This is a genomic window from Comamonas resistens (assembly GCF_030064165.1).
Classification (GTDB): domain Bacteria; phylum Pseudomonadota; class Gammaproteobacteria; order Burkholderiales; family Burkholderiaceae_C; genus Comamonas; species Comamonas resistens.
Genome location: NZ_CP125947.1, coordinates 3,414,459 through 3,472,129 on the forward strand (window position 1 = coordinate 3,414,459; position 57,671 = coordinate 3,472,129).

The window sequence follows — 57,671 nt, forward strand, 5'->3', positions numbered from 1 at the left end:
CAAAGCCAAGGCGGTCATAGGCAATCACCTCGCGCCCTGTCGCTGCGGCCAGCTGCTGGGGAAAATCCCGCCACAGCGCCACGCTGCCCAGGGAGTCATGCATGAGCACAATAGGCGCCTTGCCTTCAGCGGGCTGCGGCTGCCAGCGCTTGACGTAGAGCGCACCATCGGGAGTGGCAACGCGTGTGTCACGGGCGGTGACTGTGGTGCTGATGCAGGAAGCTTGGTCGGACATGGGCAGCAATCTGACAAGGATGGACAAGAGAACAGCGCTGGCAAACGAAACAGGACTTACGCAAACCAGGATGCACTACGAGCATTTCTATCGACGAAACGCCATGCCTGATCCGAATTTGCGTAAGTCATACGAAAGTAGCACCCCATGCTGCAACAGTGCCAGCCGCAGAAAAATCTGGCCGCATCTGCATCATGGTCGGCAGATTCTGTAGCCTGCGCGATGCCGTTACCTGTCCTGCACGCGACCCGCACCAATCCGCCCCACCGCAGGGAGCACTTACCCGCTGGCTCGAAACCTCCCGCAGCGGTATAAAAAAGTACTGCAACAGCAAGAGGTTCTGCCATGTCAGAGACCACAAGCTCCTCGCTGCAAGGCACAGCCACAGACCCGAGCCAGTTCAAAAGCTTTGCCGAGTTCTACCCTTTCTATCTGGGCGAGCACAGCAACTCCACCTGCAGGCGCCTGCACTTCATTGGCACCAGCCTTTCGCTGATATTCCTGCTGATGCTGTTTGTCACCGGCAACTGGTGGTATCTGCTGGCCGGGCTGATCTGCGGCTATGCCTTTGCCTGGATCGGCCATTTCGGCTTCGAAAAGAACAGGCCCGCCAGCTTCAAACGCCCTCTCTACAGCTTTATGGGCGACTGGATGATGTGGCGCGACATCTTGCTGGGCCGCATCAAGATGTAGCGCCGTCGCGCCGCATGCATTCAGGCTCACGGCAGGTAGACCGGCTGGGCGTACCACCACAAGCCACTGGAACTATGGCTCGAACCAAACCAGCAGGATAGTCATAGAGTTCAAGCTCAATCATTAAACTCTATGAATATCTGCAACCGGGGCAGCGATCAACTCGGCCAGCGTCATCGTGTGAATCTGTGCGCGCTGCCATAGCGGCTCAGTCGCTTGCGAGGGAGCCAGCAGCAAGGCCTGCACCAAGGGCTCGACCAAGGTGGTGTGCGGATCCACCAGCAGCACATAGCGCGGCTCCGTGCTCTCCAAAGACGCATAGGCATCGGGCGGCTGTACCGCGCCCACCCAGTCCAGCTTGGCCAGCGACTGCAGCACGGGCTGAATCTGGGCTGCCTCGATGCGCAAGCGGCGTGACAACTGGCGCACAAACAGCCCCTTGTGCGGCAGGTTGCGCTCCACGGCCAGGCATTGCAGCACTTCCACGGCCAGCTCGAACTGCCAGCCGCGATGGCCAGTCAAGCGCTCCACGCCGCTCAGCACCGTGGGCAGATAGGCCGTGACCAGCGCTCCCAGCAACACAATGCTCCAGGCCACATACATCCAGATCAGCAAGATAGGCAAGGTGGCAAACGCGCCATAAATCACCGAGTACGTGGGCACGGACGATAGGTACAGGCCCAGCGCCTTCTTGGCCACTTCCATGAACACGGCCACAAACAAGCCGCCCACCCAGGCATGGCGCCATCGCACAGGCGTATTGGGCACGTAGTGGTAGAGCCCGGCCATGCCGGCAGCCAGCACCATGAACTCGATGGAGTCAAAGACAAAGCGCAGGCTTTCCGGCAGGGCATTGACCAAGCCCTTGGAGGCCGACATCACATAGGACGAAAGCACCAGGCTCAGACCCAGCACCAGCGGGCCCAGCGTGATGGCCGCCCAGTAGATCAGCACGCGCTGGCCCAGCGGCCGCAGTTGCCGCACACGCCAGATATTGTTGAGCGTACGGTCTATGGTGAGGATCAGTGCCACGGCAGTGACGATCAGAATCGAAAAACCCACCAGGCCCAGCTGGCTGGCCTTGGACGCAAACTGGGTGAGATAGCCCAGCACCTGGCGCGCAATGGTCTCGGGAATCAGGCTGTCCATCAACCAGCGCTCCAGCACTTTCTGCGCCTTGCCAAAGATCGGGAATGCCGTGAACAAGGCCAGGGCCACAGTGAAAAACGGCACCAGCGCCAGCAGCGAGGTAAAGGTCAGGCTGCTGGCCGTCACGCCCAGCCGGTCTTCCTTGAAACGTTCATGCAGCACCTGCGCGGTATTGCGCCAGGGGAAGGTCTGCATGCGCTGACGCGCTCGGTGGCTTTTGCGCCGGAACTGATCGCGCAGCTCCTGCTTGCTCGGCAATCTGGGGGCAGGTACGCGCGCAGCCCAATCCTTGCAGGCTGCCGCCAGATGTCTGGCCTTGTCCATGGGCGGCCTGCTTGCAGGTGTAGCAGAAGATGCTGCATCTGCTCCCGAAGCAGAAGCATCCTGCGCTTGCTGCACCTTGGTTTGAGGCTTGTTGGGTGCCGAATAGCCACTCCAGGACTGGCCTGCCTGGCTGAACGCCGCTGCAGGCGATGCCACAGGAGAAGGCGCTGGAGCGGGGGCAGACCCTGGGTCTGTTGCGACCGAGCCGGACTCTGCTGCCATGCTCTCCATGGCAGGCATATCAAGGCGCGGCTCCTGCCGCAGTTCCGGCTCTGTCGCTGGATGGGAGGCACGGGAAACATGCGCTTCTGCTGGCTCGGCATGCTCGGTCCCGCTCAGCTCTTGCGGCAAGGGCCTGGGAGCTCGCTGACCGCCTTCCAATGCTGCCCAGAAGCCGGCTCGCTCATTCTTCTTCATGCTCGCACTCCTTCCATTCGAGAAAAGAGGCGGCAGAACTGCGCAAAATCAAGCACAGAACTGAAAAGAAAATGTCCGGATTCAAAGGGGGCTGCCATGGTCGATATGATGCCACTGCTATGACCGACGCCCTCTCGCCCCACACTGCTGAAAACACTTCCTCACCAATCCGGCAGCCTGGCTCCGATGTGGCTACCACCCGTTGGCTGGCCGTAGGCAGCCTGCTTGCGCTGATTGCGCTGTGCGTGGCCTGGGAACTGTGGCTGGCGCCCGTGCGCAGCGGCGGCACGCTGCTCTATCTCAAGGCCCTGCCGCTGGCGTTTGGCGTGATCGGTCTGCTCAAGCGCCGCATGTACACCTATCGCTGGTTGAGCCTGCTGGTGTGGATCTACTTTACCGAGGGCGTGGTGCGGGCCTGGAGCGATGCCGCGCCCAGCCGCTGGCTGGCGCTGGGAGAGGTTGCGCTTTGCGCGCTGCTCTTCATCGCCTGCGCAGCCCATGTGCGCCTGCGCCAGCGTGCCGCCAGGGCAGCCCGACTCAATCAGGCGTGATGCCTTCGAACTGCGCCAGCGTCTGCACCTGCGCCGCCAGCGCATCAAACAACAACTGCGCGGCCGGCGACAGCGCGCGGCGCGGGCGCTGAATCAGCTGCGTACGGCGCAGGATGCGCGGCTCGTCCAGCAGGCGAAAGCCCAGATTGCCCTGCAGGCCCAGCGAAGGGTGACGCGCCGTCAACGCCGGAACAATGCTGACCCCCAGACCCAGGCTCACGGCCTCGAACAGCAATTGCGGATTGGACAGGCGCAGCGGTGTCTGCAGCAGGTTCTGCGGCATGCCCGGTGCCGAAGCCAGCAGCTGGCTGATGGCGGTGTCGGTGGTCAGGCCCACAAAAGCCAGATGAGGCAGCTGGGCCAGATCGGCCACCGTCAGCCACCCCGCCTGCAGCAAGGGCTCATCGAGCCTGGCCACCAGTCCCATGGCATCGCTGATCAGCGGCTGGGTCAGCAAATCGCCGCCGGCAGGATGCGCCGCGCCCACGCCGAAATCCACGCTGCCGGCCTGCACCCGCTGGGCGATGCCTTCGGCACTGTCCTCGATGAGGTCGACTTCGATGCCCGGATGCCGGGCCCGCAAGGCCGGCAGCACCGGCAGCAGCAACACGGCCAGCACCGACGGAGCGGCAGCAATGCGGACCTTGCCCCGGCGCAATGCTGCCAGATCGCCGAGGTTCTGGAAGCCCTGTTCCAGCGTCTCGAAGGCCTGGCGCACATCGAGCAAAAAGGCCTGGCCGGCAGCCGTCAGCCCCACGGTGCGCGTTGTGCGGTCAAACAGCCGCAGGCCCAGGGCATCCTCCAGCTGCCGAATGGATTCGGACAGGGCCGACTGAGTCAGGCACAGCTCGCGGGCCGCAGGGGCAAACGCCCCCTGGCGCGCCACCTCGTCAAAGGCGCGCAGCTGGCGCAGGCTGATATTGTTCGGAAAAACCGGCATAACTAAGCAATTTATTTCAATTGTCCCGTAGTCTGCCATGCTCTACGCTTGCGGCTTCATGGTTTTCCGGCTGCGCCCCTGTGCCTGGCTTAGGATTTCCGCCTGTTTTCCTTCTCTGCCGCCCCTGCTGCGGCCTGCTTGCCATGACTTCCACCGCTTTGCTTGAATCCCTGCGCCAGATTGTGGGCACCACCCATGTGCTGACCGACGGCGATCTGACCGCCTACGAGCAGGACTGGCGCAAGCGCGTACACGGCAAGTCCCTGGCAGTGGTGCGCCCCGGCAACACGGCCGAGGTGGCCGGCGTGATCAAGGCCTGTGCCGCTGCCGGCGTGCAGGTCGTGCCTCAGGGCGGCAACACCGGCCTCTCGGTAGGCTCCACGCCTGATCAGACGGGCCAGCAGATCGTGCTCAGTCTCACGCGCCTGAATGCCGTGCGCCATATCGACAAGGACAATCTGACCTTCACCATCGAGGCCGGCTGCATTCTGCAGAACCTGCAGGAACTGGCAGACCAGCAAGGACTGCTGTTCCCGCTGTCGCTGGCCGCCGAAGGCAGCTGCACGATTGGCGGCAATCTGGGCACCAACGCCGGCGGCACGCAGGTGGTGCGCTACGGCAATACGCGCGAGCTCTGCCTGGGCCTCGAAGTGGTGACGCCCCAGGGCGAGATCTGGGACGGTCTCAAAGGCCTGCGCAAGGACAACACCGGCTACGACCTGCGCGATCTGTTCATAGGCAGCGAAGGCACGCTGGGCATCATCACCGCCGCCACCATGAAGCTGTTCCCGCAACCCGCCGCCCAGCTCACGGCCTTTGCCGCCGTGCCCTCCATGGAAGCCGCCGTGCGCCTGCTGGGCCTGGCGCACCAGCATCTGGGTGCGGGGCTGACGGGCTTTGAAGTCATGGGCCAGTTTGCGCTAAGCCTGGTCGTCAAGCATATGCCGCAGCTGCGCGTGCCCTTCACCGAAAAGGGGGCCGACATGGGCGACGAAGCCCCCTATTGCGTGCTGCTGGAGAACAGCGACAGCGAGTCCGAACAGCATGCGCGCCTGCGCTTCGAACATTTGCTGGAGCTGGCCTTTGAAGACGGCTGCGTAGTCAACGCCGTGGTGGCGGAGAACCTGACCCAGGCCCACGACCTCTGGCATATCCGCGAGAGCATTCCCCTGGCCCAGGCCGAGGAAGGCCTGAACATCAAGCACGATATCTCGGTCGCCGCCTCGCGCATTCCCGCTTTTGTCGAGCATGCCGATGCCGTGCTCAAGCGCGAGATTCCCGGCGTGCGTCTGGTCAACTTCGGCCATCTGGGCGACGGCAATCTGCACTACAACGTGCAGGTGCCCGAAGGCGAGGACGGCAAGGCCTTTCTGCGCGACAAGGAGGCCCTGGTCAACCACCTGGTCTATGAGGCCGTGGACGCCTTCGGCGGCTCGTTCTCGGCCGAGCATGGCGTGGGCGCGCTCAAGACGGACAAGCTCGAAAAATACCAGTCTCCCGTTGCCCTGCAGATGATGCGCGCCATCAAGCAGGCTCTGGACCCGCAGGGCATCATGAACCCCGGCGTGATTCTGTCCCGTGCCTAAAGCCCGGGACAGGCCTTGAAAAAGCAAAGCCCTGCAGGTTCAACCTACAGGGCTTTTTTTACGGAAGAAGTCTTGAACCACTTCAATGTTAATTTCCACGCAAAACTGACCTGCCGGGGGCTAGGGGGATGCGGATGAAATCTTGGACTACTGAGAGGTAGTTCATGTATTCATACGAAGATCGAATCCGCGCGGTGACGCTCTACATCCAGCTAGGCAAACGAGTCGCGGCAACCCTTCAACAGTTGGGCTATCCCACCAAGAATTCGCTCAAGAGCTGGCACCGCGAGTACGAGCAGGGTCGAGCCTTGAAGACAGCGGTTGTTCGCCCGCCGAAGTTCACTGCTGAGCAAAAGGCTCGGGCCGTCGAACACTATCTGACGCACGGGCGCTGCGTGGCTTTCACAATCAAGGCTCTTGGCTATCCCGGGAGGGCCTCACTTCACGCTTGGGTTCAAGAGCTCAATCCCCGGGCTCGGCCACGCCCGCTTGGAGCCTCGTCGAACGAGCAAAAGCACGCTGCGGTGCTCGCACTGTGCACACGCCAAGGAAGCGTCCAAGCCATTGCTGACGACGTTGGCGTGTGTCGGGAGACGCTGTACAACTGGCGCAATGAACTATTGGGGCCAGAGGCTCTCGTATCGATGAAGCGCTTCAATGATTCTTCAACGGGTTCGGAGCTGTCCCACTTGGAGCAGCATGGAGCAGCCCCATTGATCTGAGGACAGGCAAACCCTCTTAACCTAAGAGGTAGTCTTGTGACTGTATTTATGCCTAGTCCTAAAAATCGAACGAACGTAGAGGTCCTGGGGCCACAGAAGCGCCGCCGCTGGTCGCCGCAGGAGAAGCTGGCGATGGTCCAGCAAAGCTATGAACCCCGCTACAGCGTGTCGCTGGTGGCCCGTCAGCACGGCGTCAACGCGAACCAGTTGTTCCTGTGGCGCAAGCTGCACCAACAGGGAGAGCTGATGCCGGTGGCCGCGGGCGAGAGCACGGTGCCTGCGGCTCAGTTGGCCGATGCCATGCGCCAGATCCGAGAGTTGCAGCGCCTGCTGGGCAAGAAAACCATGGAGGCCGAGATCCTCAAGGAGGCCGTTGAGTGGGGGCGCGCAAAAAACTATCTTGCGCGCTCGCCCTTGCTGCCGGGGGACACCCAATGAAACGGGTCTGTGATGTTCTCGGCGTGGCGCGCTCAGCGGCTGTCAAGCGACGGCTGCGCAGCAGTGATTGGACCGATGGTCGCCAGCGTCGCCAAAACGATGATCTGGGCCTGGTGGAGCAACTGCGCTCGGCCATCGAGAACCTGCCCAGCTACGGCTACCGCCGGGCCTGGGCGCTGCTACGGCGCGAGCGGGCCTGCCAAGGGCTGCCTGCGGTCAACCACAAGCGGGTCTACCGGGTCATGCGCACGCACGGCTTGCTGTTGCAACGCCGAGCCCCTGCGGTGCGTGCACAGCGCCGCCATCATGGGCGAGTCTCGGTGGAGGCAAGCAACCAGCGCTGGTGTTCGGACGGCTTCGAGTTCCGCTGTGACAACGGCGAGGCCGTGCGCACGACGTTTGCGCTGGACTGCTGCGACCGCGAGGCGATGAGCTGGGTGGCCTCCACAGAAGGCTACACGGGTGACGATGTGCGCGACGTGATGCTGGCTGCCGTGGAGCGGCGCTTCGGCAATGCACTGCCAGATAGGCCCATCCAATGGCTCTCGGACAATGGTTCAGCCTACACGGCCGCGTTGACCCGCAGCTTCGCCCGCGATGTGGGCCTGGAGCCGGTGAACACGCCAGTGAGTAGTCCCCAGAGCAATGGGATGGCAGAGTCGTTCGTCAGGACTATGAAGCGTGACTATGTGAACTTCATGTCCAAGCCCGATGCCCGCACAGCCATTGGCAACCTGGCCATCGCCTTCGAGCACTACAACGAGCACCATTCCCATAGCGCCCTGCGGTATCACTCGCCACGCGAGTTCCGCCGAAAGGGCATGGCAACCCGTTAAATTACGTGAGGGTTCCTGTCCTCAAATACGGGGAGCACTCCACCCACTTGGAGCAGCAACTCCAGACACTACGCCGCGAAGTGAGACGGTTGCAGTTAGAACAGGAGTTATTGAAGAAGGCGAACGAGCTCCTAAAAAAGAACCAGGGCATCGACCTTCATCTCTTGAGCAATCGTGAGAAGACACTTCTGGTTGATGCCCTGCGCCATGCGTACTCGCTTGCCGAGTTGCTCACCTCGCTAGTCCTGGCTCACAGCTCGTACTTCTACCATCGAGCGCGGCTCAACGCTGACGAAAAGTATGTCGCGGTGCGCCGAACGATCACGGACATCTTCGAGCGCAATCATGGCTGCTATGGCTACCGTCGCATCCAGGCCTCACTGGTCAGGCAATGCGTGTGGATCTCGGAGAAGGTGGTCCGGCGCCTGATGAAGCAGGAAGGGCTGGTGGCCGCTGCGCCCAAACGACGCCGCTACGGCTCCTACTTGGGAGAGATCAGCCCTGCGCCTGAGAACTTGCTGAACCGTAACTTCAATGCCACTGCACCTAACCAGAAGTGGCTGACCGACATCTCGGAGTTCCAACTGCCCGCCGGCAAAGTCTACCTCTCTCCCATGATCGATTGCTTCAATGGAATGGTGGTGAGCTGGTCTATGGGAACACGCCCCGACGCTGAACTGGTTAACACGATGCTTGATGCCGCGATCGCCAAGCTCAATGACAGCGAAGTGCAACCTGTGGTTCACTCAGACCGTGGCGCCCACTATCGCTGGCCAGGATGGTTGTCACGCATCGCTGATGCCAAGTTAGTGCGCTCGATGTCACGTAAGGGGTACTCACCGGACAATGCGGCCTGTGAAGGCTTCTTCGGGCGGCTCAAAAACGAATTGTTTTATGCCCGCGACTGGCAAACCACGAGCATTGAGCAGTTCACGCAAGCTCTGGACGCGTACATCCGTTGGTACAACGAGCAACGGATCAAGATCTCGTTAGGGGCGCGGAGCCCTGTTGAGTACCGCAGGGCCCTCGGGATCGCTGCATAACCGTCCAAGATTTATGCCGCATCCCCAAATCAACACACTTCAATCTTCCGAGGGTACAAAGAACAGGTACTCGCCAGGTCCCATGTCCGGGGTGATCGAATACCCCTCGCACTGCTGGTTTCTGCATCTGACGGTAATGACCCGCGGCCAGATCGTCGCAGATGTGGGATAGCCAGGCATGTACTGCGGCACATGCCAGACGCCGAAATCGCCCACTGGCTGCGCCTGCTCAACGCCCTGCTGCCCTTGCTCACCACTACCCAACAGTTTGCGCTCGATGCTCAACGGTGCATTCTTCACCACAGGGGGTGCGGCAGCCAAGGCGCTCAGACAACTTGCAGCCATGGCCATCCAAATAAGTGATTTGTACATGACAGCCTCCTGATATCCCGCTCTCAGTTGGGATACAGCACGGAGGCGGGCTGTGTGTTGTTATCAACCACCGAAACCTCGTCAAGCGCCCCCTTGGGAGCCGGAGGAATATAGGCAGCCTGAGGCGATGCATCGGGCCCATAGTTGTTGCGGCGCTCATCAGCTGTCATGGACTGCGGACACTTGGTACCCGTGATCTCCAACGCGACCCGAGCTGCCGGATCCATGCAATCCATAGCCAGGGAGGCAGCCTTCATACCTTTGTTCCAAAGCTCCCGGCTCATTTTCAGACGCTGGCAATGTTCGTCACTCCAGGTGGATCCGACACTGATACCGAAACCAGGCCCGTTGGCACTGCCACTGGTACTGCCCATGCAGGTGTCATTGCTGGTGGTCAGGTTGGGGCCATTCACACTGGGCACGTTCTTCATCGTGTAGGTGCCGGTGTATTCCACAATATTCTTGGACGTCCCGCTGGTCGCGTAGTTGATGTTCTGCGTTGTCGTGCCATTGGTTGTGACGGTCGAGCGGCTGTCAACGGACTGGGCAGAGCGGCTTTCGGGCGGTGTGACAAAGGTGATCGATTGCTGATTCACCGCAGAAGTGTTTGCAGAACTCTGGGAGTTGCTGTCCGTAGACTGCGCCATGCTGTTCACAGCGACAACCACTCCTAGCAAACCGAGTAAGGCTTTCATAGCGACCTCCTTGACTCCCGGACTTCACCAGGATGAAGTCCGGGTTGACACTGCTGCGATGGAATCAGACTCAGTGGGCGTTGGCAGTCGAGCCCGCAGAAGCAGAGCCGGAGGTTCCGCCACCGTTGCCCCAACCAGCAGCATTGCCGGACACAAAGGCATTCTGATAAACGCTGCTACCAGTAGAACCAGCCGTCGAACTGGTGCCGGTCGCGGTACCGCCAGGTCCCGAGATAGCCCCGGACGATGCGTTGTAGCCGGAGTTGGTGCCCGAGGTATTGGTCACATAAGCCACACCACCGCCAGGGCCTGCTGCTGTTGCAGCGGCGTTATTGGTCGTCGAATGTGCCTGACCGGCTGCTCCGCCACTGACAGAAGCACCAGGAGCGCTGGCAGCGTAACCAGCGCTGGCGCCGGAGTTTGCGTTAGCACCGGTAACTGCGCCGCCTGCTGCATTGCCGTTACCTGAGGTCACGGCAAGACTCTGGACCGTGCCTGTGGTCTTGGCGCTGCCGCTGACGGCCGCTCCGCCTGCAGCAAAGCCTGGTATGGCACCTGCAGCACCGCCACCTGCTGCGGTAGCCGTTGCGCCAGAAGTTGCGCTGTTCATGCTGAGCGCACTTCCGTTGCCTGAGCTGGAAGCTGTAGACCCCGTGGCAGAGGAGGCGTTTGTCGACGTCGACGTTGCTGCAATGCTGGAACCGCTAGCCGCAGCCGAAGCCACGCCTGCCAAAGCAATCACAGCCATACCAATCAGAGATTTTTTCATGATCGTCCCTTTGAAAGCCAGCTCTCAGACTTCTGAGAAAGTTAAGGCAACAGGCGGCTTGCATATCGGTTGCTCGCCATCCCATCCGTAACCGTCAGCAGCCTCAGAGCCCGTGGAACGCTGGAGCTGTAACCGGTCAGCGCCAGTGTCCCCACGGGCGAAAAAAACAGAAATACCGCAGTCATCTCCACTTCCCCGACGGCCCCCGGAGGACGAAACAAAAGAAAAATCCTTGAATCAGATGCATTTCATGCTATGGAATTTGCAATTTCTGACAATTGGATATTCGACGTTTAAAAATGTAAATTTGTTTACTTAAAGAAATAAATGCAGTATCAAAAAAGATTTAAAAATAAACCTAACAGTTAATAAACGCCAATAGATTTTTTTATATTTCAATCCATACAATTTATGTTTACTTTTTAAAAAGACATTTTTTGACATTTCATAGGGATTTTTTACTACACAGGATTTCCACAAAAAAACCTCAACATATTCCGCGATTCTTGCGAATGGAGTGCAAACATGTTTTCAAGTTCACTATCTATCAAAGCGGGAAATCTCTTTGTCTCAAGTGATGCCCTGCCGCCTGCCAACGTACAGATGTGGCCCGAGAACATGGTTGGTCAAAAAGACAGGCCGGTAAAAACATTTGTGGTTGACGATGACATCCACATCCGGCGCGTCATCGCACAAGACCTCATGAGCGATCAGCGAACCCTGCTTGTAGGACAAGCCGGCAGCCTCAGAGAAGCCAGAAAGAATATTTCCACCCAATCCTTTGATGTTTTACTGGTTGATTTAAATCTGGGGGATGGCGATGGAATAGATTTGCTGGACTTGGTCAATGAAAAAATGCCGCATGTATTAAGTATTGTGGTCTCCATCACAGAGAGAGAAGACAGGGTATTTCAGGCATTCTCACACGGTGCCCAAGGTTTTCTGCTGAAAAACTCATGGTTCGGAGGTTACTCCCAAGCAGTGCTCCAAGTTGCCAATGGAGGTGCATCCATTACTCCATGTTTGGCAAAAAAAATACTGGAAAAATTACAGAGCACACCTTTGCCGACTAGCAAGACAAATAATTTCAATGAAGAAGAAAAATTATCATGCAGAGAAGTAGAAATCATCCAGCTTATTGCTTGCGGATATAGCAATCCTGAAATTTCATCATCGCTAAAAATAAGCATAGGAACTGTATCAACGCATATTAAAAATATTTACCAAAAATTGCAGGTTCACTCAAAAGCACATGCAGTAAGAACCGCCTCATTGCGAGGGATACTTTAATTCAATGCCAGAGAAAATATACAGAAGGTCTTATGACTTCGCAAAGCGGCAGGAAATGGCCGTACCTTTTCATACTGATGCAGTCAGCGATCCTGCTGTCTTGGTATTTATTATTCGATCGGAAAAATAAATATATACTTATTGTCATTATTTTGACGCTAGCGACGATTGGATTCACTCTGTCGCTACAAATTTTGCTATCGCTTACCAAGCTGAGCCCTCCGCTGCAGCATCAGGCAGAAGAAATATCCGAAGAGGTGCGCAAAGAGCGCGCTCGAATTGCGGCGGAACTGCATGACACCTTGGGCCTGCAATTGCTGCAAGCCCTGACCTTGCTGGAAGCCCAGCCCCCTTTTTCCCCTCATCCCGCCCGAGAACTCCTGGAACAGTCTCTCGTGGATTTAAGGCTGATCGTCGACTCCATCGATTCCGCAGATGACAATCTGGCCACCCAAATGGCCAAGCTGCGTCACAGACTCACACCCACTCTCACACGCAAGGGCCTTGAATTGCACTGGTCCGTCAGCAACCCCGAATTGCAAGTAGGTCCCCTCACCTCTTTGTCCTTGCCACGGGGACAAATCGCCCATCAGATATTGAAGGTATTTCAAACCAGCATCAGCAATATCGTGGAGCATTCTCAAGCCAGTGAGATATGGGTCACCCTTCAGCCAGACAAATGTGAAAATTCTTCAAACCCTGACTGGGACTGGTATCTATGCATTGAAGACAACGGCAAGGGCTTCAATCTGCAACAGGTTTTGGCAGATGCATCTCAAGCGGGCCAAGGTATCAAGAATATGTTTCATCGCATGGCCCATATTGGCGCCGACCTGCAAATACAAGCTCGGCAAGATGGCGGCACCCAGGTCTTGATACGCTGGCGCCAGCGTGAGCTGAGGGAGTCACTCAAACCATAGCACAAGCCCCTATGAAAAGAGAAGCAGGCCCTGCACCTACCTGCAGGGATTGCTTCTCTTTTCTGCTCGTTCAAGGCCTGCCGCGTCACCATCCATTCAGTGACCTTTAGGCCTTCCGCAACGATCAACCCACCTGATTTTTGATCAAGGTCTGCACCGATTCCGGCCAGCGGATTGCTTCTCCATCCACATCGGTGAACACCGTTTGCTGGCCAGCACTCAGCAACCAGATACGCAGACCGTTACGTTCGGGGTTGATCACGATGGCCGCAGACTCCTCGCCCCCCTGGTGCTGGCGATTACCGAATACGTACAGCTCGCCGTCTTGTGCTTCCAGCGGACCGACCGTCTCCAGGTTCTTGAGCACGGTTTCATATTGGTCACCGAGCAGCGTCTTGAGTCGCTGCGCCAGCACACCCTCTTTCAGATAGTCCACACCATCCCAGCGATATTTACCTTTCAGGCCTGTGAGGCTGCTCAGACCCTCTTCGCCTTCCTTGGTCACATGCAGAACATTGACCTGCTTGATCTCGAAGCTGGAGGCCTGAACCTGCGCCGTGGCTGCAGGCTCCTCAACCTTGGCCTCTGCATGTGGCATGGCTGCGGCGGCATCCGCTGCAGGTGCGGTGGTCGGAGACGGTGACTTGGTTTTATCGCAGGCCGCCAGCAGGGCTGCAGCCGCCAGTGCCAGGGCTGCGACGTTAAAAAGATTACGTGACATGAACTCACACTCCTTGTTTCAGCTCACTTGCTTTCAGTGAGATTGTGCAGACAACAGCTGCCCGTTTTACTCTGACAGGACAGCTCGGCGGGTCATTGACGGAGACCAAACCGGCATACCCTGGCCCATGGCACACTTCGGCTATCTCGCGGCCCTACGGGCCCGCCCTCTTCAAGAGCAGCGGCGCCTTGTGTACGCTGCCCGGCACAGCCAGTCTTTGCATGCCTTTGCACGCTTTTCGCACCATGAACTCCACCACTTCCGCCCTGCGCCCCGTGCGTTGCCAGTACGAAACCTTTATGCGCCATGTATTCGAGCATGGCGCATCCAAGACCGATCGCACAGGCACAGGTACGCGCAGCGTGTTCGGCTATCAGATGCGCTTCAACCTCAACGAAGGCTTTCCCCTGGTTACCACCAAAAAAGTGCATCTGAAGTCCATCATTCTTGAATTGCTGTGGTTTCTGCGTGGCGACAGCAATGTCAAATGGTTGCAGGAACGCGGCTGCACCATCTGGGACGAGTGGGCCGACAAGGAAACCGGCGATCTGGGCCCCGTGTACGGCGTGCAGTGGCGCAGCTGGCCCAAGGCCGACGGCACGCACATCGACCAGATTGCCGAGGTCGTCAAACAGCTCAAGAGCAGCCCCGACAGCCGCCGCATCATCGTCAGCGCCTGGAACGTGGCCGAGCTGGACCAGATGGCTCTGATGCCCTGCCACTCCTTCTTCCAGTTCTATGTGGCCGACGGCAAGCTCAGCTGCCAGCTCTACCAGCGCAGTGCAGACATTTTCCTGGGCGTGCCCTTCAACATCGCCAGCTATGCGCTGCTGACCCATATGCTGGCCCAGCAATGCGACCTTCACGTTGGTGACTTCATCTGGACCGGCGGCGACTGCCACATCTACAACAACCACTTCGAGCAAGTGCAGACCCAGCTGGCACGCCAGCCCTTCGCCTATCCGACGCTGAATATCAAACGCAAGCCCGACTCCATCTTCGGCTACGAATACGAAGACTTCGAAGTGCTGGACTATCAGCACCATGCGGGCATCAAGGCAACTGTGGCGGTTTAAGCTTGCAACCCATCTGTTCACTATAAAAATCAAAGCTGCTTGCGCTTGATTTCAATAGGTTTCAACATCATTAACCCATGAAACTTATGAATAAAAAGCGCCAGCAGCTTCTTTATTGATAGCTATGGCCATACAACTCATCTATGCCCGAGCCGCCAACGGAGTCATTGGCAAGGACAACACCATGCCCTGGCATCTGCCGGAAGACATGGCCCACTTCAAGGAACTGACCCATGGCTGCGCCGTCATCATGGGCCGCAAGACCTGGGACTCGCTGCCGCCACGCTTTCGCCCTCTGCCCGGCCGTACCAATATCGTCGTCACGCGCCAGGATGGCTGGCAACCCGAGCCTGCCTCCGACCAGGTCGTGCGCGCAACCAGTCTGGAGGCTGCACTGGAGCTAGGACAAAAGCTATCGCAGGATGTCTGGGTCATCGGTGGAGCACAGATCTATGCCCAGGCACTGCCACTGGCCGACGCCGTCGAAGTGACCGAAATCGGCTGCGACTATGAAGGCGATGCCTTTGCCCCCGAACTGGGCGCCGACTGGAAGGCTGTGCGCCGCAGCGAACATGTCTCGGCCAAGGGCCTGCCCTACAGCTTTACGCGCTTTGAGCATGCTTGAATGAACTGCCAGCACTGACCCCGCACACAGAAGCTTGCACCTCAAGACATCTGTGGTGCAGGCTGACACGCCGACAGTCCGCAGGGGGACAGTTTCCCTCTTGCAGTCCGCATGCTGCATTGCAACAATGAACCTGTGTGACAAACAACTGTCACACCCGTCTGCTACCAGCTCCTGCACCGCCCATCCTCAAATCATTGTTTGCCCGCATTGCCCTCAACCATGAGCCTAGTCCAGCCTCTACCCTCCGGCGCCCTCGACATCGTGGGAGACATCCACGGCGAATACGATGCGCTGGTTCAGTTGCTGGCCCATCTGGGCTATGACCACGAAGGCCAACACCCCGAAGGACGGCATCTGGTCTTCGTGGGTGATTTCTGCGACCGCGGGCCGGACAGCCCCTCCGTGCTGGGCCTGGTCGGTCGCATGCTGGCCTCCGGCAACGCACATGCCGTATTGGGCAACCACGAAATCAACCTGCTGCGCGAAGATGCCAAGGATGGCTCCGGCTGGTTTTTCGACAGCCGTGCAGAGGCAGACCAACCCAAATACGCGCCCTTTGCCCGCATGCCCGAGGCCGAAATTCCGGACATGCTGCAAACCCTCAACCGGCTGCCCGTGGCTCTGGAGCGCGAAGACCTGCGCGTGGTTCACGCGGCCTGGCTGCCCATCCAGATAGCCATGGCGCGTGAGCTGCCAGCCGGCAGCGCCCGCCGCTCCTACGACCATTTCGAGCAGATTGCCGCCGAGCGAGCAATCATCAACCGTGTCGCCCAGCGCATGCGCGAGGAGGATCGCAACTGGCCCCATAGCCTGGAAGACCTTCGCTACGAGCCTCCCTTTCTGCCCGCCCACAGCGAACGCGAACTGGCCAAAGCCATGGTCAACCCACTGAAAGTGCTCACCACCGGCGTGGAGCGCGAATGTCGCCGCCCCTTCTACGCCGGCGGGAAATGGCGCTTTGTGGAACGCGTGGCCTGGTGGAATGAATACACCGAAGCACCCGCAGTCATCGTCGGCCATTACTGGCGCCGCCTGCGCCCCAGCGATGCACCTGCGCATGGTTCGCAATTTGAGAACCTGTTCGGCAGCACCCCACCCCTGTCGTGGCACGGTCAGCGCAACAATGTGTTTTGCGTGGACTTCTCCGTCGGTGCCCGCTGGCTCAACCGCCTGCGCGGCGAGGATCCCAGCGAACGCAGCAAGCTGGCAGCCATGCGCTGGCCCGAACGAGTGCTGGTGTTCGATGATGGCACCCAGGCCATGTCAGAGAGGTTTGGGGACGATTCATACGGCTGAATAAACGCGCCCCGCATTGTTTCTTTTTTGAGCTGCCTGTGCTGCAGTGAATGATCAAGACTGTCAAGATCGAGCTGACGTAAATTTCTGAGCTGCCTGTGCGGCAGCGAACAAATCTCTTGATGGATTCACGTCTAGCATCAATTTCTGAGCTGCCTGTGCGGCAGCGAACGAGATCACCGAAACCGTAGCTTTGGGTCTGAATTTCTGAGCTGCCTGTGCGGCAGCGAACGGAGGTGGCGGCAATCGAGGCAGCACCATTGCTTTCTGAGCTGCCTGTGCGGCAGCGAACGACTGGCTGAAGAAGCAGAGCGCTGCCCGACATTTCTGAGCTGCCTGTGCGGCAGCGAACGCAAGGGAGACAAGGGGGATAAGGGCGACCAATTTCTGAGCTGCCTGTGCGGCAGTGAACCTGCTGCAGCGTGGTCTGGTAGAGCGTCACCATTTCTGAGCTGCCTGTGCGGCAGCGAACATGCTGGCATGAACAACGCTCACGCGAAGTTTTTTCTGAGCTGCCTGTGCGGCAGCGAACCCGGTCACACCGCAACAAAGGGCGATTTTGGTTTTCTGAGCTGCCTGTGCGGCAGCGAACGACGGTTTCGGTGATCTCCGACAGCTTGCGCTTTTCTGAGCTGCCTGTGCGGCAGCGAACCTCAGCTCAAGCACTCCAGTGTGAAGATCGCTTTTCTGAGCTGCCTGTGCGGCAGCGAACATTGACGCCAAGATCAAGGCAGCGTGCTGCGATTTCTGAGCTGCCTGTGCGGCAGCGAACGGACTTTATAAGCACAATCGCTCCATTGGTCATTTCTGAGCTGCCTGTGCGGCAGCGAACGCGGAAACGTCTTCTGTGACTGCAGGCAGGTTTTTCTGAGCTGCCTGTGCGGCAGCGAACAGGCCGTCTGCATTGGCGCTGCAGGTCAGGCATTTCTGAGCTGCCTGTGCGGCAGCGAACGCCAGCGCCGGAGCCAGCGGGGAAGAATTCCATTTCTGAGCTGCCTGTGCGGCAGCGAACTTTTTGAGATACGAGTCTGTCAGGCCGAGCACATTTCTGAGCTGCCTGTGCGGCAGCGAACCGAGGGCAGCGTTACGCCTCTCTCAGCGAACCTTTCTGAGCTGCCTGTGCGGCAGCGAACGTCTTGCATGTTGTGCAGACCTTGTGGGTCTTTTTCTGAGCTGCCTGTGCGGCAGCGAACGGTTGGACGTCAGGCCGCAGCCTGCTGCTTGTTTTCTGAGCTGCCTGTGCGGCAGCGAACGTGGCGGCTCATGGCCCGGCACGCCTTCCCATTTTCTGAGCTGCCTGTGCGGCAGCGAACATCCATCAGCTTCTCTGCAGGCCGTTTTGTGGCTTTCTGAGCTGCCTGTGCGGCAGCGAACGGCGATACTCTGGGCCTAATCACCGACGCAGTTTTCTGAGCTGCCTGTGCGGCAGCGAACACCCAAGCACAACAACCAGAGGCGCTGAGGCTTTTCTGAGCTGCCTGTGCGGCAGCGAACGCTCAACTCGATGAACCCCACGCCTGTGCATCTTTCTGAGCTGCCTGTGCGGCAGCGAACATTCGAGCAGGGCCAGGCCTTGCTCTGTTTCATTTCTGAGCTGCCTGTGCGGCAGCGAACTGCCAACGAGCTTTGTTTTCCGAAACCCTCATTTTCTGAGCTGCCTGTGCGGCAGCGAACTTGCTGCTGGCGGTGCTGGCGGCTACGGCGGTTTTCTGAGCTGCCTGTGCGGCAGCGAACTGGATTGCAAATCCTCCAACTATTTGATTTTTAAAGAACAAATAGCACAACTAGCCCAACACCCCAATTCTTATGGATGGAGCTAAGTTATTGATTTTTCAAGAGGCAATAGCAAGCCCCAGAAAAAGGGTCAAAACCACGGAATGGAGCCCCCCAGGCTCAAACCATAGGTATTGAAACTGCCATCTGTACCTTCAATCTGCAGCGCACCATGGTCCACAAATAGGCAGAACGGTTGGCCTGTACTGCTGCTGCGCAGTTGCGCAAAAGGCAGATTAGGCTTGCGCTCCACCGTGTCTGGAATGGCCGCAGCGGCTTGCTCCGCAGTTTCGCCCTTGCGGGTCATGCGACGGCGGCGCAGGCGGTCGGCGCTGGTTTTGAACTGGCGGCGCTGCACCAAGCGATGCTTGGCGTCGATAGGAACCGAACCGAGCGTCGAAACCTGCACATGATCACGCATGCCTTTGAGCCATTCCTGCCCCATCAACTCGTCCAGCGCGCCTGAGACACCGTGCAATCGCAGCACTGCGCCCAATGTTCGCCTGGAAAGCGGCGTATTCACATGCTGCGGAAAGCTCACGCCAATGTCGCTGGCCTTGAGTTGCACCAATGCACGGTGCAACTTGGCCATCAGCGCGCCCAGCAAATGGGCATGGCTGAACTCCGGATCGGGCAGCAGCGTGATATCGATGTAATGCGTGGTCATGTTTTAGCTCGCATCGCCAAACACGCCGCCACGGATCAGCACCGCCATCACAAAGTGCTGCTGTTCCACGGCAGGCACCTGGTCTTTGAGCAGCCAGTTATCCAGCAAGGTATAGAAGTCCAGCTTTTGCTTGGGCTGGCGGTAGGCCTTGCCTTGCGTGGTGACCGAGCCGTAGGGCTCGACGGCGATTGGTCCCAACTCACCCGCGCCTTCATACCAGGTATCGATGGTGCGGATGGCATTGCCGATTTTTTGCGAATGCATGGCAGCCACTTGATCCACCTCATACAGGGTCTTGCTCTTTTTGCTGGCGCCCTTGTCCAGAATCAGCTCCTGCGAGGGGAATACCTCCTGCCCAGCACCCACACGCACAAAAGCAGTGATTTGCAGCAGCACATGGCGCTTGCCCGCCAAGCCTTCGGCAATCACGGCGCCCAACTCTTGTACTTTAGAATCGATAGCATCCAGCGCTCGCATGCTGTGCTCCAGAGCCTTAAAAGACCAAGATTGATCGGCCTTGCCGTCTTTCAGCACGGCCACTTCAACCAGCACCTCTTCTGCGCCCTGGCGGTTGCGCCACAGAAAGCGGCCGCTGGCCAGATTGGCGGCATAGCGGTTGCCCAGTTCTGAAAAGCCATACTTCTGCACATAGCCTTGCACGGTTTGCAGCAACTTGGCCTGGTATTCAGCGCTGTTGCAGGCAGACGGCATACCAGCGCCAGCCAGCACACGCAAGGTGAACTGAACTTTCAGCGTGTCTGCATCAGCAGGCAGAGCGGCCACATCCACGGTTTGAAGGTTGGGATTCTCAATCGCGGCATCCAGCTTGGCGGGGTCCTGGTCCTTGGCCTTCAAGCGGTTGCTGATGGTGCCGCGTACCGATTTTTCGCGGATGGAAACGGTGGGCCAACTTGCGGCGGCAGCGCGGTCACCCCAATCGCCAGCGCGGAAGATAGCGTCAGAAGGGTCCAGCTTGCGCTCAAAAGCCAGGACAGATGCGGTTTTCAGAGTATTCGACATGGTGATAAATCCTTGATCAATTCGTTGAAATTTGGGAAGCAAGAAGAAGCGACGCAGCGCACGGTCTAGTCATCGACATAGTCGTCATCCTCCTCGTCCCATCCATCGTCCTGGCCTTCACCGTCCGCCAGCGCTGACTTCGGTTGGTAATCATTGCGGCAACGGTACAGGCCCTTGGTTTCATCCACTTCAGCGCGCCACAACAGCTGCTGCAGGTCGTTCAAGCGGTGCGGGCTAATCCACTCGCCCAGCGAATAGATCGACTCCACAAAGCGCAGCGGCGTCGCCATGTCCCGCGCATTGGCCACCGTGCCTGCGTCATGGCTGACGGATAGCGCCGCATAGCCCACGGGAATCGGCACCGTCCAGCCACTGCCTTTGGCTCGCAGCGGGTCGCCCCAGCGCACCTTGCCATCCAGAGCTGGTTTGCCATCAGGGTCTGGCAACGCCTCGTGGTTAAAGCGCGAGGCGTGCAGCCATGCATCCAGCAAGCTGGCTTGCCCATCTTTTTTGCGCAGATGCGCCAGACGATCCGCCAGCAAATCGTCGCGCCCCACCAAGGCAAAGCCCGGCAGCCATTGACGACGCCATTGACGAAAGGCCTGAACGCGCTGATCGGGGTCTTCTGGCAGCAAGGCCATCCAAGGCCGCACTTTTTTGCCGGGGACTGGGCGAGACGGCAGCAAGCTACCGCCGGCCACACGCATTTGGGCCGCAATCTCGCCCACCTGCGCGGCCCAATCGGCCATGCGGTCTTCACCACCTTGCACCACCACACTGGCCGCACCAGAAGGTAATTTTTCTGCCACCGCAAAGATCAGCGACACCTGCAAATGCATGCGCCCCTCTTCCACAATCGCGGCGGTGCTGCCGTCCTTGTCCACGGGGTTGCGCGTCAGGTTAAAGGTGCGCACATAGCCCTGAGTGACCTGCTCCTGGTGGTGATGGCATACCACGCCGACGCTCAGCAGCTGCAGCGGAATCTGTGCTTGCGCCAGCTTGCGCTGCAGCGCCCACATCAGCCCTGTGAAGGCAGTGATGGATGGGAAACCATGCGTGAGCGGGCTAGAGATTGCATTGGCGTTTTGCACGCGCAAATGCGGTAATACCAAAATAGCTTGGGGTTGAAGCTTGCTCATGCAGACTCTCCCCGTTCTGCCACCAACTCCGCATGTGTTTTGCGGATGGGGATGTAGTGCGGCGCATCCAGCTTGTCGCGCAGCTCTCGCAATTGCTGCTTGAAACCATCTTCATCGGTCAGCAGCTCTTTGCGCCATTGGCGTGCTTCCACATCGCCGACGGGGAGCTGGTTCTTGAGTTGCTTGTTGAGCCAGCGCGCAAAGGATTTTCCGATTTCCGCAGGCCAATCCATATACATCCAGTCATGGGCAAACTGCACTTCTTCTTTCAACTCGGCACGCAAAGGGTCCAGCCAAAGCTGCTCCATATAGTCCAAGTCTTTGAAGCGTTCATCGTCCTTGCTCCAGCCGGCTTGTGCCAGTTGCTGCAACTCACCTGCAAATGCCACCAGCTCATCCAGCAGTGCATCGGTAAAAGCTTCACGGCGCTGGCGTGTTGCCAAATTAGGCTCGGGCTCTGATGCCAGAAATTTGCGCAAAGCACGTAGCGTGCGACGCACCTCTGGCCGCGCGATAAACAGACGATCAAACACAGAGACCGCATGCACAGGCATGCGCACAGCACTGGGCGTCCACGCCGGAGGCAGTGAAGCCAGCAGATAGTTCACCCCGCCACGCTCACTATTGAGCTGCGAGATATTCTGTGGCTTTGTGCCACCCATTTTTTGCGCAGCCAGACCGGGGTAGTCATGAAACACACCGCCATGTGGTTTGCGTTCACGGCGCGCAATGCGGGCGGCTTTGTTGGCATCGCCAAAGCGGTGCTCTTGAATCTCGCCATGCACTGCATGGGCCAGCGATGTGGCGTACAGCGGCGCAAATAGCTCGTACTGCGCATCGTCGGCCGCGTCATCCCCCGTCAACCAGTACAGCTGCTTGGCGCGGCCGTGGCTGCTGGGACCACCCGTACGCGCTGCCGTCAATGACACAAAGGCATCACGCAGCGCTTTGGCCTGTGCCGGGTCATCGTGCAAGGCTTGCAATGCAGCGGCATCTTCCGCCAACAAAGCAGCCAGCAGGCTCTGCCCTGCTACTTGCAACTTGAGGAACTTGTAAACATCCAGCGCTGCGGCATTGCCCACCACATCGCCCGCAAAGTCAGCGCCCAGTGCATGGCTGCCCAGCTCTGCCAAGGCAGGCAATTGCGCAGGCTCTACATACAAATTGGTGCCACGCGCATCAGGGTGAATGGGCTTGAGCGAATGGGTGACAGCCTGGATTTGCTGCACGCGCCTGGCTGCATCTTCGAGCCAGACATCTCGCACAAAAGAAGCGATGACTTCATCTCGTTGGGGATCGTCAGGTTTGAGCTTATCGAGCTTGGTTTGCAATCGTTCTTGCAAGAACCGCTCAATTTCCGCCCGCCAACCTGCCTTGCCACCTGTTACAGGGGCATTGGACATAGGGATACACCTTTTGAAAATTTAAAAGATAGAATCCCTCCGTTTCACACAGAAACAGAGGGATTACTGGTTGCTAAGGTGAACCACCCCTTATGCTCTTCTGAGCATTTGGCTAATTGACATAGCACCCCCTTTCTCCTGCTTGCCTCGACAGCAATGTGTTTAACTAAGCCTCGATACAGCACCACCTGTATCGAGGCTTTATCTTAAGACAATTTTTTAAACCAATCAACTTCTTTTTGTATTTTCTTAAAAATAAGATCATCCTGGCTGCTCTCCATAAGTGCTATCGTTAGCACTCCTGTCGACAAGACAGCTTAGAAAAATCACCTTCTATTTGGTGGTGTCTCTTATCTCTGCTGAACAAGCAGCTCAGGCTTTCTTCGCAAAGCCCAACGCCGCATGCCACCACCACCCGCGCTGACTATCCGGCAGGCTGGCGGTGGCATAACGCTTGGCACAGTCTTGTAGCGGCAGGCCCTGCGCTTCGGCCAACTGGCGTAACGCTTCGAGCAAATCCATTTGTACCCACGGCTGCACGCTGTGCTGCAGACTAGACGGCAGCGAGGCATCGGGCACGGTGTGGCGCATGGATTCATCAATACAGACATAGAGCTGCTCGTCGCGGCGGTCGCCATCGACCACGCGGTGCAGCAACAGTGTTTCTTCGTCCTCATCCGGCAACAGCACCACATCCACGCGCTGCATCGGGTCGTCACGAAACCGCTGGTACTGGGGCAACACACCTGTCAACCTTAGGCTTTGGGGCAACGCTTTATCAGCCTCATACCAAGCCAGACAAGCATCGCGTTTGACGGCCGTGGTCGTTGCGCTGTCGGCTTCGCGCGGCAGCATGGTGTCGCGCATGCGGGCATGCTCTAAATCCACCCAGTTACGGCTGGGGCTGAGCTTGCCCTTTGCGGGATCAATGCGTTCAATGCGTGGGCGCGCATCAATCGGCCATTGCGGCTGCGCCCACTCCTTGAGTTGGCGCGACAGCAACTCTTGCAGACTGTGCGATTTAAAGTGGAAATGCTTTGCGGCATCGCTGCTTGTCTGCGGCAATTGCTCCATCTCAAAACCGGGCTTGCAATAGGCCGCGCGGCCGGGACGCTCCAGCGCACGCAAATTGCTGTCTAGCACTTCGACATTGACGGCTTTGACCTCTGCCGTGCGATGCCGTCGCACACGGCCTGCCAACTGAATCAGCGAACGCATGGACGAAGGTTCGACCACGGCCCAGTCATAGTCATGGTCTCTGCCAACTTCTGTAACCGGAGAACCCAGCACGATAAAGAGCTGGTCTTGCTCAGGATGCGCATCAATCAAAGCCCGAATACCAGGGCGCTGAAACACCGGGTCTGGCCCCTCATCCGCGCCACGGCGGTTGAGTACGGTGTCGAGCTGCTGCTCGATCACCGAACGCGCCAGCAGCGGGAACTGCGAGTGGTACACGCACAGATGTACGCGCACACCCGGTGCAGGCGCGCCCTGCGCAAACATGGCCTGGGCCACATCAAACAGTGGCGCGATATTGGCCATGCGGATCAGGCCAAAGCTCACGCGTTTTCCGCTGGCAGGGTCTGCGCTATGGTTTTGAGACTGCTGATGCAAGCCCCATGAGCGCTGCAGCATGAATTGCGCCAAAGCCTGGCGGCGCTCAGCCTCACCCATACCCACGACATGCCACTCCTTGGGCAGTTCCACAATCTGCGCCAGCCGCCTTGGCGCTGCTTTGCTCAGCTGCGCCATGCGCTTTTGCACAAACGCTTGGTGCGCATCGGCAAACTGGCTGGCTTGGGCACAGTCTGCAGCGGACTGGTTGAACTCATCCACCCACAGGCAGCAGACATTGACCGGCTCATCGGGCCGCTCGCTGCGATGCTTTTGAAACACGGCACGCCCGGCGCGGTAGGCGCGAAACAGGCCATCGACCAAGGCCGGAGGCAAGGTGGCCGATGACAGCAGCACACGGCTACCCAGCAAGCCCGCCCAATGCACCAGGCGAGTGAGCGCTGGTAGATCTGCCATATCAAAGTCATCAGGCTCATCCAGCACCAGATCACCGGTGAGCAAACGCAGCATGGGTGCAATCTGGCGACCACCGCGCAGGCTTTCGGTTGCGGGCGTCAGGTGGTCTACGGTACACACCAGCAACGGCGCGGCAATCAGGCTGCGCACCCGGGCGTCGTCGGTCAGCCGTTCCAGCAACGGATGGCGGTCATTGCCTTCAAACAGTACTTGGCCGCCTTCGTCCAGCAAGGCCTGGCTGGAGGCAGAGCCCGTCGCCTCTGCCTGCTGTTCCCAATATTCAAACAAGGCGCGGCTGGCGGTACCGCCCACCTTGATGGCCAACTGCTCGTCATTTAACCCCAGGTCATGCTGAAAGCTGCGCCCCATCTGCAAGGTCAGCGTGCGCAGGCCAATCGCAAAAGCGCAGCGCATGCCCAAAGCAGGATCGGCCAGAGCATTCATGATGCGTGCATTGCCCAAGGTTTTGCCGCAGCCAGTGGACGCCATATTGACGATGAATGCGCCCTGGCTGGCCGCGCGCTGGCGTACGCTGGCCGCCAGATCCGCCGCTTTGTCCTGCCACTGAAAGCGCGCATTGCTGTTGCGTTTTTTCAGGCCCTTGTGGTTTTGCAAGGCCGGGAGACTGCGCGCCAATGTAGGCAGCGAATGCGTGATCAGGCTGGCATGGGCTTGCACGCCCAGCAGGTGCTCATCCAGGGTTTGATTAAAAAACGGCGGCTTTCGCCCGTCCTTCAAGCGCTGTGCGCTACTGCTTTTGAGGGTGTTGGCATACAGCGGGTATCTGTCATTGCGGTAGAGCTTGCGCCGCGCATCGTCCTCGATGCTGGAATAGTGGTGGTCGGCCAGCATCAAACACATGCGGCTGATGTGCATGGCAAACGGGTCGTGCGAGGCTGGCATCTGCTGGTAGTGCGGGGCCAGTTCGAGCAATTTGCGGGCATAGCGGGCGGCCTGCTTGCGCCAGGAAGCCTGGCTGACGGGCAGACCATGAGGAAACTGCCAGTACGATCTTTTATGTGTATCACTCGCAGCTTCGCGTGGTTCATTCCAGTCGGCATTGATGCGTGCCAGCAAGCCGTGGAGCAAATGCACAGAGACATCTGAGGGGCGCGAGCCAAAGCGCTTGAAGACTTGCCGCCCCTCTTCTGAATCGTCGTCCGACATCATGGAGTCCTGCCGATTGGGCAGACAAGGCAAACGGTGATGGGTCAGCACCAGCCAGGACACTGCTTGTGCCAAAGGCGGTAAGCAGGCAAAGGGGTTGGCCGCGTCTTTTTGCTCCGCTGTCCAGCCTGTGTCACTCCAGCCATCGCACAGCAACCGTCCGCCCGCATGATCGAGCCACAGCGCTTCAAACGCCTTGCTGTCACTGTCCGCATCAGCACAGTCTGCTAGACGCTGCAACCAGTCGGCATCGTCGCCCTGCCCCGCAAAGGCCTGGAACAGCCGTACCGACACCCATTCATGCCGGTAGTGGTTGCGTTCGCGCAAGCCGGGGTTCTTCAACCGCTCCTGAAACGCCTGCGTGGCTTTGCCCAAGTCGTGCAGCAAGGCGGCAAGTGCCGATAGCGCGGTGATCAGAGGCAGGTGGTGCCATGTGTTTTCATCTTCGCTGCGCAGCACATTGCGGGTCGTCGTGTTGGTGGGTACTGCCCCTTCGGCGTTGAACTGGCGGCCATCGCCCACTACCCACAGCAGCTCGCTGTGGTCGCGGCCGCGAATCCAGTGGCAGGCCACGGCGGTGTTCTTGCGAGCGCTCTGGCGCAGCAGTTTGCGCACCGTGTCCAGCCCGGCCTGGGTGATGGGTGTCTGCCAGGTGCGCTCGCCCCGTCGCTCGGCAAACTGATCGAGGATGCGGCGAGTTTCGGTCAGGGCGCGCTTGCTGCATTGGGAGACGAACAGCACATTCATGCTTGCCCATCCTTGCGCGCACTGGTTTGCCGCGCCATGCGCGCCGTGTCGGTCGCAATGGCTTTGAGGCTGTCGATGATGAAGTCCAGCGACTCACTGCGCGTAAGCGTCTCGATGCAGTTGCGCCTAAAAGCCTGCTCATCGTCGCCACGCATAGCCGACAGAAATGCCTGCGGCAGGATGGCTGCATCCTTGACCAGATCGGCAGCATCAAACACCAGCCCGCCGCGTCGGGTCTTGCCATGCAGTACAGCCAGGCCATGTGGCAGACCCAGCACCCAGGTGGCCGTGGCGCCCAAGCCATAGCCTAGGTAATTGCCGTGGTCGAGAAAGCGGTTGGCGGAATCGGTGCCCGAGCCACGTTTGGCACGCGTGAAATCGCCGTAGCCTGTGGCATCCACCGCCAGCTTGAACAGCGCCTTGGTCAAGCGTGCTTCGTCGGTCAGCAAAGCTGTGACATCGGGCGCCTGGGCCACCAAGGCTTTGAACTGCGTGACCAACGCCTGCAATCGAGCCGTATCCACCACGAAGCCCGCTTCGCGCAGCGCACGGGAATTCCATTCTTTGTGCAACCTATCCAGGCGCAGGCTTTGCAGCTGCTTGGCTGCCTCCAGCCTGAGTTCATCATCAAACCAGAACTGCACCCAAGCTTGCAGATATTCGGTGGGGCGGTATTCACTTTGCGGGGTGAGCCAAGCAACCTCCACATCCACTTCATTGGCACTGAACAAGGGCGTGCCACCGCCACCGCAAAAGCCCACCAACACACCCGCCTTGGCCAGCTCGCGCATGGCCGCTTGAGTGATGGAAGTGCCCGTTCCCAACAAGATGCTGGTGGTATTGGCGATGGGGATATTCCAGTACAGGCTGCGTTTGCCGGCATCGGTCACATATTCGACGCGGCCGCCATTGACAAGAACACGGCAGTGCTCTAAGTAATAAATATTGGCCCGCGCGGAATGGAGAATCGTTTTCAGATCTTGGCTTTTGATGTCTTGCAAGGTGCCTCCCATGCTTGCTTGTAGCAAGACAATGCAAACACAGCAAGCACTAGCGTCAAGAGTGCCTAGCCTTGCTCAGCCCTCATAGCCTTGTGAAATACCAGAGTTGCTACGATTGGGCGCTAGCAAATGGTTTGCAATTGCAGGCCTGCCCTTGAAAGAATCAGAAAATGAAAATTGCCACCTGGAACGTGAACTCCCTGTCTGTCCGCTTGCCGCAAGTACTGGACTGGCTGGCAGCCAATCCCGTCGATGCTCTGGGCCTGCAGGAGCTCAAGCTGACTGATGACAAGTTCCCGCACATGGCATTCGAAGAAGCTGGCTACACGGCCATCAGCCATGGGCAAAAAACCTATAACGGCGTTGCGTGGATTACCCGCAGCCCAGCACGTGATGTGGTGCGCAACATCCCCGGCCTGGAAGACGAGCAGGCCCGCATCATCGCCAGCACCATCGATTCTCCCTCTGGGGCAATCCGTCTGATCAACGGCTACTTCGTCAATGGTCAGGAGCCGGGGTCTGAAAAATTTGCCTACAAGATGCGCTGGCTGCAGGCACTGCACAACTGGGTGCAGCAAGAACTGGCTCAGCATCCGCGCCTGGTGCTGGTGGGCGACTTCAACGTAGCCCCCGAAGACAGGGATTCCTACGATCCAGTGGGTCTCAAGGACACGATTCACCACACGGTGCAGGAGCGCGAGCATTTCCAGGGCTTGCTGCAACTGGGCCTGACAGATGCGTTCCGCATGTTCGAACAGCCTGAGAAGAGCTTTTCCTGGTGGGATTACCGCATGCTGGGTTTCCAGAAGAATCGCGGTCTTCGCATCGATCACATCCTGGTCAGCGACGCGCTCAAGGGCAAGGTCAGCGCGTGCGTCGTTGATCGGCTGCCACGCAAGAACAAGCAGCCCAGCGATCACGCGCCCGTGGTTGTGACCTTGGACTGAGGTTTCAAATCAGGCTTGTCCACGGCTGAGCCACTGCACGGCCTCCAGTTGGCCTCTCAGCACCAGCATATGGTGGCTCAGCAGCTTTCGAGCGTGCGCCGGGAGCATCTCCTGGCACATCGACTCCACCGCATCCAGCCATGTCTGCAGCTTGGCCAGCACGTCCTGAATGCTGTCTGCAGCCATGAGCCCTGAATCGCGCCAAACCTGCCGTGAGCGCTCCAGCACATACGGCACAGCCTTGCCAGATACAAGCGGCAGCGGCTCCACCTCCACGGGCAAAGCCTCCAGCTCTGACAGCAGCTTGGCAGAAACGGCTGCAAAACGCTTGAGCGCCTCGGCATGCATGCCCTGTGCACCGCTGGCCAGATAGCTCACACTGCTTTGTCTGAACTGGCGCGCCGCCTCCTGGGTCCGCACCAGCTTTTTGCCAGCGACAACACTCATAACATCTGGCGACTGCGGCCTCATACCGCGTTCCCAGGCTGCTTTTGCCGCCAATCTGACCTGACTCCAATTCAGCAGACTACTTCCGTTGATCGCGGTCCAGCGGAGGTTCAACTCTCTGTCCATCGCATCGAAATCGACGCAGCTTCCTTCAGGGGATTGAGCCAACTGCCATCCCAGTTGATAGGCTGGACAGTACTGGTCGAAACTGCGGCCCGCCACAAAATAAGGCTCGAAGCGGTACTGACGATGCCAGAAATTCGTTTCCGAATCAGGCATTTGCGCCAAGGCCACGGGAGCAGATGTGGCACCCAGCTGCCCAGCAACCAGGCCACGGTGAAATAGAGAACGAAATGGAGCGGTGAAGAACACGAGAGACAACTGCAATCAAGGGATGTGATTGCAAATTATTGTCGTCAGCAGTTCTTCACCCAGTCAGAAACGGGTGGTATTGGTGTAGGAAACATTGACACCTTACGAGGTGTAATGGCTGACTTTCCGTCACTCAAACTCCTCGTTATCCAGTCCCAGTTCCTGCAGCTTTCGTGTGATGGTATTTCTGCCAATACCCAGCCGGTTCGCAGCCTCCACCCTGCGCCCGTGAGTCGCCGTCAGCGCAGTACGTAGCAGCTGCGCTTCGAATTTCTGCGTCAGCTGGTCCCAGACATTGTTGTGGCCCTGTGCCAGCAGATCCTGCGCCTGCTTGCCAAGCCCGCTGAGCCACCCTTCCATTGAACCTTCAGCTTCAGCTTCCACTGCCTCCACATTCTCATCCCGATAAGCGGGGGCCTCGGCCACACGACTTGCGCCATGTGCTGCTTGCACTTCGGTGGCTATCGCTGGCCCCGCCCCTGTTGCACCCAGCACCTCGGGCGGCAGGTCCTTGAGCGCAATCTGCTGGGCTGGAGCCATCACTGTCAACCAGTGGCAGATGTTTTCCAGCTGACGCACATTGCCGGGGAAGTTGAAAGACTGCAGACGATGCATGGCCGTGCTGCTCATGCGCTTGGGCTCGACACCCAGCTGCCTGGCGCTTTGCTGCAGAAAATGCTGCGTGAGCATGGGCACATCTTCCCGGCGTTCGCGCAGTGCGGGCAGTCGCAAACGAATCACGTTGAGACGGTGAAACAAGTCCTCGCGGAAGACGCCATCCTTGACACGCTGCTCCAGATCCTGGTGTGTGGCGGCAATCACGCGCACATGCGCCTTGACGGCCTGGTGCCCGCCGACACGGTAGAAATGCCCGTCGGAGAGCACACGCAACAAACGTGTCTGCAGCTCAAACGGCATATCGCCAATCTCGTCGAGAAACAGCGTTCCGCCTTCGGCCTGCTCAAACCGTCCCCGCCGCTGAGTCTGGGCTCCGGTAAATGCTCCGCGCTCATGGCCAAAGAGTTCCGACTCCAGCAAATCCTTGGGAATTGCCGCAGTATTGATAGCTACAAACGGCCCACCAGCAACGGGGGAATGCTTGTGAAGCGCATGAGCCACCAATTCCTTGCCGGCACCGGATTCGCCGGTGATCAGCACCGTGACCTGGCTCTGACTCAGTCGTCCGATGGCGCGAAACACATCCTGCATGGCAGGCGCCTGGCCCAGCATTTCGGCCTGTACGGGAGTCTGTACATCGGCCACTTCTTCACGCTGGCTTTCCTCCACGGCACGCCGGATCAACTCGACGGCCTTGGGCACATCAAAAGGTTTGGGCAGGTATTCAAACGCCCCGCGCTGGAAAGCTGAAACAGCGCTGTCCAGATCGGAATATGCCGTCATGATGATCATGGGCAAGCCGGGCTGCTGCGCCCTCACCTGCTCCAGCAGCTCCAGACCCGAGCCGCCCGGCATGCGGATATCGCTGACCAGCACTTGCGGCCCCTGACGCTCGGGATCTGAGGCATCGACATCGGCCAGGGCCTTGAGCACGTCTCGCGCCTGGGTGAAGCTGCGTATGGGCCAGCCTTCGCGCCCCAGCGCCTTTTCCAGGACAAAGCGAATGGAAGGGTCGTCGTCCACAATCCAGATTGGCTTCATTGCTGCTGCATCCTTCCCTTCTTTGTCTGGTGAGTGATTTCAGGCGGCTTACGGCAGGGGAATCAGAATACGAAAATCTGTCCTGCCCGGCTGGCTGTCGCACTCAATCAGCCCATGGTGACGCTGCACAAAGGTCTGCGCCAGCGTCAACCCCAAGCCAGAGCCCCCATCTCTGCCAGACACCAGGGGATAGAAAATTCTCTCCTTGATGGCATCGGGCACGCCTGAACCGTTGTCAATGACATGCAATTCCAATGCCAGTCTGTAGCGTTGCCGCCCCAGAGTGACCTGGCGTGCCACACGCGTGCGCAAAATGATCTCGGCATCGCCCTGGGCAATCCGCAGGCTCAGCGCCTGGGCCGCGTTTTGCACGATGTTGAGCAGCGCCTGGATCAGCTGTACACCGTCACCCCGGAATTCAGGGATGGAGATGTCATAGTCGCGCGTGATTTTCAGACCCTGCGGATACTCGATCAGCACCAGGGAACGTACACGCTCGCAGACCTCGTGAATATTCACATCCCCCACATCGTGTGGGTGCCGGTGGGGAGCCAGCAAGCGATCCACCAGTACCTGAAGCCGGTCTGCCTCGTGAACAATGACGGTGGTGTATTCACGCAACTCCGGAGTAGCCAGATCCATTTGCAATAGCTGCGCCGCACCGCGAATGCCGCCGAGCGGATTCTTGATCTCATGGGCCAGATTGCGTATCAGTTCCTTGTTGGCCTCGGCCTGCTCGCGAATGCGCTCTTCGCGATCCTGACGGGCCTGCTGCTCCAGAGGCCACATCTCCACCATTACATGGCCTTGTTGCTCGACCAGGGACACAGTGACATGCACGGGTAAAAGATCCTGCCCGAGGCGCAGCAAAGCGGCTTCAAAGCGCAAGGCCGCAAAGTCGTTGGAGCGCGCACCGCTCAGCGCCTTGTCCAGCAGCGCAGGCTCGGAAAAGCAGGTTGCGAATTCTGTCGCCTCCATGGTGCGGCGCGACTGCCCCAGCGCATTCTCCAGCGCAGCATTGACAAAGCGCACCACGCCCTGGGAATCCAGGACGGCAATCAGCGTACAAAGCCAATCGAGCGACTGATAGCTGAGCGCGCAATCCTGGTCAGCGGTATTGCCAGGCTCTCCATGGGAGAGGGCTGCAGATGCATTCATGTCAAGAAAACCCGTGAAGCAGCCCTCGGGCTGCATTAATTGGCAGGCAAGCGATCCAGTTCGCGCCGGATACCCGCTACATCGCTTTCCTGGCGGGCAATATCGGCCTTGAGCTTTTCGACCCGCTCAGGATAGCCTTGAGGGTTGCGCAGCTCCAAAGCCGTGCGCACGGGATTGCCGTCGTTGTATTCGGCTCTGAGCGAGTTGAGTCTGGCCTGCGCCTTGTTCAGCTCCGACTGCAAGATGGCGCGCGCGTCGGAATCTCGTGCTTTTTGTGCAGCGTTGTCACTGCGTACGGGCGCCGCACTGGTCGATGCGGCTGTCGCCGGCTTTGGCACCTTTGGTGCAGGTGCTGCACTGCTGCTGCCACCACCCGCAGGACGGGTGCCATGAATCACCGTCACACCGCTGCCATCCACAGGTTTGCAGCCCTTTGCCTTGGCCTGTGAAACATTGTTGGTGTACTCATTCCCGCAGCGGTAGATCACATCCTGCGACCATGCCGCCGTGACCATGGTCATCAGCAGTGGCAACACAAAAAACTTCTTCATTGGCTCCTCTCAGGCAAGACAGCAACGGCTGGGCTGCAATGCAGCGAGTATCGCTCCAAGCGCGTTGCACTGTAGTCATTTCTTGGTATCTCGACTGCCTGAATGGTTCCTGGGCTTTCTTAGGTCAAGAGCCGGAGCAATAAAAAAGGCGGCCAAGCCGCCTTTTTTGGGGTTCGCCTTACAGCGAGAAGTACATGTCGTACTCGACAGGATGCACCGACTGGCGATAGCGGGTCACTTCGCCCATCTTCAGCTCGATGTAGGCATCCAGCATGCTGTCGGAGAACACACCGCCCTTGGTCAGGAAGGCACGGTCGGCGTCCAGGGCTTCCAGAGCCTGATCCAGGCTGTGGCAGACCGTGGGCACCAGCTTGTCTTCCTCGGGAGGCAGGTGGTAGAGATCCTTGGTCGCAGCTTCGCCGGGATGGATCTTGTTTTCCACACCGTCCAGACCGGCCATCAGCAGGGCTGCAAAGCCCAGGTAGGGGTTCATCAGTGGATCGGGGAAGCGAGCCTCCACGCGACGAGCCTTGGGGTTGCTCACGTAAGGAATACGGATGGAAGCGGAGCGGTTCTTGGCCGAGTAAGCCAGCTTCACAGGGGCTTCGAAGCCGGGCACCAGGCGCTTGTAGCTATTGGTGCCAGGGTTGGTGATGGCATTCAGGGCACGAGCGTGCTTGATGATGCCGCCGATGTAGTACAGGGCGAAGTCGGACAGACCGGCATAGCCGTCACCAGCGAACAGGTTCTTGCCATCCTTCCACACGGACTGGTGCACATGCATGCCGGAGCCGTTGTCGCCAGCGTAGGGCTTGGGCATGAAAGTAGCCGTCTTGCCGTAGGTGTTGGCCACGTTCCAGATGATGTACTTTTGCAGCTGAGTCCAGTCGGCACGCTCGACCAGAGTCGAGAAGCGTGTACCGATTTCGTTCTGGCCTGCACCCGCCACTTCATGGTGGAACACTTCGACAGGAATGCCCACGGCCTCCAGCAGCAGCGACATTTCTGCACGCATGTCCTGGGTGCTGTCAACGGGTGGCACGGGGAAGTAGCCGCCCTTGTTGCGAGGACGGTGACCACGGTTACCGGTCTCGAACTTGGTGCCAGTGTTCCAGGGAGCTTCGTATTCTTCGATTTCGAAGAAAGGGTTGTGAGGCTCGGTGCCCCAGCGCACGCCGTCGAAGATAAAGAATTCGGGTTCGGGTCCGAAGTAAGCGGTATCGCCCAGGCCGGAAGCCTTCAGGTAGGCTTCAGCGCGCTTGGCAATGGAGCGGGGGTCGCGGTCATAGGCCTTGCCATCACCGGGTTCGATCACATCGCACTGCAGAATCAGAGTGGTCTCTTCGAAGAAGGGATCGATATTGGCAGTGTTGGGGTCGGGAACCAGCTGCATGTCCGAGGCTTCGATACCCTTCCAGCCCGCCACGGAAGAACCGTCAAAAGCATGGCCCGAGGTGAACTTGTCTTCGTCGAAATGCGACACGGGCACGGTCACGTGCTGCTCCTTGCCGCGGGTATCGGTAAAGCGCAGGTCAACGAACTTGACCTCGTTGTCCTGCACCATCTGCATCACGTCTGCAACGGTCTTCGCCATTAGATCTCTCCTGCCAACTTTGGCTGATCAAAAAAGGATGAAAATTACTAAGCAGTTTGCGTGCCAACTTGGGGCTGACTGGTAACCCAGAGCATTGCCGCCACGAAGTCCGGCAGCGGATAAGCATATCCGCTGGTGACATAAGCCGTTGGCACAGGAATTTTTGGCATGCCTGATGGCTCCAAAGCGGTGCACATTGTCTCACCGCCAGAGCCTTCCATTGAAATGCACTTTTTTGGTGAATTTATTTGCACCAATTTAGTGCAAATAAGGAGAGCCGTCAGTTTTGGTGCACTGCATCACAAGGAAGGCGCGTTCTGTGCGGCCACACCGGGGGCAAATGGCACTTGTGGAGAGGGCTCTGCCGGGCCTTCCTGCTCACGCAGCCGCACCAATGCCCCCAGGCAGAAGTGAGCAAACCACAACGCCGAGAACGCAAACACCAGCGCATAAATCCAGATGGCAATGGGAATCAAAATCCAGAATGCGGCCAGGAACACCAGACCCGAGACCCAGACGATGCCGGGAGCCATGCCCAGATAACCGCATAGCACGCCCATCAAAATCAGCGACATGCGGTGGCGCACAAAGAGATTGCGACGCTCCTCCTTGCTCGCATGCTCGGCCAAAGCATCAAACGCCATGACACGGTAGGTCAGCCAGCCCCAGATCAGCGGCGTGACTACCAGCATCAGAGGCGGAAAAACCCAAAGCGGCAAGGTCACGATCAGGGCCAGCAGCGCAATCACGGTAGAGCCTCCCGACCAGATCAGACTGGCCATGACGGAGCCGCCGTGCTTCTTCTGCAGTTGGGGAAAGCGATTTTGTGCCACCAGGCCGGTCAAGACCGGGGCCATGAACAGCCCCACCAGCAGCAGCACCAGAACGACCAGCATGGGAGTTGCCCCCAGCACCACCAGAATGGAAGCCACCACTTCGGAGGCATAGCCCACTCCATTGGCCTGAAACCAGACCCAGACCTTGTGCAGCCAGCCCACACCATCGAGCAGGCCTTGCACCTTGAGCACGGCATCTGCCCAGAAGAAATACCCCAGCGCCCAGGACAGCAGCCCCATCAGGAGCAAGGGAAACAGGGACCACGCAATCACCCGCTTATGCAGGCAATACGCCAATGCACGCCAGAAAGAGTCGAGTAGCAAGCTCATGCTGGCAAGCATACTCAATGAATCACGACTTGCGCAAATCAGGCCCGGGCAAGCGCCTTGCCGCACGGAAACCGTCTTGGTGCATCCGCAGCGGCGGCCCGGCTTGTTTGTCCAAGTCCTATGAATGGTCAAGCGCGTCCCAGCAACCGCAGGACGGCCCGCCATTGCTGCGCCCAGAACCCACGGCCATAGTCACGCAACTGGCCTTGCGCATTGGGCTGCACCTGATCGCGAATACCAGTCGGGTCATAGCGCAGATCAAAGTTGGCCGTACCGAACAACATGTCCCACCAGGGCAGCAGCACGCCAAAGTTGTTGCCATGCACCTTTTTGTTGCGCACAGGTGCCAGCGGCTCGTGCCCGATACCAATCGCATGGTGGCGGCGGTGAAAGCGCGGGCTGATCCACAAACGCTCGCCCAGTTGGCCAAACCAGATGCGCACATTGGCATGCTGAAAGCTCTCGCTGAGCTGGGTCAATGCCACGATGGCCACAAACTGCCCCGGAGCCACACCGATCAGCTGCGCCACCAGTACGACGATGGCGTCGTGAATCACGCTGTCTAGCAGGTGATTGCGGTTGTCGCTCCACACCGTCATCTGCCGCTGAGAGTGATGCACGGCATGCAGCTTCCACCACCAGCCAAGCCCATGTTGACCGCGGTGAATCCAGTACTCCACCAGATCGAAGACGATCAGATAGAGGATGAGGCTGACCCATGCGTTGTCGGTAACACCGGGCCAGAGGTCATCGATATGAAAACCTGGCATGCCCCAGACATGAAGCTTGCCCATGAGCGCATCCCACAGCGGGTCCACCGTGAAGAACAAAGCCAGTCTGAACAGACCCAGCCGGTGAATCAGCGTGTAGAGAATGTCCACACGAATGGCCTGCCGGTCCACCACGGGCTCCACAGGCTTCCAGCGCTGCAGCGGCACGATGACGGCCACCATGACGACGATCTGCAGCAGCCCCACCAGCAACCAGCCCGTGGCCGTGTAGCCATCCTCCAGCAGGTTGGCCATGCCGAAATGGAACAGAAAAGGCTGCACCACACCTTCAAACAGGCGCTGCTGCGCATCGGCAAAAACCTGAACCAGCCACTCCACAACTCACTCCTTGTCCAGCACTCAGCGGTGCTGCGCAATCCAGCCCTGATAGGCCGGGTGCTCCGCCAGCGTACGGAAGCAAAAACCTTTATCCAGCAAACCCAGAATCAGTGGTTCCAGCACCGCCGGCGCCCATGGATCCTGGCGCGACCAGATGCCCAGATGAGCCAGCAAAATATCGCCGCTGCGGATGTTCTTGAGCGCCTGATTGAGCAGGCGCTCGTTGGGATATTTGTCGCTGGGCAGCTCATCGCCCAGAAAACCTGCCGCAGCCCAGCCCACATGCTGATAACCGCCCTGCTGGGCCGCACCGATCAGCGCCGCAGAGGTCTTTCCCCCGGGTGCGCGGTATAGCGGCAAGGGCTTGTGGCCTGTGATCTGCTGCAGGCGGCGCGCCGAGCGAGCAATCTCCTCGCGATACTCATCTGCAGACACGACAAAACTCTGCCCGGCACGCGGCCCGGCCGATGGCCTGACCTTGAAGTGCGTGACCTGGCCCGTAGCCTTGTCGCGGATATCGGCCTGCCAGTACATATGGTCGTAGGTATGGGAAGCCAGTTGGTGCCCCTCGTCGGCACGGGCCTTCCACCATGGGGCCCAGAAGTCGGCAAGGCTGCTGCCTCCTTCCTTGGTAGCCTCATTGGCCGCAAAGAAAGTCACGGGCACCTTGTGCTTTTGCAGAGTTTGAGCCACCCACTGGGCAATACCCATATGCCCTGTATCAAAAGTCAGGTAAACCGGCTTGGAACAAGCGCCAGCAGCTATGTTTTTTGAATTTTCCGCTGCTGCGGCTAGGCCTGGAGCAGCAATAGCCGCCCCTGTCAGCATGAATTGACGTCTTAGCATCCACCCTCCTTGAGGTGGTCAATACCGCATGAAAGACTCCGGCCCGCAGACTTGGTTCCGCGAGCCGGCATGACACTCAGCGCGCCGCGTGGGCCAGTGTCCAGACGCCGTGCGGCGACTTGCCCACATTGACCTGGTTGATGACTTTTTTCTCCACGGTGTCGATCACCGAGAGTTTGCGCGCCCAGCGCGAGCTGACCAGGATGTAGCGGCCGTCGGCAGACACATCCATACAATCCGGGCCACCGGGCGCAGGGTAATTGGCCACGACTTGGTTGGTCACCATATCGATCTTGCTGATGGTGTTGGCCACGCGGTTGCTCACATACAAATGGCGACCGTCACCTGCGGCGCGGAAAGCGTGGGCGCCAGCCGCCGTCTTGATGATGCCAGTGCTGCGTGGCTCGGGGCCCGTCAGGTCAAACACCTCGACACCTTCACCGCCTGTCAGGCCGATGAACAGCTTTTTACCATCCGGGCTGCCATAAAGATCGGCCGGCATGGGGCCGGTAGGCACGCGGGACTTGATGGTCTGGGTGGCGATATCGATGGCCACCAGCGCATCGCTGTCCTGCATGGTCGAGTACAGCGTCTTGCTGCCTTCGTCGATGAACAGATGGCTGGGAGTCTTGCCGGTGGAGACACGCTTGACCAGCGTTGGCGTCTGCGTGGCTGCATCCCAGCGGTAGAAATCGATGTGGTTCAGGCGGTTGGCCGCCGTGATGAACCACTTCATATCGGGCGAAAAGCGCAGGTGGTAAGGATCGACGATGTCGCGAATCACGCGCTGCACCGCCCCCGTCCTCGGGTCGATCAGCGTCAGCGAGTCGCCGAGCGCGTTGGCCACGATCAGCGACTTTTCGTCAGGCGTCAGGTACAGGTGGTGCGGCTCTTTGCCGGTCGGAATGCGCGACTGTTCCTTCCAGGTCTGCGGATCGATCACGCTGATGCTGGCATCTAGGGAATTGAGCACGAACACGGGCGTGGGCCCCTGCACCCTGCTGGCCGCAGCTGCGGGAACCACGCCGCGCGCGCCCGGCACCGAAGCGGGCACCGCAGCCGTACCAGCAGGTGCAGCCACCGTTGCAGCGGCAGGAGCGACCGCAGTCTGCTGAGGCCCAGCAGCCGTTGCCGGCCTGAACCCAGGTAATGCCGATGCCCCAAACCATGCGACCAAGCCGCCACCTACCAACAAAGCCACAGCAGCGCCAGTGCGCCCAACGGTAAGACGTCCCACAACCACCACCTTCTCAGAATCCACGCAGTGTAGCTGCGCCCATGCAGCCACACCATCATCAGCCCAATTCAACGCGGGGCTTAGCACGTACCGGCTCTCGATGCCGTTCAAGCAGATGTTTCGCCATTCATCAGCATCAAAAACAGGAGCAGCTAGCGCTGAATTCTCCTATGTTTCAACGCAAAACAACTGCAAAATCGTTGTAACAATGCCGCAGGGTGCTCATGAAATGATGAATATCAATCAGAAGACTTGATGTTGTACAAAAAAGGAGCCCTCTGAGGGGCTCCTTTTCTGGATGCAGTCAAAGCGCCAGGCTCAGACCTTCCACTTCTCCACAAGCTTTTCGGGGCGCTGTGTGTCATAGCCTTCGAAAGGCTGGTGGATCCAGGGGTTGGTAGGCAGATAGTCCACCGAGTAGTCCGCCTCGAAGGTCGAGATACCCTTGGTCCAGATCACGGCGCTGCGCAGCTCGGTGATGGGCTGGTAGTTGGTCTTGAGCATGGCGATCACGGCCTTGAGCGTGGCACCGGAGTCCGCCAGATCGTCGACCAGCAGCACGCGACCGGCGATCTCGCCCTTGGGAGTCGCGATGAAGCGGCCGATGTCCAGGTGACCCTGCACCGTGCCGGCTTCGGCGCGGTAGGAGCTGGTGGACATGATGGCCAGCGGCTTGTCAAAGATACGGCTCAGAATGTCACCGGGACGCAGGCCGCCACGGGCCAGGCACAGAATGGTGTCAAATTCCCAGCCGGACTGGTGGATCTTGATGGCGAGCTTTTCGATGAGACCGTGGTACTCGTCGTAGCTCACATACAGGTGCTTACCGTCTTCCGTCAGCATGGTAGGTCCTATGGTTTGATATGTTCAGTGCCGCAATCAGGCGCTGTAGGGGTTGTGCATGAGGATGGTGTGGTCACGATCGGGGCTGGTCGAGACCATGGCGATTGGCACACCAGTCACTTCCTGGATGCGATCCAGATAGCGTCGGGCATTCACGGGCAGCTTGTCGTACTCGGTCACACCCACCGTGGACTCGGTCCAGCCGGGGATGGATTCGTAGATGGGCTTGCAGCGCTCGATATCGTCTGCACCCAGAGGCAGCAGGTCGATCTTCTCGCCGTCCAGTTCGTAGCCCACGCACAGCTGCAGCTCTTCAATACCGTCGAGCACGTCCAGCTTGGTGATGCACAGACCGGACAGGCCGTTGATCTGAGCCGAGCGCTTGAGCAGCGCGGCGTCGAACCAGCCGCAGCGGCGCGAACGGCCGGTAGTCACGCCCTTTTCGGCACCCACAGTGCTCATCACATAGCCGGGAGTACCAGGCTTTTCCCACTCCAGCTCGGTGGGGAAAGGACCGCCGCCCACGCGGGTGCAATAGGCCTTGGTGATGCCCAGGATGTAGTGCAGCAGGCCAGGGCCCACGCCGGCGCCTGCGGCGGCATTGCCGGCCACGCAGTTGGACGATGTCACATAGGGATAGGTGCCGTGATCCACGTCCAGCAAGGTGCCTTGCGCGCCTTCGAACAGCAGATTGCCGCCTTCCGCATGCACGGCATTCAGCTCGCGCGACACATCGGCAATCATGGGCTTGAGCAGCTCGGCATGACGCATGGCTTCTTCGTACACCGCTTCGAACTGAATCTCGCCGTCCTTCATGTACGGAGCCAGACCGGCGCCGAAGTCGAAGTTCTTGGAGCCCAGCACGTTCACCAGAATGTGGTTGTGCAGAGCCAGCAGCTCGCGCAGCTTGGTGGCGAAACGCTCAGGGTGCTTCAGGTCCTGCACACGCAGAGCGCGGCGGGCGATCTTGTCTTCGTAGGAGGGGCCGATGCCCTTGCCTGTGGTGCCGATCTTCTGCACGCCGCCCTTTTCACGGGCAGCTTCGCGACCGATGTCCAGGGCCACGTGGAATGGCAGGATCAGCGGGCAGGCTTCGGAAACGCGCAGGCGATCGCGCACTTGCACGCCCGCCTTTTCCAGGCCTTCGATTTCTTCAAACAGCTTGCCCACGGACAGCACCACACCATTGCCGATGTAGCACTTCACTCCAGGGCGCATGATGCCGCTGGGAATCAGGTGCAAAGCCGTCTTCACGCCGTTGATGACCAGGGTGTGGCCAGCGTTGTGACCGCCCTGGAAACGCACGACGCCGTTGGCGCTTTCGGTCAGCCAGTCAACCAGCTTACCCTTGCCCTCGTCGCCCCACTGGGTACCGACTACGACGACGTTGCGACCTTTGGATGTATTCATATGCCAATCCGATAAATCGAAGAATTAGTCAAAAGCCTTAAATGGCTTGCACGACCCATTGCCCGCCAACATTGGCAAGCTCACGGTCGCAGTGAAACTCGTCCACTTCACTCTCGTGCCCCGGCAGCACGCAGACCACCGTTTCGCCCTGCTGGCGCAATGCGGCAATAGCAGCAGCCACTTGCACGTCATCACCCCAGGGAGCGCGAATGGCTGCCTTGAGCGGACGCTCGGGCACAACAGCCACCAGTTGTTTGATATCGAGACTGAAGCCGGCCGCCGGACGATTGCGCCCGAACACTGCACCGACTTCGTCATAGCGGCCGCCACGCACCAGAGCATCGCTGCCGCCGGGTACATAGATCGCAAAGCGCGTACCGCTGTAGTAAGAATAGCCGCGCAGATCGGCCAGGTCGAAGCTGACCTTGACGCCGTCCAGACGCTGTACCAGCCAACGCAAATGCGATAGCACATCGCGCACGCCAGCTATGCCTTCCAGCTGTATTTCAGCCTTGTCCAGCACTTCCATTCCGCCGTACAGCTGCAGCAGTGCCATCAGGCCTGCGCGCGATGCAGGAGGGAAGTTGTGGGTCAGCTCGGCCAGCTCGGTGGCGTTCTTGGCAGCAAGTGCGGCATGGACGCCACGCAGCACCTGCTCATCGACCATCACGCCTGCCAGCAGATTGCGCACGATGCGGACATCGGCCAGATCCACGATGATGTCCTTGACACCTGCACCCTTGAGGCAGTCCAGAGCCAGATGCAAGGCTTCGAGATCGGCTTCCAGGCCATCGTGACCATAGATTTCAGCGCCGAACTGGAAAGGCTCACGCGTGGCACGTGGGCGATCGGGGCGTGCATGGACGACGGGGCCGCAATAGCACAGACGGGTCACGCCGCTGCGATTGAGCAAGTGTGCGTCGATACGAGCGACCTGCTGCGTCATGTCTGCACGCAAGCCCATGGTGCGACCGGAGAGCTGATCGATCAGCTTGCTCGTTTGCAGGGCCAGCGCCTCACCCGTGCCGGTGAGCAGAGACTCCAGATACTCGAGCATGGGAGGCATGACGAGCTCATAGCCATAGCTGCGCGCAGTATCGAGCAGTCCTCGACGCAATTCTTCGATGTGCCGAGCCTCGGAAGGCAAAACATCGGCAATGTGATCCGGCAGGACCCAAGCAGACATGGAGAAAGAGGGAGGCTGTTAAAAATGTGATTCTACCGACTTTGCCAGCCCCGCCCAATTTGGCTGATAAGGCCTAACCGTTATCGGCGGTATTCACAGCCAGATCAGCACAAGCAATCCAGCTGCGATACACAGCAGCCCACAAAAGCGCAGCTGCCCTTCGCGCAGTTGCAGCAGCTGGGCAAACATCTGCTTCCACAGCCTTGGCGCGAACAAGGGCAGCAGCCCCTCAAGAATCAAAAGCAGCGCAAATGCCAGCGCCAATGATTGCATCCAGTCCATTCCCAACCCGCTCCTCAAGCAATCCCAAAATGAACAATGGCCCTTGAGGGCCATTGTTCATTCTTGCATCAGCACATTACTTGGCGGCCGAGCCGCCGCTGCGATAGGCCTTGAAGAATTCGCTTTGCGAGGGATCAAGCACCAGCACATCGCTCTTCTTGGAGAAGCTCTCCTTGTAGGCATCAAGGCTGCGGTAGAACTGCGCAAACTGCGGATCCTTGCCGAAGGCGTCGGCATAAACGCGAGCTGCCTCGGCATCGCCCTCACCCTTGATCTTCTGGGCATCACGGTAGGCATTGGCAATGGTGATATCGCGCTGACGATCTGCTTCGGCACGAATCTTTTCACCTTCGGCCGCACCGGTGGAACGCAGCTCATTGGCCACACGCTTGCGCTCGGCTTCCATACGGCGATAAACGGACTCGGTGATGGTCTCGGCATAGTCCACGCGGGTAATGCGCACATCCACGATATCCACGCCCCAGGGCTTGGCACCGCGCACGGTCTCCAGCACCTCGCGCTTGACGTCGGCCATCAGCGTTTCGCGCTTGGAGGACAGCAGCTCGCGCACGGTACGGCGGTTGATCTCCTCCTGGAAGGCATTGCGCACCACACGGTTGAGCTGCATGGCGCCAGCGGACTCATCCAGGCCCACGTTACGGATGTATTCCGAGGGCTCGGAGATGCGCCAGCGCACATACCAGTCGATCACCACGCGCTGCTTTTCAGCCGTCAACATGGGCTCGGTGTCGGTGCTGTCCAGCGTCAGCAGACGCTTGTCGATGTAGCGCACGTTCTGGAATGGCGGCGGCAGCTTGAAGTTCAGACCAGGCTCGGTAATCACCTCCTTGATCTGACCCAGCGCATAGACCACGCCAAACTGACGCTGATCGACCACGAACAGCGTGGAGCTCAGCAAGGCCAGCACCACAAGAATGCTGGTGACAAAAAATCCGATTCGATTCACAGCATGCTCTCCTAGCGGGCGTCACGATCGCGGCTACGTGCATCGCGGCTGCGTGCATCACCGGAAGGATTGGGCACCACGCGCGTGGTGGCTGGGGCCGTCGATGATGCAGCAGGCGCGGCAGCATCACCCGATGCGGTCGCTGCAGCTGCACCATTGATGCCGCTCATGATCTTGTCCAGCGGCAAATACAGCAAGTTGGAGCCCTGACGCGACTCGACCAGCACTTTGGTCACGTTGCTGTAGATCTGCTGCATGCTTTCCAGATACAGACGATCACGCGTGACTTGCGGCGCCTTCTGGTACTCGGCGTACAGCGAACTGAAGCGTCCGGCATCACCCTGAGCCTGCGCTACGATCTTCGACTTGTAGGCCTGGGCTTCTTCGCTCAAGCGGGCTGCCGTACCTGTGGCGCGGGGCACCACATCGTTGGCATAGGCCTGGGCTTCGTTCTTGGCGCGCTCGCGCTCCTGACCGGCCTTGAGCACATCATCAAAGGCTGCCTGCACCTGTTCGGGCGGACGCACGCCGCCTTGCTGCATATTGATGCCGACGACTTCGACCCCAACCTTGTAGCGATCCAGAATGGACTGCATCAGGTCACGCACGCGGGGCGCAATCTGGTCGCGCTCTTCAGCCAGCGCCGTATCCATCTTCATCTTGCCGACCACTTCGCGCACAGCAGATTCAGCCACCTGAATCACGGCTTCGGAAGGACTGCGGCTTTCAAACAGCCAGGCACGCGCATCGCTCAGGCGGTACTGCACGGCAAACTTGATCTCGACGATGTTCTCGTCTTCGGTCAGCATGGCCGATTCGCGCAGACCCGTGCTGCGCACGATGTTGTCGCTGCCCACATCGGCAGAGCGGATCTGCGAGACATAGACCAGCTCATGCTTTTGCACAGGATAAGGCAGACGCCAGTTGAAGCCAGCGCCCACCGTGCTCTTGTACTTGCCGAACTGCGTGATGACGGCCTGCTGACCTTCCTGCACGATAAAAAAGCCGGTTCCCAGCCACACCAGCACAGCCACGCCAGCGATCAGGAAAATGCCTTTGCCCGCATTGAAGGGCTCGCCAGGTTGCCCGCCACCATTGCGGCCAGGAGGCAGTCCACGGCCGTTGCCGGGCTTGCCGCCAAACAGATTGGAGAGCTTGCGCGAAAAGTCCCTGTAGATCTCATCCAGATCGGGCGGCTGGCCTTGCTGGGAGGAAGGACGGGGACGAGGAGGCTGTTCGGGCGCGGGCGATTGCGAAGGCCTGTCATTGTCCGAGGGCGAATTGCTGGACTGCGAGGCATCTTCGTTGTTGTTGTCGCCACGACCCCAGCGCGGATCGTTCAAGTTGAACATCCCGCGAATGCGTTGCGGTAGCACCGCCAAGCGATGAACGCGTTGTGAAAAATTCATGCGAGAAGTCTCTGTGTTTTCAAAAAGACATGAACCATGGCAGGCATTGTGCCCAATAGGGGCACAATTCCCTAGTATTGCGCCTCGTCATCAGGGGACATCCAGTACGAGTCGTCCGCCCCCTGCTGCTCTTCACGCTCAGCCTCCTGACGCACCTGCAAAACCCGGTCTGCGAGCAACTGCCGCAACTGAGCCAGCCCCTGCCCAGAGCGGGCACTGACAAACACGCGCTGCACCGGATCGCCATCGAGCTCGTACATATCCTGCAAGTCCGCAGGTTGACGTTCGGGCTCTATGGCATCCAGCTTGTTGAAGACCAGAATCTGAGGCACATCGTCAGCCCCGATTTCCGCCAGAACTTTCTGAACTTGTTGTATTTGTTCCGGGAAACCTGGGTTGGACGCATCCACGACATGCAGCAGCAGATCGGCATCGATGGCTTCCTGCAACGTGGCCTGGAAGGCATCGACCAGACCGTGCGGCAAGTCGCGGATAAAGCCCACGGTATCGGACAGGGAGACCGACTCTTCGGCCTCTGCCAGATACATCTGCCGAGTGGTTGTATCCAGCGTGGCAAACAGCTGGTCGGCCGCGTAGGCACGAGCCTTGACCATGGCATTGAACAGCGTGGATTTGCCGGCGTTGGTATAGCCAACCAGCGAGATATTGAAAACATCACGACGAGAGCGCTGACGGCGCTGGGTCGAACGCTGCTTCTTGACCTTCTTCAAACGTTCCTTGGTGCGCTTGATAGCCTCGTCAATCATGCGGCGGTCCAGCTCGATCTGCTTTTCGCCAGGGCCGCCGCGGCCTCCGATGCCACCGGCCTGACGCTCCAGGTGGCTCCAGCGGCGCACCAGACGCGTGCTGATGTATTGCAGCCTAGCCAGTTCCACCTGCAGCTTGCCTTCGTGGCTACGCGCACGCTGGGCGAAGATTTCCAGGATCAGCATGGTCCGGTCATTGACCGGCATCTGGATATGGCGCTCCAGATTGCGTTGCTGCGCAGGGCTCAGGGCTTGGTCGAACCAGACTTCCTTGGCACCATGCATTTGCGCCAGCATGCGGATTTCATCGGCCTTGCCGCTACCCACGAACAGAGCAGGATCAGGAGCCTTGCGCTTACAGGTCAGACGGGCAACAGGGAGCAAGCCAGCGGTCTGAGCCAGCAGGCCCAGCTCTTCCAGCTCGTCGTCGAAATGGGGAACACCAAAATCCACGCCTACCAGCAACACTGGCGCCGACGCGGATCGCTCAAAGGATTCAGAACTCAAATACCTGTCCCGTAGGGTGAAAGCCGCGCCGGCATGGCCGGCGGGCGAGATGGCGCAAAGCTTAGGATGCGGCGGCTTCGCCGTCAGCCGCTGCGGCAGCCGAGAAGTTCACGGCGCGGCCGGGAACGATGGTGGAGATGGCGTGCTTGTAGACCATTTGCGTCACGGTATTGCGCAGCAGCACCACATATTGGTCAAACGACTCGATTTGGCCTTGCAGCTTGATGCCGTTGACCAGATAGATGGAAACTGGCACATGTTCACGACGCAGGGCGTTCAGGAACGGATCTTGGAGGAGTTGACCTTTATTGCTCACGATATTCTCCGTGTTCGAAGAGTGTTGTTGTAAACCGACACGTTACCACAGCCCTCGGGGTGCTCTCCCCAAAGGGTTTTCCCTGAAGCCGCGATACTGATTAATCCTTGTCGGCGTAAGGATTATGAGAGGTTTTCAAGTCGATGCGCAATGGCGTGCCCACGAGATTGAATTCCTTGCGGAAGCGACCTTCCAGAAAGCGCTTGTAGGCATCTGTCACGTGCTCCAGAGAGTTGCCGTGGATCACGATGATGGGAGGGTTCATGCCGCCCTGGTGGGCATAGCGCATCTTGGGACGATAGGCTCCGACCTTCTTGGGCGTCTGATACTGCAGCGCTTCCAGCAGAATGCGGGTCAGCACCGGCGTCGGCATCTTGCAGGTCGCAGCGCGATGGGCCTGGATGATGGATTTCCACAGCGGCTCCAGTCCCTGACGCTTCTGTGCCGAAATGAAATGCAGCGGCGCGAACTTCAGGAAGGACAGGCGTGTCTCGATGGAGCGCTCCAGCATCTGGCGCTGGTAGTCGTCCACGGCATCCCATTTATTGATGGCCAGCACCACCGAGCGACCGCTTTCCAGGATATAGCCCGCGATATGAGCATCCTGATCGGTCACCCCCTGCGTGGCGTCGATCAGCAGCAGCACGACGTTGGCGCCTTCGATGGCCTGCAGCGTCTTGACCACGGAGAACTTCTCGATGGCCTCGAACACCTTGCCCTTGCGACGCAGGCCGGCCGTATCGATGAGCTCGAACTTCTGGCCATTGCGCTCGAAAGGCACGGTGATGGCATCACGCGTGGTGCCTGGCATGTCGAAGGCCACCAGGCGCTCCTCGCCCAGCCAGGTATTGATCAGCGTGGACTTGCCGGCATTGGGACGACCGGCCACAGCCAGACGCACGGGCTTCTGGTCTTCATCGCCGAAGACCTCTTCCTCCACCTCAGGCAGATTCAGCAGACCCAAAGCGGCATCGACCACGCTGCGCACGCCCTGACCGTGGGCGGCGGATACGGGCATGACTTCGCCCAGACCCAGCTCGTAGAACTCGGACAGCTGCAGGCCGTCCTTCATGCCTTCGGCCTTGTTGGCGATCAGCAAAGTGGGCTTGCCCAGACGACGCAGGTAATTGCCGATCTCGTGATCCTGGCCCGACAGACCGGCACGCGCATCGAGCACGAACACCACCACATCGGCCTCGGCCACGGCTTGCTGCGTCTGCTTGGCCATCTCCTTGAAGATGCCACGCGAAGCGTCGGGCTCGAAACCGCCGGTGTCGATGACGATGTACTCATGCTTGCCCTGACGGCCCTGACCGTAATGGCGATCCCGCGTCAGACCAGCAAAGTCGGCGACGATCGCATCCCTCGACTTCGTGAGCCGATTGAACAGCGTCGACTTGCCCACATTGGGGCGCCCTACCAGGGCAATAACTGGCTTCATTCCAAAACAACCTATTAAAACTTACGCAAACAAGTCGGGCCACCGCTGCGGATGCGCCAAGGACTGCCGCCTTGAGCAAAGCTCCTGCCTGAACCTGCTTTGGGTAAGTCGTACTATCAATCAGGCTTGAAGCCGTACACCGTTCCGCTTCGGCTGACGACCACCAGAGTATTGGCAGCCACAACCGGCGCAGTGGCGACTCCCGCCTTGTCAGTTTGCAAACGGGTCAGTGCCGAGCCGTCTTCTCGCGACAGCATGTGCACAGTCCCCAGATCATCAGCCAGCACCACGGAGCGGCCCAGCACCAGCGGCGCGGTCAGCTTGCGGTACTGCAGCTTGTCCACGGACCACAGGCGCTCGCCATCGGTGCGACGCCAAGCCTGCACCGTGCCATTGCTCTCGGCCCCAAAGACGGATTGTTCATCACCGTCAATACCATCGCTGCCCTTGGAGTTCTGTGTCCAGCGCACATTGGCGTTGCTTACATCCACACAGCCGACAGAAGCCTGGAACGCACGCGCGCAAACGCTGGCCCCCACACGGCTGACCGGGCCCACCAGATCGACCAGACGCTCCACGTCATTGGTGCCGCGCGGCGCGGCCAGAGGTGCCATCCAGCGCACGGATCCGTTGTCAGGATCGACACCGGCCAGACGCCCTGACACCCCCACCACCAGCGTGTTGCCCACAGGCAAGAGAACACCCGGTTGACGCAGGATCAGCGGTTCATTGCTGGGACCTTCGGCCGACCACAGTTCGCGACCGTTATTGGCATCAAAAGCAGCCAGGGAGCGATCAGCCGTCATCACGAAGACACGGCCACCGGCAACCAATGGAGGCGTGTACACCGCCGCATTCAGACGGTGCTTCCACAGTTGCTTGCCTTCGGCAAACACCGCCAGCTGGTTGCTGCGTGTCACCACCGCGGTGCGCTGACCGTCGCTGCCCACACCCGTGGTCAGCGGCTCGCCGGCGCTGAACTTGCCCAGTTGGCTTCCGCTATTGCCGTCCAGTGTGGTGACGCTACCGTCCTTGGTGACCACGGTCACCGTATTACCTTGCACCAGCGCGGGCATGGCCAGCGGCACCTCGCTGCCCAGCTTGACAGCCCAGGCCTGGTGCACGGCGATCTTGCCGGGGTTGGGCCCCAGATCCAACGGTTTGGGAGCTTCCTTGCCGCCGAACATGGAGCAGGCACTCAATGCCCCAGCCAATACCGTCAGCGTCAGCACGCGCGCGGCAGCCCGAGGCATGTTCTTGGTCTTGGCCTTGGCCGGGTTCACTGGTTGGGCAATAGTCTTCAAGATTAGTTCTCCGACGCAGTTGTCTTCACCAGGGCCGCAGCTTCAGGAGCAGCACCCAGCGCATTGAGCTTGAACTCCACCAGATGGCGGTAGTCCAGATCCTTGTCCAGTGCCTTGTAAGCGGCCTGATATTGGGTCACGGCCTCTTGCGGCTTGCCCAGCGCAGCATACAGGTCACCGCGGCGGTCTGCTTGCAGGCCCGCAAAAGCCTCCGGCATCGCAAAGTCCAGCACCTTCAGGCCTTCTTCAAAGCTCTTTTGCTGCTCCAGCACTGCAGACAGACGGATACGCGCCAGAGCCTTGGAGCCCTCGTCGCCCTTTTCCGTCACCCAGTTCAGCACGGCCTTGGCATCGTCGAGCTTGCCTGCCTCCACCGAGGCCTTGGCCATCAGCAAAGCGGTCTGGCTGGCCTGGGCCGTGCCTGCGTACTTGTCCTTGAGCTCGGCAAAGGCCTGATCGGCTCGCGCCTGGTCCTTGGCGGTCAGCGCCTGATCCACGGCAAACTCCAGGCCGGCAGCCTGCACGGCCTGGCGCTTTTGCCAGTACTGCCAGCCGTTCCAGCCCGCAATACCCAAGAACACCACCAGCAGAACGCTGGTGATCAAGGTTCCCCAGGAATTCCAGAAATGCTTGAGCTGATCAAGTTGCTTTTGTTCTTCAAGATCGAGATGAGTTGCCATGGCTTCTTTGAATGATTGGAATACCTGTTAGGACCTACGCAAACAAGTCGGGCCGCCACTGCGGATGCACAAAGGCAATTTCCTTGAGGCCAAGCACCGGCTTGATCCTAGTTTGCGTAAGTCTTGCCTGTCAGAAAACGGGAGAGCTTCTGGTTCAGGCCGACGATTTTAGGCTGCCTGCCCACTGCGCCACTTCGGCCAGGGATTGCAACTGCTGCTGGCCTTCGCCATCACGCAGCGACTTCACGGTCACCTTGCCCTGGGCCAGCTCGTCGGCGCCGAAGATCAGGGCAAAGCGTGCGCCCGAGCCGTCGGCCTTCTTGAACTGGGACTTCATTGAGCCCATGCCTTCGGCAGAGCCACCGGCGGCGGCGTGCATCTGCACGGCCACACCGGCGGCGCGCAGCTGCTGCACGGTCTTGAAAACCTGGGGCAAAGCCGCTGCATCAGGAATGATGGCGTAGGCATCGGCAGCGGGCTGAGGAATCTCGGTGCCGATTTCCTTGAGCACTTCCAGCACGCGCTCCACACCCATGCCCCAGCCCACGGCAGGAGCGGGCTTGCCGCCGATTTCCTCGATCAGATAGTCGTAGCGACCGCCACCGCAAATCGTGCCCTGCGAGCCCAGCTTGTCGGTGATGAACTCGAACACCGTGAGGTTGTAATAGTCCATGCCGCGCACCAGACGCGGGTTCAGTGTCCAGGCCACGCCATTGGCATCCAGGATGTCCTGCACGGCCTTGAGGTGAACCTTGGAGCCCTCACCCAAATAGTCCATGAGCTTGGGCGCGGCATTGACCATGTCCTGCATGGCGGGGTTCTTGGTGTCGAGCACGCGCAGCGGGTTGCTGTACATGCGGCGCTTGGCCTCCTCGTCCATCACCTCGGTGTGCTGCTCGAAGTAGGCGATCAGGGCCTCGCGGTGGGCCTTGCGCTCCTCGGGCTGACCCAGGCTGTTGAGCTCCAGGCGCACGTCCTCGATGCCCAGCTCCTTCCACAGCTGGTCGGCCAGCAGGATGACTTCGGCATCCAGTTCGGGACCGGCAAAGCCCATGGCTTCCACGCCCACCTGGTGGAACTGACGGTAGCGGCCACGCTGGGGACGCTCGTGGCGGAACATCTGGCCGATGTAGAACAAACGCTTGCCGCCGTCGTAGAGCAGATTGTTTTCCACGATGGCGCGCACCACGCCGGCCGTGCCTTCGGGGCGGATGGTCAGGTGTTCGCCATTGAGCTTGTCTTCAAAGGAATACATTTCCTTCTCGACGATGTCGGTCACCTCGCCCAGCCCGCGCACGAACAGGGCCGTAGGCTCGACGATGGGCGTACGGATATTGCGATAGGCAAAGCGGCCCATCAGATTGCGCACCTTGTCTTCGAACCATTCCCAGCGCGCCGAATCGGGCGGGAGGATGTCATTCATGCCTTTGACGGCGCTCAGTTTGTCGTTCTTTGCCACGTGAAATCTCTCACTTGGGTCACTAGCAAAACAAGAGCATGCCGCGCATGCCAACTTGCACTTTCAACTAGAAACCTTATTCAAACCTATGCAGATAGCGCGCTAGCAGCTATCAAATCTAAAAATCCATGGGCTGGCATTGTGCCGTATGCGTGCCGCAAGTCAGCAATTCATCCGCCAGATCCTGCTCAGTTCTTGGCCCCGTAGCGGCGTTGCACATAGTCCAGCACTAGGCCCTGGAACTCTTCGGCAATATGCTCGCCACGCAGCGTCAAGGCCTTCTCGCCATCGATGAACACTGGCGCCGCAGGCGCCTCGCCATTGCCGGGCAGGCTGATGCCGATGTCGGCATGCTTGCTCTCGCCGGGGCCGTTGACGATACAACCCATCACGGCCACTTTCATCGCTTCCACGCCCGGGTATTGGGTACGCCAGACAGGCATTTCACCGCGCAGGAAGTCATCGATCCTCTTGGCCAGCTCCTGGAAGGTGGTGCTGGTGGTGCGGCCGCAGCCGGGGCATGCCGTGACACTGGGCACGAACACGCGCAGACCCAGGGCCTGCAGAATTTCGGAGGCCACCACGACTTCCTGCGTACGCGCTTCGCCGGGCTGGGGCGTGAGCGAGACGCGAATCGTGTCGCCAATGCCTTCCTGCAGCAGCACCGACAGCGCAGCGGTCGAAGCCACCGTGCCCTTGGTGCCCATGCCGGCCTCGGTCAGGCCCAGGTGCAGCGCGTAGTCGCAGCGGCGGGCCAGTTCGCGGTAGACCGAGATCAGATCCTGCACACCACTGACCTTGCAGGACAGGATGATGTTGTCGGGGTTCAGGCCGATGTTCCTGGCCAGCTCGGCCGAGCTGATGGCCGAGGTGATCAGCGCCTCATACATGACCTGACGCGTTTCCCAGGGCTGGGCGCGCTTGCTGTTCTGATCCATCAGCTCGGCCATGATTTCCTGGTCCAGAGAGCCCCAGTTCACGCCGATGCGCACCGCCTTGTCGTACTTGGCAGCGATCTCGATCATCTGGCCGAACTGCTTGTCCTTCTTGTCGCCCTTGCCCACGTTGCCGGGGTTGATGCGGTACTTGGACAGGGCCTGGGCACAGTCGGGGTAGTCGGTCAGCAAACGATGGCCGTTGTAGTGGAAGTCGCCCACCAGCGGCACATACTCGCCCATACGGTCGAGCTGCTCGCGGATATAGGGCACGGCCGCCGCGGCTTCGGGCGTGTTGACGGTGATACGCACCATCTCCGAGCCGGCCTGGGCCAGCTGGCGCACCTGAATAGCGGTTTCCACGGCATCCACGGTGTCGGTATTCGTCATGGACTGCACGCGCACGGGCGCGTCGCCCCCCACGGTGACCACGTTGTTGCGCCACACCACACGGGCCTGACGCGATCTGCGCGGCAACGGGCTGGCTATTGCCACGGGCTTCTGAGAATCTTGCACTGTCATCATTTCAGTTATCCGAGCGCTGCACACAAACCTGGCGCGATCTAAGCAAGAGACGGCGAGGAAGGGCCGCCCCGCACCGAGGCTGTCGTTCCCCTCCCCTAGCGCAAAGCGCGTAGAGAGAGGGGAAAGCGGTGCAGCCGCTCAAGGGGTGCTTCATCACTTCACCTCGAAACGAGCCACGTTGTCACGCGTGGTCGAAATATCGAAAGGCTGGCCGCGCACCAGAACCTGGGTGCCCTTGGCATTGCCCACGATCACGGACAAGGGCAGCTTGCCTTCGGCCGTCACGGACTGATCCTTGGTCAGAGTCTTTTCCAGCACCACCTTGCCCGATGCATCCTTGACCTTGACCCAGGACTGGGCCGAGGCCTTGAATTCCACCACGGACGCAGACCCTGCATCGGCGGCAGGGGCAGCCACCGCAGTTGCCGCAGTCTCGGCAGCCACGACAGGAGCTGCGGGCGTTGCTGCTGCCGACGCAGCAGCAGTTCCTGCAGCTTCATTGACTGCCGATGCCGATGGCAGAGGCGCGACCGCTTCCGCGGACGTTTCCGAAGGAATCACCACGGAACCAGTTTCCACCACCACACCCGAAGCCGGCGCCTGCGCGACCGCAGGGGCTTCGGTCACTTGCGACGAGTCATCCGCCGAGCTGTCCGAGGCCTGATGGAAGGGCACAAAGTAGACCGCTGCGGCGGCAGCCAGCAGCAGCAGCACACCGGCAATGATCTTGCGCGAGCTGCCGTCACGGGAGTCAAACGAAGGGCCCGAAGACTTGAAATGGCTGCGCTCCTTGACGGTTTCATTGATGCCGCCGCCGGCGCTGCCCAGACTCTTGAGCGCGGTGCGGGGCAGCAAGGCCAGCACGGGTTCTGCATCGATATGCAGGTTGCGGCACATGCCCATGGCCAGGGCACGCATGAATACATGGTCGGGAAAGGCCTCGTACTGGTCAGCCTCCAGCGCCTCCAGCTTGTGCTGCGGCACCTTCAGCATGGCTGCCATGGTCGGCAGCTGCATGCGGGCGGCTTCCCGCGCCTGACGCAATATGGCTCCGGCGCTGGTCTGGGTTTGCGCCTGCTCTTCGCTTTGCATAGTCACCTCTCTCACCGCACCATCACTCATTGAAGGCTCCACGCTCATAGGCCAGCCACTGGCGCGATTGCGGGAAGCGATCACGCAGCTGGTCGGCCAGCTGACGCACTCCAATATCGTCGTGCAATGCCCTATTTATTTTGATTCCCAGCCAGAGGCTTTCCGGACTGGCTTGGTTGCTATTGTTATTCAAGCGGCGAATATAGAACTGCGCTTTGCTCAGATCACCCTTGAGCCACAGCACATTTGCCAGGTTGTAGCCAGCAGCGGCATTGCCCAGGTCCATTTCATAGGCACGAAACATGCTTTCGTAGGCCTGATCCAGCTGCCCGGCCTGCTGATAGCACATACCCTTGGCCAGCAGGGTCTTGGGCTGCTCGCGATAGCCAGGTGCCGCCAGCGCCTTGTCAAACCAGGGCTGCGCCTCATCAAAGCGCTTTTGCTGGCACAGCATCCAGCCGTAGTTGTGAATCTGGTTGCCATCCCTGGGGTTCAGGTCAATGGCTTTGCGCATGGCGATGTCGGCCTGACCCCAATCCTGGTTCTGCATCAGGATCAGGCCCAGCAGGCCATAGGCATCGGCGTAATCGGGCTTGGCGGACAGTGCCTGCCCCACCTCTTCCATGGCGACATCCATACGGCCCGCCTGGTAGTAGTTGGCAGCGAGTTCGAGCCTAATCTGCGCACGTCGGCCGGCATCGGCAACAGAGGGCGCTCCCGTGCTCACCACCGAAGCCTGGGGCACCGAGGTGGAAGAAGTCGTGGTGGTCGTGGTGCTGGTGCAGCCGACCAACGCGGCAGCAACAACCGGAACTCCCCATCGGGCCAGCAGACCCCAATGCTTCAAAACCGGCTGGCTAACCACTGCCCTCATGTACTGTCCTTTATTCAAAACTCCGTCAAGACACCTGCTTGAGCGGGATGGTGCGCTGCTTGGCCATACGCTCGGCAGCGCGGGTTCTATCCTTGACATCACCGGCGAGCTGACCACAGGCGGCGTCGATATCGTCGCCACGCGTCTTGCGCACCGTGGTCACAATGCCCGCATTGCTGAGCAAGGTGGCGAACTCGGTCACGCGTGCAGCGGGTGAACGCAGCAGGCCTGAAGCCGGAAACGGGTTGAACGGGATCAGATTGAACTTGCACCAGCTCTTGCCATCGCCACGCGCGCGCACCAACTCTATCAGCTGGCGGGCATGCTCCGGCTGATCGTTGACGCCGTCGAGCATGCAATATTCGAAGGTGATGAAGTCACGCGGTGCGAACTCCAGATAGCGCTCACAGGCATCCAGCAACTCGGCAATCGGGTACTTCTTGTTCAGCGGCACCAGATTGTCACGCAGCGGATCATTGGGCGCATGCAGGGACACAGCCAGCGCCACGGCGCAGTCCTGCGAAAGGCGATCCATCATGGGCACCACGCCGGAGGTGGACACCGTTACGCGGCGGCGCGACAGGCCATAACCATGGTCGTCCAGCATTACCTTGAGGGCGGGCACCAGCGCGCCGTAGTTCTGCAGCGGCTCGCCCATGCCCATCATCACCACGTTGGAGATGATGCGATCTTCGGTACCGAAACGCTTGCGCAGCGAATGCTCGGCATACCAGAGCTGGGCGAGGATTTCGCCAGTATTGAGATTGCGGCTGAAGCCCTGATGCCCGGTCGAGCAAAAGCGGCAGCCCACGGCGCAACCAGCCTGGGACGAGACACACAGCGTGCCACGGTCGTCCTCAGGAATGAAAACGGATTCGACAGCATTGCCGTCACCCACATCGAACAACCATTTGACGGTGCCGTCGGCCGAGACATGCTCGGTCACCACGGGCAGCGCGGTGATATGGGCCCGGCTCTTGAGCTTTTCGCGCAGGGACTTGGCCAGATCGGTCATCTGGTCGAAATCGGATGCGCCACGCTGGTGAATCCAGCGGAACAGCTGCGTCGCACGGAAACGCTTCTCCCCGAGCTGCTCGCAATAAGCGGTCAGTCCTTCGAGGTCAAAATCAAGCAAGTTAGTAGTCATATCGGCATGTGGCGAGGCGTCTTGCGAACGGTGTTTGCCACGCCGTGGCCAGCAATTTCAGTGCTGACACCGGCCCCGCACAAGCGAAGCACTGGCGTCAGCGAGAGCATGCTGTAAAGCTAGCGTGGATTAACGCGAGTACACGTTCATGCCGGGGAAGAAGAAGGCAACTTCCACAGCAGCGGTTTCAGCAGCGTCGGAGCCGTGCACGGCGTTGGCGTCGATGCTGTCGGCGAAGTCGGCGCGGATAGTGCCCTTCTCAGCCTTCTTGGGGTCGGTAGCGCCCATCAGTTCACGGTTCTTCAGAATGGCGTTTTCGCCTTCCAGGGCCTGAATCATCACGGGGCCGGAGACCATGAAGTCCACCAGATCCTTGAAGAAAGGACGCTCCTTGTGCACAGCGTAGAACTGCTCGGCTTCGCCGCGCGACAGGTGCACCAGCTTGGCAGCCACGATCTTCAGGCCAGCAGCTTCGAAGCGGGCGTAGATTTGGCCGATCACGTTCTTGGCAACTGCGTCGGGCTTGATGATGGAGAGAGTGCGTTCGATAGCCATGATGATTATTTCCTAATCAGGGTTACTATGGGTTTTTGCCGAAAAAGCAAAACGGTTGATTTTAGCGGTGCCGCCATAGACCTTGAAGTCCAGGCAGCACTCAATTCCTTACGGACGCCTTTTTAGCGGCCACCGCGGCGACCACCACCGCCGCCACCTGGACGGCGCTTGGCATTCTGGCGGGCACGCGACAGGCTGTCGCCGCCGATATAGCCCACCGAAGTACGCATGGGATCGGGCTGGCTGCTTTGCGATCGACCGGCTGCGCCACCCGAGCGATTGCCACCCTTGTTGCCGCGCTGGCCGTCACGGGGAGCATTGCCCAGCATGCCGCTAGGCGCGGGACGGTTGCCATCCCACTCGCCACGGCGCTGGCCACCGCCTTCGCGGCGGCCTTGCGGTGCGCGATCGGCATTCATGCCGTTGCCACGACCGCCGCTGCGGTTGTTGCGACCGCCACGGTTGTTGGCGCCACGGGCGCCGCCGGTGTTGCGCTCCACGGGAACGCGTTCCTTGACGCCAGCCGCCGACATCAGGGCCTGGATATCGGCCTGATCGAGCTCCACCCAGGCGCCGCGCTTGAGGCCACGCGGCAGCATCATGGCGCCATAGCGAATGCGGATCAGGCGGCTGACCGCATGGCCCACGGCCTCGAACATGCGGCGCACTTCGCGGTTGCGGCCTTCGGAGATGGTCACGCGGTACCAGCAGTTCGCGCCTTCGCCGCCGCCATCTTCCACAGCGCCAAAACTGGCTTCGCCGTCTTCGAGCTGCACGCCGTCCAGCAGACGCTGCTTTTCTTCCTTGCTCAGGGCGCCCAGCACGCGGGCCGCGTATTCACGCTCCAGGCCGAAGCGGGGGTGCATCAGCGAGTTCGCCAGCTCGCCCGAGCTGGTGAACAGCAGCAGACCTTCGGTATTCAGGTCCAGACGACCGACCGACTGCCACTTGCCGTGCTGCAGCTTGGGCAGCTTGCGGAACACCGTGGGGCGGTTTTGCGGATCGTCATGTGTCACCACTTCGCCCACGGGCTTGTGATAGGCAATCACGCGAGCGGGCGGCGGATCGATACGGAAACGGATGGGCTGGCCGTTGACCTTGACCACATCGCCAAACTGAATGCGCTGACCGACGTGAGCCGGCTCGTTGTTGACCGAGATGCGGCCTTCGAGAATCAGCTGCTCCATCTCCAGGCGCGAGCCCATGCCGGCCTGGGCCAGTACCTTGTGGAGCTTGG

51 protein-coding genes, 2 pseudogenes and 1 CRISPR repeat array (2 of these 54 cut by a window edge) are annotated in these 57,671 nt (G+C 59.6%); of the genes and pseudogenes, 13 read left to right on the forward strand and 40 right to left on the reverse strand.

Translation table 11 applies throughout. From position 1 onward, the window contains the following. A protein-coding gene (locus tag QMY55_RS15905; protein WP_283485143.1) for an alpha/beta fold hydrolase crosses the window boundary here: on the reverse strand, window positions 1–235 show its start. 581 nt of this gene lie to the left of the window's left edge; the window shows 235 of its 816 coding nt (coding positions 1–235); the start codon lies at window positions 233–235; its stop codon lies beyond the left edge, outside the window. A 345-nt stretch (window positions 236–580) separates the two neighbouring features. On the opposite strand from QMY55_RS15905, the gene QMY55_RS15910 reads away from it, so the two are divergent. Next, entirely contained in the window at window positions 581–928 is a 348-nt protein-coding gene (locus tag QMY55_RS15910; protein ID WP_283485144.1) for a DUF962 domain-containing protein, read from the forward strand. Between the two features lie 123 nt (window positions 929–1,051). Here QMY55_RS15910 and QMY55_RS15915 read toward each other — a convergent pair whose 3' ends face one another. Continuing rightward, window positions 1,052–2,272 carry a YihY family inner membrane protein gene (locus tag QMY55_RS15915; protein WP_283488982.1) on the reverse strand — a complete coding sequence of 407 codons (1,221 nt, stop codon included), beginning with the start codon at window positions 2,270–2,272 and terminating at the stop codon, window positions 1,052–1,054. A gap of 617 nt (window positions 2,273–2,889) precedes the next feature. On the opposite strand from QMY55_RS15915, the gene QMY55_RS15920 reads away from it, so the two are divergent. Continuing rightward, a complete protein-coding gene (locus QMY55_RS15920) occupies window positions 2,890–3,369 on the forward strand; it encodes a DUF2069 domain-containing protein (RefSeq protein ID WP_328517820.1) in 480 nt (159 codons plus the stop codon). On the opposite strand, the gene QMY55_RS15925 is transcribed toward QMY55_RS15920, so the two are convergent. Continuing rightward, window positions 3,356–4,309: a LysR family transcriptional regulator gene (locus QMY55_RS15925; protein WP_283485146.1), complete on the reverse strand. Its 954-nt coding sequence runs from the start codon at window positions 4,307–4,309 to the stop codon at window positions 3,356–3,358. The two genes, QMY55_RS15920 and QMY55_RS15925, sit on opposite strands and share 14 nt — an antisense overlap. Window positions 4,310–4,452: 143 nt before the next feature. Here QMY55_RS15925 and QMY55_RS15930 point away from each other — a divergent pair, with 143 nt between their 5' ends. The 4 genes and pseudogenes from QMY55_RS15930 to QMY55_RS15945 all read left to right on the forward strand — a co-directional run. After that, entirely contained in the window at window positions 4,453–5,895 is a 1,443-nt protein-coding gene (locus QMY55_RS15930; protein ID WP_283485147.1) for an FAD-binding oxidoreductase, read from the forward strand. Window positions 5,896–6,059: 164 nt separating this feature from the next. Continuing rightward, window positions 6,060–6,593: pseudogene (locus QMY55_RS15935) on the forward strand (IS3 family transposase); the annotation flags it as partial. Window positions 6,594–6,665: 72 nt separating this feature from the next. Continuing rightward, window positions 6,666–7,891, forward strand: a protein-coding gene (locus QMY55_RS15940; RefSeq protein WP_283485148.1) for an IS3 family transposase whose coding sequence is annotated in 2 segments (ribosomal slippage) — window positions 6,666–7,005 and window positions 7,005–7,891 — 1,227 coding nt in all. Because the reading frame shifts where the segments join, the coding sequence is not laid out codon by codon here. A gap of 47 nt (window positions 7,892–7,938) precedes the next feature. Continuing rightward, a pseudogene (locus QMY55_RS15945) lies at window positions 7,939–8,934 on the forward strand (IS3 family transposase); the annotation flags it as partial. Between the two features lie 39 nt (window positions 8,935–8,973). On the opposite strand, the gene QMY55_RS15950 reads toward QMY55_RS15945, so the two are convergent. From QMY55_RS15950 to QMY55_RS15960, 3 genes are all read right to left on the reverse strand, one after another. Next, complete coding sequence (locus QMY55_RS15950; RefSeq protein ID WP_283485149.1) at window positions 8,974–9,306, reverse strand: hypothetical protein; 333 nt, start codon at window positions 9,304–9,306, stop codon at window positions 8,974–8,976. A gap of 23 nt (window positions 9,307–9,329) precedes the next feature. Beyond that, entirely contained in the window at window positions 9,330–10,001 is a 672-nt protein-coding gene (locus tag QMY55_RS15955) for a hypothetical protein (protein WP_283485150.1), read from the reverse strand. 70 nt (window positions 10,002–10,071) lie between these two features. Beyond that, window positions 10,072–10,611, reverse strand: a complete 540-nt coding sequence (locus QMY55_RS15960) for a hypothetical protein (RefSeq protein WP_328517823.1) — start codon at window positions 10,609–10,611, stop codon at window positions 10,072–10,074. On the opposite strand from QMY55_RS15960, the gene QMY55_RS15965 reads away from it, so the two are divergent. From QMY55_RS15965 to QMY55_RS15975, 3 genes are all read left to right on the forward strand, one after another. Further along, window positions 10,610–10,861, forward strand: coding sequence for a hypothetical protein (locus tag QMY55_RS15965; RefSeq protein ID WP_283489063.1), 252 nt, complete (start codon window positions 10,610–10,612; stop codon window positions 10,859–10,861). The two genes, QMY55_RS15960 and QMY55_RS15965, sit on opposite strands and share 2 nt — an antisense overlap. A 434-nt stretch (window positions 10,862–11,295) precedes the next feature. Beyond that, complete coding sequence (locus tag QMY55_RS15970; protein ID WP_283485151.1) at window positions 11,296–12,060, forward strand: LuxR C-terminal-related transcriptional regulator; 765 nt, start codon at window positions 11,296–11,298, stop codon at window positions 12,058–12,060. Window positions 12,061–12,092: 32 nt separating this feature from the next. Next, the gene (locus QMY55_RS15975) at window positions 12,093–12,980 is read left to right on the forward strand and encodes a sensor histidine kinase (RefSeq protein WP_283485152.1); all 888 of its coding nucleotides are present in this window, start codon (window positions 12,093–12,095) and stop codon (window positions 12,978–12,980) included. 124 nt (window positions 12,981–13,104) lie between these two features. Here QMY55_RS15975 and QMY55_RS15980 read toward each other — a convergent pair whose 3' ends face one another. Further along, a complete protein-coding gene (locus QMY55_RS15980; protein ID WP_283485153.1) occupies window positions 13,105–13,701 on the reverse strand; it encodes a hypothetical protein in 597 nt (198 codons plus the stop codon). 245 nt (window positions 13,702–13,946) lie between these two features. Here QMY55_RS15980 and QMY55_RS15985 point away from each other — a divergent pair, with 245 nt between their 5' ends. The 3 genes from QMY55_RS15985 (at window position 13,947) to QMY55_RS15995 (ending at window position 16,701) form a co-directional block, all read left to right on the forward strand. Beyond that, complete coding sequence (locus tag QMY55_RS15985) at window positions 13,947–14,777, forward strand: thymidylate synthase (RefSeq protein ID WP_283485154.1); 831 nt, start codon at window positions 13,947–13,949, stop codon at window positions 14,775–14,777. Between the two features lie 124 nt (window positions 14,778–14,901). Further along, window positions 14,902–15,402, forward strand: a complete 501-nt coding sequence (locus QMY55_RS15990; RefSeq protein WP_283485155.1) for a dihydrofolate reductase — start codon at window positions 14,902–14,904, stop codon at window positions 15,400–15,402. A 222-nt stretch (window positions 15,403–15,624) separates the two neighbouring features. After that, window positions 15,625–16,701 carry a metallophosphoesterase gene (locus QMY55_RS15995; protein ID WP_283485156.1) on the forward strand — a complete coding sequence of 359 codons (1,077 nt, stop codon included), beginning with the start codon at window positions 15,625–15,627 and terminating at the stop codon, window positions 16,699–16,701. 24 nt (window positions 16,702–16,725) lie between these two features. Further along, window positions 16,726–18,435: a CRISPR direct-repeat array (repeat unit 28 nt; unit sequence TTTCTGAGCTGCCTGTGCGGCAGCGAAC). 130 nt (window positions 18,436–18,565) lie between these two features. Here QMY55_RS15995 and cas6f read toward each other — a convergent pair. The 6 genes from cas6f to cas1f form a co-directional block, all read right to left on the reverse strand. Continuing rightward, the gene (gene cas6f / locus QMY55_RS16000) at window positions 18,566–19,141 is read right to left on the reverse strand and encodes a type I-F CRISPR-associated endoribonuclease Cas6/Csy4 (protein WP_283485157.1); all 576 of its coding nucleotides are present in this window, start codon (window positions 19,139–19,141) and stop codon (window positions 18,566–18,568) included. Window positions 19,142–19,144: 3 nt separating this feature from the next. After that, the gene (gene csy3 / locus QMY55_RS16005; protein WP_283485158.1) at window positions 19,145–20,161 is read right to left on the reverse strand and encodes a type I-F CRISPR-associated protein Csy3; all 1,017 of its coding nucleotides are present in this window, start codon (window positions 20,159–20,161) and stop codon (window positions 19,145–19,147) included. A 65-nt stretch (window positions 20,162–20,226) separates the two neighbouring features. Beyond that, on the reverse strand, window positions 20,227–21,300 hold the full coding sequence (gene csy2 / locus QMY55_RS16010) for a type I-F CRISPR-associated protein Csy2 (protein WP_283485159.1): 1,074 nt from the start codon (window positions 21,298–21,300) through the stop codon (window positions 20,227–20,229). Next, window positions 21,297–22,643: a type I-F CRISPR-associated protein Csy1 gene (gene csy1, locus QMY55_RS16015; RefSeq protein ID WP_328517824.1), complete on the reverse strand. Its 1,347-nt coding sequence runs from the start codon at window positions 22,641–22,643 to the stop codon at window positions 21,297–21,299. Before csy1 ends, csy2 begins: the two co-directional genes overlap by 4 nt. Window positions 22,644–23,075: 432 nt before the next feature. After that, a complete protein-coding gene (cas3f, locus tag QMY55_RS16020) occupies window positions 23,076–26,648 on the reverse strand; it encodes a type I-F CRISPR-associated helicase Cas3f (RefSeq protein WP_283485161.1) in 3,573 nt (1,190 codons plus the stop codon). Continuing rightward, window positions 26,645–27,649, reverse strand: coding sequence for a type I-F CRISPR-associated endonuclease Cas1f (cas1f, locus tag QMY55_RS16025; protein WP_283485162.1), 1,005 nt, complete (start codon window positions 27,647–27,649; stop codon window positions 26,645–26,647). Before cas1f ends, cas3f begins: the two co-directional genes overlap by 4 nt. A gap of 170 nt (window positions 27,650–27,819) precedes the next feature. Here cas1f and xth point away from each other — a divergent pair, with 170 nt between their 5' ends. Next, window positions 27,820–28,596, forward strand: coding sequence for an exodeoxyribonuclease III (gene xth, locus QMY55_RS16030; protein WP_283485163.1), 777 nt, complete (start codon window positions 27,820–27,822; stop codon window positions 28,594–28,596). A gap of 9 nt (window positions 28,597–28,605) precedes the next feature. On the opposite strand, the gene QMY55_RS16035 is transcribed toward xth, so the two are convergent. From QMY55_RS16035 to QMY55_RS16165, 27 genes are all read right to left on the reverse strand, one after another. Beyond that, entirely contained in the window at window positions 28,606–29,415 is an 810-nt protein-coding gene (locus QMY55_RS16035) for a DUF1308 domain-containing protein (protein ID WP_283485164.1), read from the reverse strand. Window positions 29,416–29,544: 129 nt separating this feature from the next. Then, complete coding sequence (ntrC, locus tag QMY55_RS16040) at window positions 29,545–31,074, reverse strand: nitrogen regulation protein NR(I) (RefSeq protein WP_283485165.1); 1,530 nt, start codon at window positions 31,072–31,074, stop codon at window positions 29,545–29,547. A gap of 48 nt (window positions 31,075–31,122) precedes the next feature. Beyond that, window positions 31,123–32,232: a nitrogen regulation protein NR(II) gene (glnL, locus tag QMY55_RS16045; protein WP_283485166.1), complete on the reverse strand. Its 1,110-nt coding sequence runs from the start codon at window positions 32,230–32,232 to the stop codon at window positions 31,123–31,125. Between the two features lie 35 nt (window positions 32,233–32,267). Then, window positions 32,268–32,783 carry a hypothetical protein gene (locus tag QMY55_RS16050; protein WP_283485167.1) on the reverse strand — a complete coding sequence of 172 codons (516 nt, stop codon included), beginning with the start codon at window positions 32,781–32,783 and terminating at the stop codon, window positions 32,268–32,270. A 178-nt stretch (window positions 32,784–32,961) separates the two neighbouring features. After that, a complete protein-coding gene (glnA, locus tag QMY55_RS16055) occupies window positions 32,962–34,377 on the reverse strand; it encodes a type I glutamate--ammonia ligase (protein WP_283485168.1) in 1,416 nt (471 codons plus the stop codon). Window positions 34,378–34,676: 299 nt separating this feature from the next. Then, entirely contained in the window at window positions 34,677–35,555 is an 879-nt protein-coding gene (locus QMY55_RS16060; protein WP_283485169.1) for an EI24 domain-containing protein, read from the reverse strand. 116 nt (window positions 35,556–35,671) lie between these two features. Then, a complete protein-coding gene (locus QMY55_RS16065; RefSeq protein WP_283485170.1) occupies window positions 35,672–36,652 on the reverse strand; it encodes a sterol desaturase family protein in 981 nt (326 codons plus the stop codon). Between the two features lie 21 nt (window positions 36,653–36,673). Continuing rightward, entirely contained in the window at window positions 36,674–37,498 is an 825-nt protein-coding gene (locus tag QMY55_RS16070; protein ID WP_407650526.1) for a polysaccharide deacetylase family protein, read from the reverse strand. 76 nt (window positions 37,499–37,574) lie between these two features. Further along, window positions 37,575–38,759 carry a YVTN family beta-propeller repeat protein gene (locus QMY55_RS16075; protein ID WP_283485171.1) on the reverse strand — a complete coding sequence of 395 codons (1,185 nt, stop codon included), beginning with the start codon at window positions 38,757–38,759 and terminating at the stop codon, window positions 37,575–37,577. A 294-nt stretch (window positions 38,760–39,053) separates the two neighbouring features. Next, window positions 39,054–39,578: a phosphoribosyltransferase gene (locus tag QMY55_RS16080; RefSeq protein ID WP_283485172.1), complete on the reverse strand. Its 525-nt coding sequence runs from the start codon at window positions 39,576–39,578 to the stop codon at window positions 39,054–39,056. A gap of 36 nt (window positions 39,579–39,614) precedes the next feature. Next, entirely contained in the window at window positions 39,615–40,988 is a 1,374-nt protein-coding gene (locus tag QMY55_RS16085) for an adenylosuccinate synthase (RefSeq protein ID WP_283485173.1), read from the reverse strand. A 37-nt stretch (window positions 40,989–41,025) separates the two neighbouring features. Further along, window positions 41,026–42,174 (reverse strand): ATP phosphoribosyltransferase regulatory subunit, encoded by a 1,149-nt coding sequence (locus QMY55_RS16090; RefSeq protein ID WP_283485174.1) that lies wholly within the window; start codon window positions 42,172–42,174, stop codon window positions 41,026–41,028. 93 nt (window positions 42,175–42,267) lie between these two features. Further along, a complete protein-coding gene (locus QMY55_RS16095) occupies window positions 42,268–42,510 on the reverse strand; it encodes a DUF2065 family protein (protein ID WP_407650528.1) in 243 nt (80 codons plus the stop codon). A gap of 22 nt (window positions 42,511–42,532) precedes the next feature. Continuing rightward, complete coding sequence (gene hflC, locus QMY55_RS16100) at window positions 42,533–43,423, reverse strand: protease modulator HflC (protein WP_283485175.1); 891 nt, start codon at window positions 43,421–43,423, stop codon at window positions 42,533–42,535. A gap of 11 nt (window positions 43,424–43,434) precedes the next feature. Next, the gene (gene hflK, locus QMY55_RS16105) at window positions 43,435–44,832 is read right to left on the reverse strand and encodes an FtsH protease activity modulator HflK (protein ID WP_283485176.1); all 1,398 of its coding nucleotides are present in this window, start codon (window positions 44,830–44,832) and stop codon (window positions 43,435–43,437) included. Window positions 44,833–44,903: 71 nt separating this feature from the next. Next, window positions 44,904–46,067: a GTPase HflX gene (gene hflX / locus QMY55_RS16110; protein WP_407650703.1), complete on the reverse strand. Its 1,164-nt coding sequence runs from the start codon at window positions 46,065–46,067 to the stop codon at window positions 44,904–44,906. A 100-nt stretch (window positions 46,068–46,167) separates the two neighbouring features. Beyond that, window positions 46,168–46,422 carry an RNA chaperone Hfq gene (hfq, locus tag QMY55_RS16115; protein ID WP_158386282.1) on the reverse strand — a complete coding sequence of 85 codons (255 nt, stop codon included), beginning with the start codon at window positions 46,420–46,422 and terminating at the stop codon, window positions 46,168–46,170. A 100-nt stretch (window positions 46,423–46,522) separates the two neighbouring features. Then, window positions 46,523–47,863 (reverse strand): ribosome biogenesis GTPase Der, encoded by a 1,341-nt coding sequence (gene der, locus QMY55_RS16120; RefSeq protein WP_283485178.1) that lies wholly within the window; start codon window positions 47,861–47,863, stop codon window positions 46,523–46,525. A 116-nt stretch (window positions 47,864–47,979) separates the two neighbouring features. Continuing rightward, a complete protein-coding gene (gene bamB, locus QMY55_RS16125; RefSeq protein WP_283488986.1) occupies window positions 47,980–49,116 on the reverse strand; it encodes an outer membrane protein assembly factor BamB in 1,137 nt (378 codons plus the stop codon). 53 nt (window positions 49,117–49,169) lie between these two features. Further along, a complete protein-coding gene (locus QMY55_RS16130; RefSeq protein WP_283485179.1) occupies window positions 49,170–49,847 on the reverse strand; it encodes a YfgM family protein in 678 nt (225 codons plus the stop codon). Window positions 49,848–50,001: 154 nt separating this feature from the next. Then, a complete protein-coding gene (gene hisS, locus QMY55_RS16135; RefSeq protein ID WP_283488987.1) occupies window positions 50,002–51,270 on the reverse strand; it encodes a histidine--tRNA ligase in 1,269 nt (422 codons plus the stop codon). Between the two features lie 224 nt (window positions 51,271–51,494). Continuing rightward, window positions 51,495–52,766 carry a flavodoxin-dependent (E)-4-hydroxy-3-methylbut-2-enyl-diphosphate synthase gene (gene ispG / locus QMY55_RS16140; protein ID WP_283485180.1) on the reverse strand — a complete coding sequence of 424 codons (1,272 nt, stop codon included), beginning with the start codon at window positions 52,764–52,766 and terminating at the stop codon, window positions 51,495–51,497. A gap of 153 nt (window positions 52,767–52,919) precedes the next feature. Beyond that, window positions 52,920–53,888, reverse strand: coding sequence for a helix-turn-helix domain-containing protein (locus tag QMY55_RS16145; RefSeq protein ID WP_283485181.1), 969 nt, complete (start codon window positions 53,886–53,888; stop codon window positions 52,920–52,922). Then, on the reverse strand, window positions 53,881–54,732 hold the full coding sequence (pilW, locus tag QMY55_RS16150; RefSeq protein ID WP_283485182.1) for a type IV pilus biogenesis/stability protein PilW: 852 nt from the start codon (window positions 54,730–54,732) through the stop codon (window positions 53,881–53,883). Before pilW ends, QMY55_RS16145 begins: the two co-directional genes overlap by 8 nt. Window positions 54,733–54,757: 25 nt before the next feature. Next, complete coding sequence (gene rlmN / locus QMY55_RS16155; RefSeq protein WP_283485183.1) at window positions 54,758–55,879, reverse strand: 23S rRNA (adenine(2503)-C(2))-methyltransferase RlmN; 1,122 nt, start codon at window positions 55,877–55,879, stop codon at window positions 54,758–54,760. Between the two features lie 129 nt (window positions 55,880–56,008). Beyond that, entirely contained in the window at window positions 56,009–56,434 is a 426-nt protein-coding gene (ndk, locus tag QMY55_RS16160; protein ID WP_158386264.1) for a nucleoside-diphosphate kinase, read from the reverse strand. Window positions 56,435–56,556: 122 nt separating this feature from the next. Next, a protein-coding gene (locus QMY55_RS16165; protein WP_283485184.1) for a pseudouridine synthase crosses the window boundary here: on the reverse strand, window positions 56,557–57,671 show its 3' portion. Its footprint extends 466 nt past the window's final position; only the last 1,115 of its 1,581 coding nucleotides appear in the window; its start codon lies beyond the right edge, outside the window; it ends in the stop codon at window positions 56,557–56,559.

Excerpts from the sequence above, each read along its gene's own strand:
- QMY55_RS15910 (WP_283485144.1), top strand. The coding sequence starts at position 581 with ATGTCAGAGACCACAAGCTCCTCGCTGCAAGGCACAGCCACAGACCCG.
- QMY55_RS15915 (WP_283488982.1), bottom strand. The coding sequence starts at position 2,272 with ATGCAGACCTTCCCCTGGCGCAATACCGCGCAGGTGCTGCATGAACGT.
- QMY55_RS15920 (WP_328517820.1), top strand. The coding sequence starts at position 2,890 with ATGTCCGGATTCAAAGGGGGCTGCCATGGTCGATATGATGCCACTGCT.
- QMY55_RS15925 (WP_283485146.1), bottom strand. The coding sequence starts at position 4,309 with ATGCCGGTTTTTCCGAACAATATCAGCCTGCGCCAGCTGCGCGCCTTT.
- QMY55_RS15930 (WP_283485147.1), top strand. The coding sequence starts at position 4,453 with ATGACTTCCACCGCTTTGCTTGAATCCCTGCGCCAGATTGTGGGCACC.
- QMY55_RS15950 (WP_283485149.1), bottom strand. The coding sequence starts at position 9,306 with ATGTACAAATCACTTATTTGGATGGCCATGGCTGCAAGTTGTCTGAGC.
- QMY55_RS15955 (WP_283485150.1), bottom strand. The coding sequence starts at position 10,001 with ATGAAAGCCTTACTCGGTTTGCTAGGAGTGGTTGTCGCTGTGAACAGC.
- QMY55_RS15965 (WP_283489063.1), top strand. The coding sequence starts at position 10,610 with ATGCTGAGCGCACTTCCGTTGCCTGAGCTGGAAGCTGTAGACCCCGTG.
- QMY55_RS15960 (WP_328517823.1), bottom strand. The coding sequence starts at position 10,611 with ATGAACAGCGCAACTTCTGGCGCAACGGCTACCGCAGCAGGTGGCGGT.
- QMY55_RS15970 (WP_283485151.1), top strand. The coding sequence starts at position 11,296 with ATGTTTTCAAGTTCACTATCTATCAAAGCGGGAAATCTCTTTGTCTCA.
- QMY55_RS15975 (WP_283485152.1), top strand. The coding sequence starts at position 12,093 with ATGACTTCGCAAAGCGGCAGGAAATGGCCGTACCTTTTCATACTGATG.
- QMY55_RS15980 (WP_283485153.1), bottom strand. The coding sequence starts at position 13,701 with ATGTCACGTAATCTTTTTAACGTCGCAGCCCTGGCACTGGCGGCTGCA.
- QMY55_RS15985 (WP_283485154.1), top strand. The coding sequence starts at position 13,947 with ATGAACTCCACCACTTCCGCCCTGCGCCCCGTGCGTTGCCAGTACGAA.
- QMY55_RS15990 (WP_283485155.1), top strand. The coding sequence starts at position 14,902 with ATGGCCATACAACTCATCTATGCCCGAGCCGCCAACGGAGTCATTGGC.
- QMY55_RS15995 (WP_283485156.1), top strand. The coding sequence starts at position 15,625 with ATGAGCCTAGTCCAGCCTCTACCCTCCGGCGCCCTCGACATCGTGGGA.
- cas6f (WP_283485157.1), bottom strand. The coding sequence starts at position 19,141 with ATGACCACGCATTACATCGATATCACGCTGCTGCCCGATCCGGAGTTC.
- csy3 (WP_283485158.1), bottom strand. The coding sequence starts at position 20,161 with ATGTCGAATACTCTGAAAACCGCATCTGTCCTGGCTTTTGAGCGCAAG.
- csy2 (WP_283485159.1), bottom strand. The coding sequence starts at position 21,300 with ATGAGCAAGCTTCAACCCCAAGCTATTTTGGTATTACCGCATTTGCGC.
- cas3f (WP_283485161.1), bottom strand. The coding sequence starts at position 26,648 with ATGAATGTGCTGTTCGTCTCCCAATGCAGCAAGCGCGCCCTGACCGAA.
- xth (WP_283485163.1), top strand. The coding sequence starts at position 27,820 with ATGAAAATTGCCACCTGGAACGTGAACTCCCTGTCTGTCCGCTTGCCG.
- ntrC (WP_283485165.1), bottom strand. The coding sequence starts at position 31,074 with ATGAAGCCAATCTGGATTGTGGACGACGACCCTTCCATTCGCTTTGTC.
- glnL (WP_283485166.1), bottom strand. The coding sequence starts at position 32,232 with ATGAATGCATCTGCAGCCCTCTCCCATGGAGAGCCTGGCAATACCGCT.
- QMY55_RS16050 (WP_283485167.1), bottom strand. The coding sequence starts at position 32,783 with ATGAAGAAGTTTTTTGTGTTGCCACTGCTGATGACCATGGTCACGGCG.
- glnA (WP_283485168.1), bottom strand. The coding sequence starts at position 34,377 with ATGGCGAAGACCGTTGCAGACGTGATGCAGATGGTGCAGGACAACGAG.
- QMY55_RS16060 (WP_283485169.1), bottom strand. The coding sequence starts at position 35,555 with ATGCTTGCCAGCATGAGCTTGCTACTCGACTCTTTCTGGCGTGCATTG.
- QMY55_RS16070 (WP_407650526.1), bottom strand. The coding sequence starts at position 37,498 with ATGCTAAGACGTCAATTCATGCTGACAGGGGCGGCTATTGCTGCTCCA.
- QMY55_RS16080 (WP_283485172.1), bottom strand. The coding sequence starts at position 39,578 with ATGCTGACGGAAGACGGTAAGCACCTGTATGTGAGCTACGACGAGTAC.
- QMY55_RS16085 (WP_283485173.1), bottom strand. The coding sequence starts at position 40,988 with ATGAATACATCCAAAGGTCGCAACGTCGTCGTAGTCGGTACCCAGTGG.
- QMY55_RS16090 (WP_283485174.1), bottom strand. The coding sequence starts at position 42,174 with ATGTCTGCTTGGGTCCTGCCGGATCACATTGCCGATGTTTTGCCTTCC.
- QMY55_RS16095 (WP_407650528.1), bottom strand. The coding sequence starts at position 42,510 with ATGGCCCTCAAGGGCCATTGTTCATTTTGGGATTGCTTGAGGAGCGGG.
- hflK (WP_283485176.1), bottom strand. The coding sequence starts at position 44,832 with ATGAATTTTTCACAACGCGTTCATCGCTTGGCGGTGCTACCGCAACGC.
- der (WP_283485178.1), bottom strand. The coding sequence starts at position 47,863 with ATGAAGCCAGTTATTGCCCTGGTAGGGCGCCCCAATGTGGGCAAGTCG.
- bamB (WP_283488986.1), bottom strand. The coding sequence starts at position 49,116 with ATGCCTCGGGCTGCCGCGCGCGTGCTGACGCTGACGGTATTGGCTGGG.
- QMY55_RS16130 (WP_283485179.1), bottom strand. The coding sequence starts at position 49,847 with ATGGCAACTCATCTCGATCTTGAAGAACAAAAGCAACTTGATCAGCTC.
- hisS (WP_283488987.1), bottom strand. The coding sequence starts at position 51,270 with ATGAATGACATCCTCCCGCCCGATTCGGCGCGCTGGGAATGGTTCGAA.
- ispG (WP_283485180.1), bottom strand. The coding sequence starts at position 52,766 with ATGATGACAGTGCAAGATTCTCAGAAGCCCGTGGCAATAGCCAGCCCG.
- QMY55_RS16145 (WP_283485181.1), bottom strand. The coding sequence starts at position 53,888 with ATGAGTGATGGTGCGGTGAGAGAGGTGACTATGCAAAGCGAAGAGCAG.
- pilW (WP_283485182.1), bottom strand. The coding sequence starts at position 54,732 with ATGAGGGCAGTGGTTAGCCAGCCGGTTTTGAAGCATTGGGGTCTGCTG.
- rlmN (WP_283485183.1), bottom strand. The coding sequence starts at position 55,879 with ATGACTACTAACTTGCTTGATTTTGACCTCGAAGGACTGACCGCTTAT.
- ndk (WP_158386264.1), bottom strand. The coding sequence starts at position 56,434 with ATGGCTATCGAACGCACTCTCTCCATCATCAAGCCCGACGCAGTTGCC.